Raw genomic sequence first — 57,671 nt, forward strand, 5'->3', positions numbered from 1 at the left:
ACAGTATTTTGCGGCTTCCTTTCCGGTCGCGGTCTCGACATCGCGGCCAAGCAGCCCGCTCGCCTGGAGCTTGCCCTCCTTGAGCGGCAACTGCCCGGCGGTGAACAGCAGATTGCCGGTCCTGCAATAGGGAACGTAGTTGGCGGCGGGCGCAGCGGCAGCCGGCAGCGTCACGCCGAGATCGCTTAGCCGCTTTTCGATTGTTTCGCTCATGCTATTTCCCTATTGCTTGAAGGTGCCGCGCAGGCCGGGCCGAAATTGCTATTTTTGCCTCGCTTCCGCCACGACTTTTTTTAAGCTGGACCATCTTTCCATGCGGCCTGCCATTAGCCGCGATGATCGGAGCACCCCATGCGCGCAACGCGCCTCGCATTCAACGCCGTTCTTCTGACAGCGGCTTCCTGGGCGGCTCCCGCTTTTGCGGTGCCGGCGCTGCAGGCGCACCGTGCCGTCTATGATATCACCCTGGACAAGGCGTCGGATCGCTCGGGGATCACCGGCATATCGGGCCGTATGGTCTACGAGTTCAATGGCTCGCCTTGCGAGGGCTACACGGTAAAGTTCCGCCTGGTCACCCAGATCGTCACCAACGACAATACTAGGCTGACCGACCAGCAGATGACCACCTTCGAGGATGCCGAAGGCAAGACCTTCTCCTTCGTCAACAAGTCCTTTGTCGACCAGAACCTCGACAAGGAGGTCAAGGGGACGGCAACGAAGGAGGCCAATGGTCTCAAGGTCGAAATCGACAAGCCCGAGAAGAACAGCCTGGAGCTCGCCGCGACCCAGTTCCCGACCCAGCAAATGGTTGAAATGATCGGCAAGGCGGAAAAGGGCGAGCGTTTTTACGAAACCAACCTGTTCGACGGCTCGGAGGATGCCAACAAGGTGATGACCACCACCGTCGTCGTCGGCAAGCAAGCCAATGCCGACAAGACTGATCCGGAAGTGCCGGCGCTGGCCAAGCTCGCCAGCGACAAATACTGGCCGGTTGACATCGCCTATTTCGACGATACCGACAAAGGCGGCGAGGAAGTGCCGGAATACCGGATCAGCTTCAAGCTGCACGAGAACGGCATCACGCGCGGTCTCGTAATGGACTATGGCGAGTTCTCGATGACCGGCAAGCTGGTCAATCTGTCGCTGTTCGATCAGCCAAAGACCTGCCCGTCGAAATAGGCTCGAACCGACGGCAAGCTGCTGCCGGCTGCTCTCCGCGATAGTGGCGCTTGATCTTGCGGGCATGTTGCACCGACTTGAGCATGCCGCAATTGCATATCAACGTCTTACGACGGTAAGCGCCGCGGGGGGAGCAGGTTGAGCAGGATCGACGTTTTTGTGGCGCCGCGGCCCAATGCGACGCTGATCAAGGCCATGACATTCGTCAACCGCATTGTCATGCTGCACGGCATTCCGGGGCTTCGCGACCTGTTGCCGTTCAACCGTCTGGCCGGTCTGCGCGGCGTCGCCAATGTCCGCCACATCGATTTTCCGGAGGACGACCGGCAAAGGTTGAAGGCTTGTTGCGGCGCGGGCAAGGCGACGTTCATCACGCCCAACCATCCGGAGTTCTTTACCGACTGGATGATCGACAAGGAGGTCGTCTCGCGGGTAAGCCCGCTGGCGGCATCCTGGGCCACGCACGGCGTCGTCAACGGGCTTGGCCGGCTGATGCAGAAATTCTGGCTGGCCAACAATCTAATCGCCCAAATCCCGGGCAATAGCGGGGCCGCCAAGGAACATTCGGTGGCCTGGGCGCTGAAAGGGCACGGCGTTCTCCTGCATCCCGAAGGCGGCGTCGGCTGGCATGCCAACATCGTTGCCCCGCTGCTGCCGGGCGCGGTCGAGATGGGGCTCGAAGCGCTGAAGCGCGGCCGCCTGACGGATCCGGATTTCAAAGTTTGGATCGCGCCCGTGATCTGGAAGCTCGCTTTCACGGGGAATGTCGAGGCAGCGCTGGCAAAGGAGTGCGCCTACGTCGAGCGCAGCCTGAAGATCGAACGCCATGCCGCCGAATCGCTTCCGGAGCGCGTCCATCATATCTATGCGACGTTGCTGTCGCGCGATGAGGCTGCATATGGCCTGCGGTCCGATGAGCGGGTTTCGTATGACACACGTCAGAAGGACCTGCTCATGGAACTCGGCCGTCGCCTTGCTGAACTTGTCTCGGTCGGCGCCGGCACGCTCGACAGTGCCGAGCTTTTGCGCCGGTCGCGCCGCTGGCTGCGAGAAAATACGGATGATACCGGAAGCCGGAAGCAGGTCCGAACGCTGGCGGATACGATCCAGCGCCTGCGGCGTGTCGGGCCGTGGGCTTCAGCCAATCCACGCATCACGCAGGAGGAGATCGCCGAACACTTGAAGCGGATCCGCAACGATTATTGCAAGGGTACACTGCGCGATACGATCGACCGTTTCGTGCCGCAGCCGGCAGGCCCACGCCGCGCCCATATCCGGGTGCCGGTCCCTTTAGGCTTGCACGCCTATAAAGGCTCCGTCGAGGCGGCACTCGTCGAACTGCACGACCGCATGCAGGAGACCATCACCAGCACCATAGCGCAACTCCAGGCCGGCGGCGGCTTCATTTTTTATGCTAATCCCTTCTATCATCGTTAGCGGCGTGTTGGTCGGCGCAAGATGAAGGAGTGCGGCAAGCCCCATGGCGGTCTATGTCGATGCGGCGATCTGGAAATGGGTCGGCCACCGCTGGTGTCATCTGCTGGCAGACGACACCGACGAGTTGCATCGCTTCGCCGCGCAGCTCGGCATCAAGCGCTCGTCCTACCAAGGGCCGCCGAAGACATCGGCGCCGCATTATGACATAACCGGGTTCGAGCGCGACCGCGCGGTGCGGCTCGGCGCCATCGAGTGCAGCCGCGAGGAGATCGTCGCTGTTTTCCGGCGAGTGCGCGTGCCGAGGGGGAAGATGCGACGATGACATTGACGGCATTTTTGGCTTACTGCGCCGCGATCACATTTGCCGCCGCCACGCCTGGTCCGGCGATGTTCACGGTTATCGCCAATGGCGTCTCGCTTGGCTTCGTTTGCGCTTTCCTGGCTGGTCTCGGCATCGCCGCAGGCGACGCGGTACTGGTCACCTTGGCACTGCTCGGTCTCGTCGCGCTGGTACAGGCCTTCGAATGGGTTTTTTTAATCCTGAAGTATGCGGGTGCTGCCTATCTGGTGTTTCTCGGCATCCGGATGTGGCGATCGGCCTCCGCGCGATCGCATGGACAGCACGCAACCCAGGCAAGACTGTCTCGATCGTTTTTCCTCGGTATCTCCATCGCATTGGGCAATCCCAAGGCGATCCTGTTCCACGCCTCTATCATGCCGCTGATTCTTGACCTCAATACGATGACCTTCGCCGATGGGCTCCTCGTGGTTGCGGTCGTGATCTGCGTCAATATCGTCACCATGGGCTTCTACGCTGCGCTCTCCGGGCGGGCTTCGAGCTGGTTCAAGACGCCAAGGCGCATGCGGCTGGTGAACAGGTTTGCCGGCGGCGCCATGATAGGCACCGGTGCGCTGATCGCCGCACGCTGAGTCGCAAGACGCCACAGCGCTTGCGTTTGTCGCGCATCCCCTCTATATGCGCGCTCATTCCACACACGGACTTTGGTGTCTGCCCGGGAGAAATCCGGCGGAAACCTCCGGTGGCGTTCGAGGACCAAGTCCAAAAAATGCCTGTGTCCGTGGAGGCTAACCGGAAAGGAAATAAGAATGGCTCTGCCTGATTTCAGCATGCGCCAGCTATTGGAAGCTGGCATTCACTTCGGCCACCAGACCCACCGCTGGAACCCGAAAATGGCGCCCTATATCTACGGCGCCCGCAACAACATCCACATCATCGACCTCTCGCAGACGGTGCCTTTGCTGCACCAGGCGCTGAAGCAGGTTTCCGACACTGTTGCCAAGGGCGGCCGCGTGCTGTTCGTCGGCACCAAGCGCCAGGCCTCCGACATCGTCGCCGATGCCGCGCAGCGCTCGGCTCAATACTATGTTAACTCGCGCTGGCTCGGCGGCATGCTGACCAACTGGAAGACGATCTCGAATTCCATCCAGCGCCTGCGCAAGCTCGACGAGATGCTGGCCGGCGAGGCTCAGGGCCTGACCAAGAAGGAGCGCCTCAACCTCGATCGCGAGCGTGAGAAGCTCGACAAGGCGCTGGGCGGCATCAAGGATATGGGTTCGACGCCCGATTTGATGTTCGTGATCGATACCAACAAGGAAGCGATCGCCATCCTCGAGGCCAAGCGTCTCGGCATCCCGGTCGTTGCCATCATCGATTCCAACTGCGACCCGGACAAGATCGACTTCCCGATCCCCGGCAATGACGATGCGGCCCGCGCCATCCAGCTCTATTGCGATCTGATTGCCAAGGCTGCGATCGACGGCATCGCCCGCCAGCAGGGCGCACTCGGCGTCGACATCGGCGCATCGGTCGAGGCTCCGGTCGAGCCGGCGCTCGAACCGACCCCGGCCGCCGAGAGCCCGGCAACCCAGACCCCGGAAGCATAATAGCGAAGGCCGGCTGCGGCCTTCATCTTTCCAATATGTTGGCGCGGTAAGCGCTACCGGCACCAGGCGCATCATCGAAACTCGATGGTGCGTCGGTGCATTTAGACAAAGAGGCGACAATGAGCATTTCGGCTGCACAGGTCAAAGAACTCCGCGACTTGACCGGCGCGGGCATGATGGACTGCAAGGCGGCGTTGAACGAGACCAACGGCAACATGGAAGAAGCCATCGACTGGCTGCGCAAGAAGGGCATTTCCAAGGCCGACAAGAAGGCTGGCCGTACTGCTGCCGAAGGCCTGATCGGCGTCGATTCCGGCGTCCGCGAGGCAGCGATCGTCGAGGTCAATTCCGAGACGGATTTCGTTGCGCGCAATGCTGCGTTCCAGGAGATCGTCGCCAATGTCGCGAAGGTCGCGCTTGCCTATGGCGGCAAGACCGAGGCCGTTGCCGCTGCTCCCTATCCGGGCTCGGGCAAGTCGGTCACCGAGACCATCAAGGACGCAGTCGGCACCATCGGCGAGAATCTGGGCTTCCGCCGCTCGGCCAAGCTCACCGTCGAGCACGGCGCTGTCGCAACCTACGTCCACAATGCGGTTGCCGACGGCCTTGGCAAGCTCGGCGTGCTGGTCGCCATCGAGACGACAGGCAACGCGCAGGCCGCCAACGCCTTTGCCCGCCAAGTCGCCATGCATGTCGCCGCCACCAACCCGATGGCCTTGACCACCGAAGAGCTCGATCCGGCCGCGGTCGAGCGCGAGAAGGCGATCTTCGCCGACCAGGCGCGCCAGTCCGGCAAGCCGGAAGCGATCATCGAGAAGATGGTCGAGGGCCGTTTGCGCAAGTTCTACGAAGAGGTCGTGCTGCTCAAGCAGGCTTTCGTGCTCAATCCCGACATCACCGTCGAGAAGGCGCTGAAGGATGCCGAAAGCGAGATCGGCGCGCCGGCCAAAATCGCCGCCTATCTGCGCTTCGCGCTCGGTGAGGGCATCGAGAAGGAAGAGACCGATTTCGCGGCGGAAGTCGCGGCAGCGGTCAAGAAGTAAACTATTCGTTTGAAAGGCTTTTTCGGCCGGGTGTCCGCGAGGATGCCCGGCCGATTTCTTGCGCGGTGTCGATAAAGGCGCGGAGCTTCGGGGCCATCGCGGCGCGGCGCGGGAAATAGAGGAACAGTCCCGGTTCCTCGATCGATGCCTCGCCAAGGACTTCGACCAGCCGGCCTGCCTCGATGTCGGGCTTGACAAGCGGCTCGAACAGATATGCGAGGCCGATGCCGGCAAGGGCCATGTCTTTTGCCGACAGCGGTTCGCTGACGACGACGCTGCCGCGCGTCTCGACGCCGATATCCTTGCCCTGGTCTGACAGATCCCAACGGTAGAGCGCACGTGATCGCAACAGCCGATAGCCGATGCAGTTGCGGGTGGAGAGATCAGCAATTGTTCGCGGCTTTCCGTGGCGGCCGATATAGGCCGGAGAGGCGACAATGGTCGTCCGGAACGGCTGAGTCAGCCGCACCGTCACCATATCCTCGGCGATCATCTCGCCCAGCCGGATGCCGGCGTCGAAACCCTCGCCGACGATATCGCTCAGACGTTCGTCGGTGACGATCTCCACCGTCACGTCAGGGTAACGTTCCGCCATCGCCGTCAGGATGGGCATCAGCGCCAGAGGCAGCGCCAAACGCGGCGCGTTGATCCTGAGCAGTCCGCTTGCCCGGCCTTTGACAGAGCGGATGCGTTCGATCCGGTCGGCAATGTCTTCCAGCGCCGGCTCCGCCGCAGCGACGAGGGCGGTGCCAGCCTCGGTCAGCGAGACGCTGCGTGTGGTGCGGGCAAACAACGGCTGGCCGATTCGCTCCTCCACCAGCCGCACCGCATGGCTGACCGCTGACGGGCTCATGCCGAGCTCGGCGGCCGCCGAGGCGAAGCCGCCACGCCGCGCGACGGCAACGATTATAGGTAGGTGGCTAAGCAGATCGCGATCCATTCATGCATGGTATCGCATAGTCCATTCGGATAATGCAATCTTATCGGATAGGGAAGAAGAACGCATCTTTGGCTGCATCACACGGCAATCGCCGAGCAGCCAAGGAGACGTCCAATGACCGACCTCAAGTCCGAACGAACCCGTAATCTCGAGACAGTGCGTAAATTCTTTGACCTGATGCACCGCAAGGACATTGAGGCATGGGGCAACCTTTGGGCTGAAGATGGCCGAATCCTTGTCTTCTACCCGCCGGCAGGATTTGGAAGCAGCATCGATGGTAAGGCCGCGATCCTGGCGGCCTTCCGAGGCCTCTTCGGCAATTTCGAATCCTTCGACTCCCAGCTGACAGCCGTCTATCCGGCAGCGGATTCGGACGCGATCGTCGTTGAGTACAAGAACCGCGCGATGCTGATTGGCGGCTCTGAATACACCAACAGCAATATCGCGATCTTCCGCTTCGAGAGCGGTCTGATCAGCGCCTACCACGACTATTTCGATCCGCGTCGGTTCCAGGTGGTGGTCGATGCGCTGGCCAAGGCCTGACTGCATATCCCAGGCAAGGACCTCAATCCCGTTTTCAAATTTCAGGAGAAAATCCATGACCATGTCCTACTACACGCTCGGCAACAGCGGGCTGCGTGTCACTCGTCTGGCGCTCGGCACCATGACGTTCGGCACGGAATGGGGCTGGGGCGCGGAGAAGGAAACGGCGCGCGCCTTGGTTGATGCCTATGTCGAAGCCGGTGGCAATTTCTTCGATACCGCCGATCTCTATACCGGTGGCACGGCCGAAACCTGGCTCGGCGAATTCATCGCCGAGCGTGGGCTGCGCGACAAGGCGGTGATCAGTACCAAATTCACCTACAACGCCGAACCGGGTAATCCAAATGCCGGCGGCAACGGCCGTAAGAACATCCTGCGGGCGGTAGACGGTTCGCTGAAGCGGCTCGGCACCGATTACATCGACCTCTACATCCTCCATACCTGGGACAGGCTGACGCCACCGGAGGAGGTGATGCGGACGCTGGACGATCTGGTGCGCGCCGGAAAGATCAGGCATGTCGGTCTGTCCGACGTGCCGGCCTGGTACGCAAGCCGGGCGCAGGCGGTCGCCGAGCATCGCGGTTATGAACCGGTTTCGGCGCTTCAGCTCGAATATTCGCTGGCCGAGCGCAACATCGAGCACGAGTTCGTGCCGTTCGGCACGCGCTATGGCGCCGGAATCATGGTCTGGAGTCCGTTGGCCAGCGGCCTGCTCAGCGGAAAATACTGTTTCGATACAATCGTCAAGGATGGTGGCCGGCTGGAGACAATGCGTGGTTCGACCAATCCCGGTTTCCAGAAATTCACCGACCGCAACTGGCAAATCGTCGCCGAACTGGAGAGGGTTGCCGGCCAGCTCGGCCGCAGCATGGCCCAGGTCGCCCTGAACTGGACGGCAAACAGGCCAGGCATTGCGTCCGTTATCGTCGGCGCCACCAGGCTTGACCAGCTCAAGGACAATCTCGGCGCGCTTGATTTCGACATTCCCGAAGACCTTCGGGCACGGCTCGATGCGGTGAGTCGGCCGGTCACGCCCTTTCCGTATTCGTTCTTCGGCCCAGAAATACAAGGCGGCCTGACCGGTGGGCAGGCGGTCGGCGACAAGCCGGCAAGCTATCTGCCGGACCTGCTCATGCAAGGCACTTTTGCCGGCGTGAGCTGACGGTTATCCCAATCCACGATCCAACTTTCCGGCTCGGGCGCCGCGTGACATAGCGGCGCCCGTCGTGTATCGGAACGCCGAGTGTTTCGGGGCGCCACCGAAGCGCGTCACACGCATGATGACGAGGACCAGATGACGGTGAAGCCCCTCTACCGACGTGTCTTGCTGAAAGCGTCGGGCGAAGCGTTGATGGGCGAACAGCATTTCGGCATCGACGTATCGGTGGTCGACCGCATCGCCGCCGACATTGCCGAGGCCCGCGCACTGGGCATCGAGGTCGGTGTCGTCATCGGCGGCGGCAACATCTTTCGCGGCGTCGCGGTTGCATCAAAAGGCGGAGACCGCGTCACCGGCGACCATATGGGCATGCTTGCCACGGTCATCAATTCGCTGGCGCTACGCACCTCGCTCAACAAGATCGGCGTCGACGCCGTGGTGTTGTCGGCGATCGCCATGCCCGAGCTGTGCGAAAGTTTTTCGCAGCGTCAGGCAACCGCCTACATGAACCAGGGCAAGGTCGTCATCTTCGCCGGTGGCACCGGCAATCCGTTTTTCACTACCGATTCGGCTGCAGCCCTTCGCGCCGCCGAGATCGGCGCCGATGCTTTGTTCAAGGGCACTCAGGTCGATGGCGTCTATTCGGCTGATCCCAAGAAGGACCCGAACGCGACACGCTTCGAGCGCATCAGCCATAGCGACGTCATAAAACGCGGGCTTTCGATCATGGATACCGCGGCGATTGCACTTGCGCGCGAAAACAACATTCCGATAATCGTCTATTCGATCCACGAGAAGGGTGGTTTCGGTGATATCCTGCGTGGCGGCGGCCGTTGCACGGTTGTCGCCGACGATTAATCCGGACCGTGAACCCGAAAAAGGGACCAGTTCGCGGATTGAGGCTCGAACAGGGTTTTACCCTCAAGGCAGTGAACCCGGGCTAAACGGGTCGAGGAGACGATGATGAGTGGCGAATACGACGATCTCAAACGGCGCATGGACGGGGCGATCGCCGCGTTCAAGCATGATCTGGCTTCGCTGCGCACCGGCCGCGCGTCGAGCAGCCTGCTCGACGCCATCCAGGTGCAGGCCTACGGCACCGCCATGCCGATCAACCAGGTGGCAACCGTGTCGGTGCCGGAGCCGCGCATGATCTCGGTTTCGGTCTGGGACAAGTCGATGGTCAGTGCCGTCGACCGCGCCATCCGTGAATCCAATCTCGGCTTCAATCCTATCGTAGACGGCACCAATCTCAGGATCCCGTTGCCTGAACTCAACGAGCAGCGCCGCAAGGAGCTTGTCAAGATCTCGCACGGCTATGCCGAGAATGCCCGCGTCGCTGTGCGTCACGTTCGCCGGGACGGCATGGACTTTCTGAAAAAGGCGGAAAAGGACGGCGACATCAGCGAGGACGACCACCGCAAACGGGCCGACCAGGTTCAGAAACTAACCGACGAGACAATCAGCACCATCGACCACCTGCTTTCCGACAAGGAAGCGGAAATCATGCAGGTCTAGGGTCTAGCCACGGCTGGCCCGGAAGCGAGAACATGGCAACGCCCGCGCATGTCGCGATCATCATGGACGGAAACGGACGCTGGGCCAAGGCGCGCGGCTTGCCGCGGCTCGCCGGTCACCGCGCCGGCGTCGAAGCGCTGCGCAAGACGGTGCGCGCCGCCCCTAACCTGGGCATCTCCTTCCTGACCGTCTACGCTTTCTCGTCGGAAAACTGGTCACGGCCGAAATCCGAAGTCAGCGACCTCATGGGCCTGCTGAAGCTTTTCATCCGACGCGATCTCGCCGAGTTGCACCAGAGCGGCGTCCGAATCAGGGTCATCGGTGACAGGGCGGGGCTGCAGCCCGACATAAGAGGCCTGCTCGAGGAAGCCGAAACGCTCACTCTCCGCAACGAGGCGCTGACGCTGGTCATCGCCTTCAATTATGGCGGGCGCGACGAGATCGTCCGCACAGCGCGCAAGCTCGCCGCGGCGGTGGCGCGTGGCGAGATCGACAGCGAAGCGATCACGGCAGAGTCCTTCGCCAACTCGCTCGACACAGAGGGCATCCCGGATCCGGAACTGGTCATCCGCACCAGCGGCGAGCTTCGGCTGTCGAATTTCCTGTTATGGCAGGCCGCCTACAGCGAACTTGTTTTCCTGCCTTGCTACTGGCCCGACTTCAGTCGCGAGCACCTGTCCGATGCACTGCGCGATTTCGCCGGCCGCGAGCGCCGCTTCGGCGGACTTGCCGCCCAAGACGTCGCCTCGGGCTGAGGGATGAGCAACCTTCAGCTCCGCGTCATTTCGGCCGTCGTGCTTGCCATCGTCACGCTCGGCCTGACCTGGCTTGGCGGACTGCCCTTCCGGTTGCTTTGCGCTGCCATGGCGGCGGTGATCTTCTACGAGTGGACGCGGATGAGCCGTCCAGCTGCCCCGACAGGTGTTAATGCTGCGACAGGTCTTGGCTTTCTGCCCGAAGCGCTGATCGTGGTCTTTATCGGTGCCCTCATCGCCGGCCTGTCAGCGTCTTTGCTGCTGCCGCTCGTCGCGGCTCTGGTTGTTGTCGCTGCCATCGCGGCGTCGATGCGCAAGGCAGGACCGTGGGAAGCATCCGGCCTTGCCTATGCGGCGGTTTCCGGCCTGTCGCTGGCCTTCTTGCGCGACGGCGACCGTTCCGGGCTGCTGGCCATCCTCTTTCTGTTCGCCGTGGTTTGGGCGACCGATATTTTTGCATATTTCGTCGGCCGCTCCGTCGGTGGTCCAAGGCTGGCGCCGTCGATCTCGCCGGGCAAGACGCGGAGCGGGGCGCTCGGCGGGGCGATCGGCGGCGTGGTGGCCGGGCTGCTTCTGGCCGCCGTAGCCGGAACGGGCAACCTTGTCGTGCTTGGCGTGATCGCACTGGTGCTTTCGATTGTCGCGCAAGCCGGCGACCTGTTCGAATCATGGGTCAAGCGACACCACGGCCGTAAGGACTCCGGCGCGCTGATACCCGGCCATGGCGGCATCATGGACCGGGTCGACGGGCTTGTCGCGGCGGCTTTCGCCCTATACGTCATCGGCTGGATTTCCGCGACCGCCGACCATCCGGCACAGGGACTGTTCCCGGTTTGAGCGGCATCCGACGGCGGGCTGGTGCGGGTTGCGCCATGGATTCGCCTGGATTGATGTCACAGTCGCGGCGTGACCTGCGCCGTGGATGAATTTGAGGGCATGAATTGAACGAGATTCTTCACGCGGTTTTCAGCACAGAGGGCTTTGTCCTCGGCACGCTGGTGCCTTTCTTGTTCGTGCTGACCGTGGTCGTTTTCGTCCACGAAATGGGCCACTACCTCGTCGGCCGCTGGTGCGGTATCGGCGCAAAGGCCTTTTCGATCGGTTTCGGCCCTGAAATCATCGGCTTCAACGACAGCCGCGGCACACGCTGGAAGCTTTGCGCCATACCGCTCGGCGGCTACGTCAAGTTCGTCGGCGACATGAACGCGACGTCGAGCCAACCCAGCTCGGAGGAGATCGAGGCGCTGAGCGACGAAGAACGCAAGGTCGCCTTCCACACGCAGCCGATCTGGAAGCGCGCGGCGACAGTGGTGGCGGGGCCGCTGTTCAACTTCCTGCTGACGATTGCTGTCTTTTCCGTGCTTTTTTCTGTCCATGGCCGTCCCGTGCTGGAGCCGATGGTGGCTGAGGTTACCGTCGGCAGTCCGGCGGCGGCGGCCGGCATCATGCCCGGCGACCGATTCGTCAGCGTCGACGGCAGCAAGGTCGAGACCTTTGCCGACGTCCAGCGTCTGGTCTCCGGCCGTGCCGGCGACAGCATCACCTTCGTCATGCTACGCGGCGGCAAGGAAATCACCGTCACGGCGACGCCGCGCTTGATGGAACAACAGGACGCACTGGGCAACAAGGTCCAGGTGGCCGTGATCGGCGTCGTCAACAACAAGGAACTCGGCCAGCCACGGCTGATCACCTACAGTCCGGCCGGGGCGGTCGGGGCAGCGGTCCAGGAAACCGGACACGTCATTCAGCGCACCGGCCAGTTCCTGCAACGTTTCGTTGTCGGTCGCGAGGACAAGTGCCAGCTGGGCGGCCCTATCAAGATCGCCAAGATGTCGGGTCAGGCGGCAAAGCTCGGCTTTGAATGGCTCGTACAGCTTGTTGCATTCCTGTCAGTCGGGATCGGGATTCTCAACCTTTTGCCGATTCCCCCCCTCGACGGAGGGCATCTTCTGTTCTACGGCGTGGAGGCTGTCATCCGGCGGCCGGTGTCCGAACGGATGATGGAAATGGCTTACCGAAGCGGCCTCATATTGGTGCTCGGCTTCATGGGCTTTGTTTTCTGGAACGATCTGTTTGGGTGCTGAAATCATGAAGGAATTTGGCTTCGGCACGAGCAATGTTGAGACGCCGTTTACCATGCGTGGGGATATGCGTGACGCGAAAGCCACGGCACAGGGTTAAGTAAATACAAATTAACCAGAAGCCTTGCGTGTAGGGAAAATCCGGTTAATACGGTAGGGGAAATTACCGCACGTCCGGTTTTCTCGCCGTGGGGACTTCGAGAAAAGGTACAAAAGCCCGATGAAGGCAGCATCCAAGTTTCTGAGCGCCGCGTCCGCGGTGGCTATGTCCGCCGCTCTGGTTGTACCAGGCGCGCTCGCAGTGCAGTTCGTTGCCACATCGGCCGCCGAGGCGGCTGTCGTCTCCAGAGTCGAAGTCACCGGCAATCAGCGTGTCGACGCGGACACCATCCGCAATTACGTGACGATCAAGCCGGGCAAGGCGTTTTCCAGCTCCGACATCGACGATGCGGTCAAGGCGCTGTTCGGCACCGGGCTGTTTTCGGACGTGCAGATCAACCAAGTCGGATCGACGCTGGTCATCAAGGTTTCCGAATACCAGGTCGTCAACCAGGTGCTGTTCCAGGGCAACAAGAAGCTCAAGGACAACGCGCTTGAAGCTGCGGTGCAATTGAAGCCGCGCAGCACCTTCTCGCAACAGCAACTCGACACCGACGTTGAGGCGGTCAAGGCCGCTTACAGGCGTATCGGCCGCGACGACGCCGCCGTGACCACCCAGATCATGGATCTCGGCGACAACCGCGTGAACGTGGTCTTCAACATCAACGAAGGCGGCCGCACCCAGATCGCAGCGATCAATTTCGTCGGCAACAGCGCCTATTCGAGCCGCCGTCTGTCGGACATCATCTCCACCAAGCGCTCGTCCTTCCTTTCCTTCGTGCTGCGCGACGACGTCTATGACGAGGACAAGCTGCGGGCCGACCAAGAGCTGTTGCGCCGCTTCTATTACAATCACGGCTATGCCGACTTCCAGGTCGTGTCGGCTGTCGGCGAACTCGACGACACCACCAACAAATACACCGTCACCATCACGGTGCAGGAGGGCGAGCGTTATACGTTCGGCGATGTCAGTGTCGAAAGCACAATCCCCGAGGTCGACAGCAAGTCGCTTGAATCGGTAGTCCAGACCCACAAGGGCGATGTCTATAACGCCAAGGACGTCGAGGACACGATCATCGCGCTGACCGAGAAAGTCGCCGGTTCGGGCTATGCCTTCGCCCAGGTGACGCCGCGCGGCGATCGCAACTTCGAAAACCACACGATCTCGGTTGTGTATACAATCGACCAGGGCACCAAGGCCTATATCGAGCGCATCGAGATCCGCGGAAACGATCGAACGCGCGACTACGTCATTCGCCGTGAATTCGATGTCAGCGAAGGCGATGCGTTCAACCAGGTTCTCGTCCAGCGCGCGAAGAGGCGGCTGGAAGCGCTCGATTATTTTGAGAAAGTCGAGATTTCCACCGTTCCGGGCTCTGAGCCGGACCAGGTGGTGTTGGTGGTCGACGTAGTCGAGAAGTCGACCGGTGAATTCTCGATCGGTGCCGGCTATTCGACTGGTGGCGAAACGTCAGGTCCGTCCGTCGAAGGTTCCATCAGTGAGCGCAATTTCCTCGGTCGCGGCCAATTCATCAAGGTGGCGGCGGGCGGCGGCAAGAACTCGCGCGACTACAGCTTCTCTTTCACCGAACCTTATTTCCTTGGGCGGCGCATCGCGGCCGGCTTCGACATCTACAAGCAGAGCCGAAACTACGACCATTACGACAGCGATACGACGGGCGCGACAGTGCGTTTCGGTCTGCCGATCACCGACAACATCACGACGCAGCTCGCGTACAATATCGCGCAAGAGAAGTACGAGTTCGACGAAGACTGCGACCCAATGGCCGGTTGCAACGTCTCCCAGGCGATCCAAAACGGAGTTAACGAGAGCCCATGGCTCAAGTCGTCGGTCAGCCTCGGCCTGATCTACAACACCATCGACGACATGAAGAACCCGCATGACGGCCTTTATGCCAACGTCAACACCGAAGTGGCCGGCGTCGGCGGCGACGCCAAGTTCATCAAGGTCACGGCGCGCGGCAGCATCTATCAGACGTTGTCCGAACAATTGGATCTGGTAGGCCTCATTTCGGGCGGCGCCGGCCATGTCCAGGGATATGGCAGCGGCGACCTGCGTGTCTTCGACCATTTCCAGAGCAGCGACCGGATGATCCGCGGCTTCGAATATGGTGGCATCGGTCCGGTTGCCTTGGACAACCGCAACGACCATCTCGGCGGCACCACTTATTTCAATGCCTCGGCCGAAGCGCAGTTCCCGCTGCCGGTCATCCCGGAAAGCTTCGGCCTGCGCGGGGCAGTGTTTGCCGACGCGGCAACGCTCTACGGCAGCAAGATTGCAAGTGGCCTTGTCGATCCGTCGACAACCGGAATGGAATGGCGCGCTTCTGTCGGCGTCGGCCTGATGTGGGCATCGCCCTTCGGTCCGATCCGCATCGACTATGCGATCCCGGTCAAGAAGGAAAAGACCGACGACGTGCAGGAGTTCAACTTCGGCATATCGACCCGCTTCTGATGTGCGGGTAACGATGCTTCCGGCTCGTTTGGATCCGGATGGGCGGTGATCCGACACTACAGCGCAGCGCGTCCTATTGGACACGCAAAGGATGTTGTAGCACTTTGTTTTTGCGCATGATCCTTTCCGAGGATCGACTTCCGATTTTCGGGGTCATGCGCTAGCTGGATATTGCTTCTGGAATGACCGATCCGGTGTTCTTCGCGCCCTCACGCCGGTATACGGCCGGCGAAGTCGCGAATCTGACCGGCTCGACGCTTGTCGATTCCGGCCTGTCCGATATATCGATCGAGGCTCTGGCGCCTGCCAATGAGGGCGGCGAGAATGCGCTGGTCTTCGTCGACGGCAGGCGCAATTTCGCCCTGATGCAGTCACTGCGGGCGGCAGCGGTTCTCTGCCCTGCCGAATTTGCCGGTAAGGCGCCGGCGGGCATCGCGGTGCTGGTACATCCGCGCCCGCAGCAGGCCTTCGCAATGGTCGGGCGCCTGCTTTTCCCGGCGGCTGCAACGCCTGGACCGATGACCGGCGAAACCGGTATCTCGCCGCACGCCCATGTCGATCCGACCGCCCATGTCGAGGCCGGTGCGATCATCGAAGCAGGCGCGGTCATCGGACCGCGCGCTGCCATCGGCAGCGGAACCGTCATTGCCCCGCATGCGGTTATCGGTCCTTCCTCTCAGATCGGCCGCGACGGCTATGTCGGTCCAGGTGCAAGCGTGCAATATGCGTTGATCGGCAATCGCGTCATCATCCATGGCGGTGCCAGGATCGGCCAGGATGGCTTCGGTTTCGTTGCCGGCGCCAAGGGTCCGGAGCGGGTTCCGCAGATCGGCCGCGTCATCATTCAGGACGACGTCGAGATCGGCTCGAATACGACCGTCGATCGCGGCGCCATGTCCGACACGATCATCGGCCAGGGCACCAAGATCGACAATCTGGTGCAGATCGCCCACAACGTTCGCATCGGCCGCAATTGCATTATAGCCGGGCTTTCGGGTATTTCCGGTTCCGTGACGGTAGGCGACAACGTCACCATGGGTGGCGGCGTCGGCCTTGCGGATCATTTGACCATCGGGTCCGGGGCCAAGCTTGCCGCAAGAAGCGGGTTTATGAGCAATGTGCCTGCAGGTGAGATTTGGGGAGGATATCCGGCGCAGCCGATGGCGGAAGCCATGCGCGAGATAGCGGCCTTGCGCAGACTTGCACGGACGCGCAAACAGGGTGAGGGGGGAAATGGCTGAGATCGCAGCGGCGACGCTCGAAGCGGTTGACATAATGCGGCTGATGAAGCTCCTGCCGCACCGCTATCCGTTCTTGATGATCGACCGCATTGTCGACATAGATGGCGACGAATCCGCCATCGGCATCAAGAACGTCACCATAAACGAGCCGCATTTCCAAGGTCATTTCCCCGACCAGCCGGTCATGCCCGGCGTGCTGATCATCGAGGCGATGGCGCAGACGGCCGGCGCCATCTGCATCCGCAGCCTTGGTACGGAAAAGCCGTCGCTGGTCTATTTCCTGACCATCGACAATGCCAAGTTCCGCAAGCCGGTCGTTCCAGGCGACCAGCTGAAAATTCATGTGAAGAAAATCAAGAAACGCGGCAATCTTCTCAAATTCGCCTGCGAGGCCCTCGTCGATGGCACCAAGGCGGCGGAAGCCGAGATCTCGGCAATGATGGTCGCAAGCGGCTGACAAACGAATGCTAATGAAAATCCAGACAGTCATCCATCCATCGTCGGTCATCGAGGCAGGCGCCCAAATCGGCGAAGGCGCCCGCATCGGACCCTTCTGCTACGTCGGCCCCGACGCCGTGATCGGCGACCGTGTCGAACTGGTCAGCCATGTGTCGGTGATGGGCGCGACCACCATCGGTGCATCGACCAAGGTCTATCCGATGGCGATACTGGGCGGGCCGCCGCAGAACACCAAGCACAAGGGCGGCCGTACCACGCTGGTGATCGGCGAGAACTGCGCGATCCGCGAAGGCGTCACCATGCATCTCGGCACCGATTCCAGCCGCGGCGAAACGACGATCGGCGACAACGGCAATTTCCTCGCCTATGCCCACATTGCACATGACTGCGTGGTCGGCAGGAACGCCACCTTCGCCAATCAAGCGACGTTAGGCGGGCATTGCGAAGTCGGTGACAATGTCTACATCGGCGGCCTTACCGCGGTTCATCAGTTTGTCCGCATCGGCGATAACGCCTTTCTCGGCGGTTGCTCGGCGATCGTCGGCGACGTCATTCCCTACGCCATCGCCGTTGGCAACCGTGCCAGCCTTCGCGGCCTCAACATCATTGGCCTGAAGCGCGCCGGCCTGCCGCGTTCCGAGATCCACTTGCTGCGCAAAGCCTACAACACGATCTTCGATCGCTCTCGGACCGTCGGCGAAAACATCGAGTTCGCCAAGGCGGAATTCGCCTCGTCGCCGACGGCCATGAAGATCGTCGATTTCATCGCTGGCCGCGGCAAGCGGCACTATGCCGTGCCGTCGCTCAAAGGTGGCGACGGCGACGATACCGATGATGAAGACTGAGGGCAGATGACGAAGATTGAGGCTGCCGGAAAGGGCCTTGATCTCGCGCCAGATGCCAAGGTCGGCATCATCGCCGGCGGCGGCAGTCTCCCGGTCGAAATTGCCCGAGCGCTCGCCCGGCAAGGCAAACCTCCCTTCGTCGTCATGGCGGCGGGCGAGGTCGACCGCATAGTCGATTTCGAGCCCTATGAGCAGGCAAGCTTGAGGCTGGAGGACGTCGGCTCGCTGCTGCCGATGCTCAAGCGGCATCACGTTACGCATCTGGTGACCGCGGGACATATTACGCGCCGCCCCAGGCTGAGCGCCATGCGCCTCAATTTGGGCCTGCTCGCCTGGCTACCCAGCCTTCTCGTCGGTGTAACCCGGGGGGACGATACGGTGCTGAAACTGTTCGTGCGCAGGATCGAGCGCAGCGGCATCAAGGTTGTCGGCGCTCACGAGATCGTGCCGGAACTGGTCGCCGCTGAAGGCCCGCTGACCAAGATGGCGCCACGCAAATCCGACTGGCGCGACATCGAGGCGGCGCACGCTGCAGCAAAAGCTATCGGCGCGCTGGATATTGGCCAGGCGGCTGTTGCGGTTGGTGGCCGCGCCATCGCGCTGGAAGGCGTCGAGGGCACAGACGGGCTGCTCGAGCGGACAAAACAATTACGCGGGCACGGCAGGCTGGCTGGCAGGAGCCGTGGTGTTTTGGTCAAATGCGCCAAGCCCGGTCAGGAACTGCGTGCCGATCTGCCCTCCATTGGCCCGCTGACCGTCGAGGCGGCGCATGCCGCCGGACTGGCCGGCATTGCCGTCGAAGCCGGCCGCTCGCTGGTGCTCGAAGGTCCTGCCACCATCGGGCGTGCCAATGCACTCGGCCTGTTCGTGATCGGCCTGCCTGCTGCGGAGCCGGCGCATGGCGAATGAGCAGCCGTTGAAGATAGCCGTCGTCGCCGGCGAGGAGTCCGGCGACCTGCTTGGCGCCGACCTTGTGCAGGCGTTAAAGCGCATGACCGGGCGCGAAGTTCGGCTCGTAGGCATCGGCGGCCGCCATTTGCAGGCGCTCGGTTTGGCGCCATTGTTCGACGGCAGCGAGATCGCGCTGATGGGGCTTAGCGCTATCCTGCGCGACCTGCCGCGCCTGATGCGGCGGATCGGCCAGACGGCAAACGCGATTGTCGATGAAAAGCCCGACTGCCTTATCACCATCGACAGTCCGGATTTCTCGCTGCGCGTCGCCAAGAAGGTGCGCGCCGCCGATCCGACGATCCCGATCGTCCACTATGTCTGCCCGAGCGTATGGGCTTGGCGGCCGGGCAGGGCGGCGGCAATGAAGCCATATGTCGATCACATTCTTTGTATCCTGCCGTTCGAGGTGAAGGAACTCGCTCGCCTGGGCGGGCCGCCCGGCACCTATGTCGGGCATCGCCTTGCACACGATCCGGGCATAGTCAGTGCCGCCAGGGCGCAGGCGCAGCCGCGTGACCTCTCCGCCGACCGTGTGAAAACGTTGCTTGTATTGCCCGGTTCGCGTCGCGGCGAGGTGCGGCGCCTGGTCGGGCCGTTCGGCGAAACGGTATCGATCCTGCGGGCGCGCGGGCACCGCTTGCGCTTGCTGTTGCCGACGGTGCCGCACGTCGCCGACCTGGTCAGGACCTCGGTTGCGAGCTGGAACGAGAAGCCGGAGATCATCCTTGATGCCGAACGCAAATGGCAGACCTTCGGCAAGGCCGATGCGGCGCTGATCGCGTCGGGGACGGTATCGCTGGAACTGGCACTGGCGGGCGTGCCGATGATCTCCTGCTACCGGCTCGATCCGGTCATGCGCATGGCGCAGGGACTGATCAAAGTTTGGAGCGCAGCCTTGCCCAATCTCATCGCCGACCGGCCGGTCGTGCCGGAACACTACAACCAATATGTGCGTCCGCATTATCTGGCGCGCCAGCTGGAGGCGCTATTCTCCGATACCGCCTACCGCGCCTGGCAGAAGGACGGTTTTGCCGAAATCGCCGGGCGTATGGCAACCGACAAGCCGTCAGGCGAGATGGCGGCGGGGGTGGTGATGGGCATGGTGAGGAAGTGAGCGAGTAGTGAGTAGCGAATAGGAAATGGTGCTGGCCGTAACAGCCAAGCTGCTTCAGCTACTACTCGCTACTCGCTACTCGCTACCTTCACCGCTTCGCGATCGGCACGTAATCCCGTTCCGGCGCACCGGTATAAAGCTGGCGCGGACGGCCGATCTTCTGGTGCGGGTCCTCGATCATCTCCTTCCACTGCGCGATCCAGCCGACGGTGCGGGCAACCGCGAACAGCACGGTGAACATGGTAGTGGGGAAGCCCAGCGCCTTCAGCGTGATGCCGGAATAGAAATCGACGTTGGGGTAGAGCTTCTTCTCGATGAAATAGGAATCGGTCAGCGCGATCTTTTCCAGCTCCATGGCGATGTCGAGCAGCGGATCGTCCTTGATGCCGAGCTCGCCCAGAACTTCGTGCGCGGTCTTCTGCATGATCTTGGCGCGCGGATCGTAGTTCTTATAAACGCGGTGGCCAAAGCCCATCAATCGGAACGGATCGTTCTTATCCTTGGCGCGCGCAATGAATTCCGGGATGTGATCGACATGGCCGATCTCGCCCAACATGTTCAGGGCTGCCTCGTTGGCTCCGCCATGTGCAGGACCCCACAGGCAGGCGATGCCGGCAGCGATACAGGCAAAGGGATTGGCGCCCGACGAGCCGGCGAGGCGGACGGTCGAGGTCGAGGCGTTCTGCTCGTGGTCGGCGTGCAGGATGAAGATGCGCTCCATCGCGCGCGCCAGCACCGGATTGATCTTGTATTCCTCGCAAGGCACGGCGAAGCACATATGCAGGAAGTTGGCTGCGAAATTCAGTTCGTTCTTCGGATAAATGAACGGCTGGCCGATGTGGTATTTATACGCCATCGCCGCGATCGTCGGCATCTTGGCGATCAGCCGCATAGAGGCGACCATGCGTTGATAAGGGTCCGAGATATCGGTGGAATCGTGATAGAAGGCCGACAGCGCGCCGACCACGCCGCACATCACCGCCATCGGATGCGCATCGCGGCGGAAGCCGGTGAAGAAGCGCGACATCTGCTCATGCACCATGGTGTGGCGCGTCACCCGGTAGTCGAAATCGTCCTTCTGCGCCTTGGTCGGTAGTTCTCCGTAGAGCAAGAGATAGCAGACTTCGAGGAAGTCGCCGTGCTCGGCCAGCTGGTCGATCGGGTAGCCGCGGTGCAAGAGAATACCGGCATCGCCATCGATGAAGGTGATTTCCGATTCGCAGCTCGCCGTCGACGTAAAACCGGGATCGTAGGTAAATACGCCGGTGGTGCTGTAGAGCGAACCGATGTCGATGACATCAGGTCCCACCGAACCACTTCGTATCTTGAATTCATGGGTTTTGCCGTCGAGTTCCAGTTTTGCCGTCGACGCCTGGGTTTTGCCGCCAAATTCCATCTTTGTCGCAGGTTCGGTCATAGCAAACTCCTTTTTGTTTCCTCAGGCCGGCAACGGCAAAACATTGAACCCAACACGTCAAAAGCATCGGAATACGCACATTTGCGCCCGCAATTGAATCTGCGCGCCAGATTAGGCCAAGACCCAATGTTGCACTGCGAAACACACCTTTCAATGCCAATCTTCTTGGGCCAGTTTCCTAATCGATTTGATCAGCAATCCGCGCCAGGCTTTCCTCGCGGCCAAGCACGGCCAGCACATCGAAGACGCCGGGCGAGGTGCTTTTGCCGGTGAGCGCGGCGCGCAGAGGTTGGGCCACGGCGCCGAGTTTGTGGCCGCCGGCCTGCGCATAGTCGCGGATCGCGGCTTCCGCCGAGGCGGCAGACCAGTCCGAAATCGTGGCCAGTGCCGCATGAGCGCCCCGCAGGATCGCGCGCGCCTCACCGCTGAGCAGCGCCGCCGCCTTCTCGTCGACCGGCATCGGCCGCTCGACGAACAGGAATGCAGCCCCTTCAACAAGTTCGACCAGCGTCTTGGCGCGCTCCTTCAGGCCTGGCAAAGCGGCAAGCAATTGCGCCTTGCGTCTGTCGTCGAGGCTAGCTGCGATCGCCGGACCGCCGTCGAGATAGGGCAGAGTGGCGATGAAGATGTCGAGCAGCGCCGCGTCGTTCATGCGGCGCATGTGCACGCCGTTCAGCGCCTCGAGCTTGGCGAAGTCGAAACGGGCGGCGCCTTTGTTGACGTCGCCAATGTCGAACCATGCGATCATGTTGGCGATCGACATGATCTCATCGTCGCCGTGGCTCCAGCCAAGCCTCGCCAGATAATTGAGCAGCGCCTCCGGCAGGTAGCCCATGGCGCGATAGGCCTCGACGCCGAGCGCACCGTGCCGTTTCGACAGCTTGGCGCCGTCGGCACCGTGGATCAGCGGGATATGCGACATCGACGGCACCTCCCACCCCATGGCATGGTAGATCACCGTCTGGCGGGCGGCGTTGGTCAAATGGTCGTCGCCGCGGATGATGTGGGTGACGCCCATGTCGTGATCGTCGACGACGACGGCATGCATGTAGGTCGGGTTGCCGTCCGAGCGCAGAATAATGAAATCGTCGAGATCCTTGTTGGGAAAGCGCACGTCGCCCTGGACGCGGTCATGCACAACCGTCTCGCCGGCTGTCGGCGCCTTGATGCGGATCGCCCCCTTGGCGCCGGCCGGCGCCTCGGAGGGGTCGCGGTCGCGCCAGCGGCCGTCATAGCGGGGAGGCAGCCCCTTCGCTCGTGCGCTCTCGCGCATTGCCTCCAACTCGGCAGGCGTCGCGTAACAATAATAGGCCTTGCCCATGCGAACGAGTTCCTCGGCCACCTCGCGATGGCGCGGCGCACGCTCGAACTGCGACACCGGCTCACCGTCCCATGTCAGGCCAAGCCAGGAAAGCCCGTCGAGGATGGCCGCGGTTGCAGCATCGGTGGAACGCTCGCGGTCGGTGTTCTCGATGCGCAGCAGCATCGTGCCGGCTGTGTGCTTGGCATACAGCCAGTTGAACAGCGCCGTGCGCGCCCCGCCAATATGCAGATAGCCGGTGGGCGAGGGGGCAAAACGGGTGACGACCTTGTCGGGCATGGAACTCTCAGGCAGGCGAAGGAAGTGGGTTTGCGGACTTTCGCGCGTTGCGCGTTCATGTAGCATAGGAGGTCGAGGGCGCAAGGGGCAGACCCGATGGCTGTGCGAGGCCGTGGTGCGGGCGAGGGCGAGGACGTTGGCAGCGGCGTCAGCGAACGCTTGCTGTTTGCCGCGCCCGTGCCTGTCCTGCCGGCACCGGCATTGCTGCCGGTTCCACGCTTTGATGCCCCGTCGCTGCCGGCGAGCGACCCAGCAACGGTTCTCGTGCCCGCGGCCGAGCCCATCGTGCGCCTACGCCGGCGTTTCCGCCTCCCGTCACCGTCCCGTATCCGCAACGGCGTAACCTCGGCGGTCGGCCTGGAGCTCGACCGTGGGGTCGCCTTCCTGCTGGTGCCGGTGTTCCTCGCATGCGGGGTGGTCGTATATTTTGCGCTGGCGGTGGAGCCGGCCTTTCCACAGCCGATCGCAATCGTCGCCTTGGCAGCCCTCTGTGCCGTCGCCTCGCGGTCGTGGCCCAGAACCCGCCTGTGCTTCATGGCGGCGTTGCTCTGCGCGCTTGGCGTGCTTGCCGCCAAGGTCGAGACCTGGCGTGTCGGAACGCATATGCTCGGTTCCGAAATCTCGACGCGCCTCACGGGTCGCGTCGTATCGTTCGAGCCCATGGCGAGCGGCCGCATCAGGCTGACGATCGATGTGATCTCAACCGCCAGGCCGACACTGCGCTACATGCCGGAACGGGTCCGCGTTTCGGCGATGAAAATACCGGCTGAGCTGACCGCCGGTTCCGAGATCGCCGGCTATGTGCGGCTGCTGCCGCCGACCGGGCCGGTGCGGCCCGACAGCTATGATTTCTCCTTCGACAGCTATTTCGCCGGTATCGGCGGCAGCGGCTTTTTTCTCGGCAATCCGAAAGTCGTGTCGTCGGGCAGCATGCCGTTTGCCGCGCGGCTTTCTTCCGCGATCGAAGACGCGCGCGAAACCATCGCCGACCATATCCGCAGCCGCATCGGCGGCGCCGAGGGCGAGATTGCTGCTGCGCTGATCGTCGGCGTGCGCGCCGGCATTCCCGAGGAGATCAACGAAGCGATGCGGCGTACCGGCATCTACCACATCATCTCCATCTCGGGGCTGCATATGGCGTTGGTCGCCGGCACCATTATGGCGCTGCTGCGCGGCGCCTTTGCGCTGTTTCCCGATTTCTCATCGCGACGGCCGGTCAAGAAATACGCGGCGGCCGCCGCGCTTTTTTCGATTGCGGCCTACCTCGTCTTTTCCGGCATTGTGGTGGCGGCCGAACGCAGCTTCATCATGTTGGCGGTGATGCTTATCGCCGTGCTGTTCGACCGGGCCGCGCTCACCATGCGCAACCTGGCGATCTCGGCCATCGCGGTCATTCTGGTGTCGCCGCACGAGGTGGTCGGTCCGAGCTTCCAGATGTCCTTCGCCGCGACGGCGGCCCTTGTCGGCGCCTATGCAGGCTGGTCCGATTACCGCGCCGGCGGGGCCACCACGCCGCCGCCGCGGTTGTCGCCGCTACGCTTTGCCGCTCGAAAGGTCCTGCTGGGCATGGGCGGCCTGGCGATGACCTCGATCATTGCAGGGAGCGCCACGGCGCTTTTCGCCATATGGCATTTCCAGCGCGTGGCGCCGCTCAGCCTGTTCGCCAATCTGGCCATCATGCCTATCGTCTCACTGGTCGTCATGCCCTTCGCCGTCCTCAGTGCGCTGGCGATGCCGTTCGGCGCGGATGGGCCTTTCCTCTACGTGATGGGCAAGGGGCTGACAGCGATGATCGCCCTGTCCGGGTGGATCTCCGAGCGCTCGCCGATCGATGCGGTCGGGCTGATTTCGCTGAGATCTGTCCTTTTGGTGACGATCGCCCTCGTCATTGCCAGCATGGCGACGACCTGGTTGCGGCTCGTGGCCCTTCCTTTTGCGCTCGCCGGCTTGCTAACGACAACGCAGACGCGCGTACCCGATGTATTGATCTCGGAGGACGCACGGCTCGTCGCGCTGCCGATCGGCAGCGGTGAACTCGCGGTCAACCGGGCACGCCCGAATGAGTTCACCATCGACAACTGGAAACGCGCGCTCACATCAGAGGCTATCGTCGCGCCGGAAACACCTGGAAAGAACGATCCGCAATTCGACATTGCCGATCCGGCCGACTTACCGCCGGGCATGCCGTTCATTTGCACGGACGGTCTCTGCCTTGCCAGGCATCCATCCGGCGCGATCATCGCGCTAGCCAATGACCGCGATACTGCACGGCCAGCCTGCGCCTTTGCCAGCTTGATCGTCATCGACGACGCCACCGCCCATAATCCCTGCTACTACGACCGGCTGGTCCTCGTCGTCACCAAACGGCAACTGGCGCGCGCGGGAAGTGCGGCCGTCTATTTCGATCCACAAGCGGCAACACGCGCCGAAATCCGCTTCGCCGTCGAAAAATCATACCGGCCCTGGCACGTGCAGCGGAAATTTTCACGCGCGGCGCGGGGCATGCCGCCATACCGCAGAGCCGACAAGCCAAAAGCCGGCGCCAAGGGCGCAGCTCAGTAGCGGCGGATCAGCCCAACGAGCTTGCCCTGCACCTTGACCCTGTCTGGTCCGAAGATGCGCGTCTCGTAGGCCGGATTGGCGGCTTCCAGGGCGATCGAGGCGCCCTTGCGGCGGAACCGCTTCAGCGTCGCTTCTTCCTCGTCGACCAGTGCCACCACGATCTCACCGGGGCTCGCCGTATCGGCATTGCGGATGATCACCGTGTCGCCGTCGAAAATGCCAGCCTCGATCATCGAATCGCCTTTGACCTCCAGCGCATAATGCTCGCCGCCCATGATCATGTCCGGCGGCACCGAGATCGAATGCGTCTGGTGCTGGATGGCATCGATCGGCACACCAGCGGCGATGCGGCCCATCACCGGGATCGACACGGCGGCGACGACATCGTCGTCATTGCCGGCTGCAGGCATGCGCGACGATGTCGGCTTGCCCTGCCGAGGACCTTGCCCAAGACTGCCCTGGATGACGCTCGGCGAGAACTTGCGTGCCGCATTGAGGCCGGGGGCGATCGAATCGGGCAGGCGCAGCACCTCCAGTGCACGGGCCCGGTTGGGCAAACGGCGAATGAAGCCGCGCTCCTCCAGCGCCGTAATCAGCCGGTGGATTCCCGATTTGGAAGCCAGGTCGAGCGCTTCCTTCATCTCGTCGAAGGAGGGCGGGATACCGCTTTCCTTCAGCCTTTCGTGGATGAACATAAGCAGTTCGTGTTGTTTGCGTGTCAGCATAGCGACCCCCAACAGAATCAGAAAAACAAACCCAGAACAAACACTATCTGTTCCAGTTGTGTTCCGCAACTGTTTAAAGTTTAATGAATGTGTTAGGGCTCGGGAAACGATACCACTCACCAAACCGGAACGCTGCATTTTCACCGCCGCGGGCCTCATCGCCTTGATTCTGCTTTCGTTTGCGGCCTCTGGGTTCCCAGAAGGCGGCACTGGTATCGGCCGTCAGCCGGCAAAGGGCACGGAATTGAAGCCGTATCGACTGTGCGGTTTGGTCAATGCACCGTGAACGAAACGAACTCAAAACGCCAACCTTGGGTTGGCTTGGCTCCTGGTTTCCACCGCGTGGTCAGGCAACTTGTTGCCGGTGGAGCCTTGCTGCGCGATACCAGGTAATGGAGAACCGCTCGTGACCGATGGATGCCGTCGATGCGTGTCCGGCGTTGCGGTGAATCTTGGGGGAGCAGACAAATCATGACAGGAATTCGCGATCTCGTGGCCATAAGGGCGATGGATGCTGCAGATCCGCTGCGCGCGATGCGCGACCGCTTTGTGCTGCCGCAAGGAGTGATCTATCTCGACGGCAATTCGCTAGGGGCCGCTTCGCGTGCCGCTTTCGATGAATTGAGCAAGGCAGTGACCGAAGAATGGGCGCATGATCTCATCCGCGCCTGGAACACGGCCGGCTGGTTCAACATGCCGCTCGAACTCGGCGACCAGCTCGGGCGCCTGATCGGTGCCGCGGCCGGCCAGACGGTGGTCTGCGACACGACATCGGTCAACATCTACAAGCTGCTGCACGCCGCCATGGCCATGCGGCCGGAGCGGCAGGTCATCGTCGCCGAGGGCGACAGTTTTCCGACAGATCTCTACATGGCTGAGGGTGTGGTTTCGACGCGAAAAGATACGCTGCTTCGCCTCTCGGGGGTCGACGCGCCGAGCATCGAAGAGCTGATCGACGAAGGCACCGCCGTGGTGCTGGTCAACCACGTCAACTACAAGTCGGGCGAACTGCGCGACATGCCGGCGCTGACGCGCAGGGCCCAGGAAGCCGGGGCGATGATCGTCTGGGATCTCTGCCACACCGCCGGTGCGATGCCAGTCGAGCTCGACAAGGCAAACGCCGATTTTGCCGTCGGCTGCACCTACAAATATCTGAATGGCGGACCGGGCGCGCCTGCCTTCATCTATGCGGCTGAGCGGCATCTTGCCGACATCCAGCAGCCGCTCACCGGCTGGTGGGGCCATGCACGGCCCTTCGCCTTCGAGCCAGGCTATGCGGCCGGCACCGGCATCCGCCGGTTTCTGTGCGGCACCCAGCCGGTCCTGTCGATGCGCACGCTGAAGGGCGCGCTCGACATCTGGAACGATGTCGACATGACGGCGGTGCGCAAGAAGAGCATCGCGCTGGCCGATCTGTTCATCGAGCTTGTCGAGGCAAAGTGCGGCACTTACGGGCTAACGCTCGAAAGCACGCGCGACGGGGAAAAACGCGGCAGCCAGATTTCATTCATGCACGAGCATGGCTACCAGATCATGCGCGCGCTGATCGAACGTGGCGTGATCGGCGATTTTCGCGCGCCATCGACCATGCGCTTCGGCTTCACCCCGCTCTATGTCGGCTATGCCGATGTCTGGCAGGCCGTCGAAGTGCTTGAGGACATCCTGCGCACCGGTGCGTGGAAGGATGCGCGCTTCGCCATCAAGGCGGCTGTCACTTGAGATTGATGCGAGAGCTGGAATCGTGAGGCTGGCGACGACGCGCCGCGCGATGCTCACGCTCGTTGCAAGGCCATATTGCCAGGGGAGGGCGCAGGGTGTTCGAACGTCACATTGCCGATTGGGACAACGCCTATGCCAACGGCGCCAACATAGCCGGCAGCGATCGCTGGCCGGCGGCCTGGGTCGAGCCCGCGCGGGTTTTTCGCGACGTGCTTTCGACCGAGGGCCGGGCGCGGCTCGACATGGCCTATGGCGATGGCCCACGCAACCGGCTCGATCTTTTCCTGCCGGCCACCAAGCCCAAGGGGCTCGTGGTGTTCGTCCATGGCGGCTACTGGATGGCATTCGACAAGAGTTTCTGGTCGCATCTTGCCGCTGGCGCTGTTGATCGCGGCTATGCCGTGGCGATGCCGTCCTACACGCTCTGTCCGCAGATGCGCATTGGCGGCATCGTCAAGGAAGTCGGCGCGGCGATCGGCACGGCGGCAGGGATGGTCGCAGGGCCGCTGATGCTGACCGGACACTCGGCCGGTGGCCATCTTGTTAGCCGGATGGTTACGACGACGACGCCGCTGGCGCCCGAAATTGTCCGGCGCATTCGCCATGTCGTATCGATCTCGGGTGTGCACGATTTGCGCCCGATCATGCGCACCGGCATGAACGAGACGCTGGCGATCGATGAGGCCGAGGCGCAGGCCGAAAGCCCGGTGCTGCTGCGCCCGATGGACAAGGCCCGCCTGACCTGCTGGGCCGGCGGCGGCGAGCGCGCCGAATTCCTGCGCCAGAGCGCGTTGCTGGCCAATATCTGGATCGGCCTGGGTGCCGCGACCAGTTCGGTGGTCGAGCCTGACCGGCATCATTTCAACATCATCGACGGTTTGGCCGATCCAGACCATCCGCTGACCCGGACCTTGATCTCGGAGTGGGGCAGGTTCAGCGTAGCATCAGCACGTCGCAGGCGGCGCCCGCCGCCGCGGCGGGCGTGAACGGCGCACGGACGATCAGCCCGTTGGCATCGGCCAGCATTTTCAGCATCGAGGAGTCCTGGATGCCGAACGGCGTCGCCACGAGCGCGCCGGCGTCATCGCTGACAATAGCCCGCACATAATCCTGCCTGAGATCATTGGCCGGCATGGCAGCACCGAGCCGTGCCTGACGCATATCCTGCTGAAAGGCGCGGCCGCCGAGCCGCGCCAGCAGCGGCCTCAGGAAGAGCTGGGTGCAGACCAGGCTTGCCACCGGGTTACCGGGCAAGCCGATGCAGCGGATGTCGCCCAGCCGCCCGAACATCAGCGGCTTGCCCGGTCGCATGGCGATCTTCCAGAAATCGAGCGTCATGCCTTGCCCGGTCAGCACGTCATGGACGAAATCGTGGTCACCGACCGAGGCGCCGCCCAGCGTGACGATGACGTTCGCGCCAGCCTTCACGGCCTTTTCCACCAGCGCAGCGATCGCCTCCCTGCTGTCCGGCGCGATGCCAAGGTCGAGCGCGCGCGCACCGACCGACTGTGCGGCGGCGGCGACGCCATAGGCGTTGGAGGAGATGATCTGGTCGGGGCCAAGCTCGCTGCCCGGCGGCAGCAATTCGTCGCCGGTGGCGATGATGGCGACCAGCGGCCGTTTGACCACGCCGACCTCGGGGTGGTTGGCCGATGCCGCCAGCGACAAGGCCGCTGGGTCGAGCAGGCGGCCTTTGTGCAGCAGGACGTCGCCTTTGGCGAAATCGAGCCCGAGGCGGCGGATGTTTCGCCCCTGCACGGTCGGCTCCGTCACTTCGACGACACCGCCGCCGAGATCGCGGATGTTCTCCTGGATGACGATGGTGTCGGCGCCTTCGGGAAGGGGCGCGCCGGTGAAGATACGGACGGCCTGCCCATGCTGCACCGTTCCGGCAAAGCCGCGTCCGGCCGGCGCCATGCCGACCACCGAAAGCTTTGCCGGTAAGGACGCGATATCAGCCGCCCGCACGGCATAGCCGTCCATGGCGGAGGCGTTGAACGGCGGTTGGGTGCGGAGCGCCACAACCGGCTCCGCCAGCACGCGGTCGGCGGCATCCAGCAGCGCGACGCGTTCGCCCGGCAGCGCTGCTGCGCCGTCCAACAGGCTCTCAAGCGCCTCGACAACTGGGACCAGCGCCATCAGCGGCCTGCCTCGGTGACCCCATCTTCGGTGATTTTGTAGTCGCCGGATTTGCCGCCGGTCTTTTCAACCAGCCTGATGCCGGAGATGACCATGGCGCGGTCGACCGCCTTGGCCATGTCGTAGATGGTCAGGCAAGCGACCGAGACGGCGCTTAGAGCCTCCATCTCAACGCCGGTCTTGCCGGTGACGCGGGTCAATGCTGTCACCTTCAGGCCGGGCAGCGCGGCGTCCGGCTCGATATCGACAGATATCCTGGTCAGCAGCAGCGGATGGCAGAGCGGGATCAGTTCATGCGTCTTCTTGGCCGCCATGATGCCGGCGATACGCGCGGTACCGAGCACGTCGCCCTTCTTGGCATCGCCGGCGAGGATCATGTCTAGCGTCTCGGGCCGCATCGACACGAAGCCCTCCGCGACTGCCGTGCGCACCGTCTCAGCCTTGTCGCCGACATCGACCATGTTGGCTTCGCCGTGTGCGCCAAGATGGGTGAGAGCGGCCGCCATCCTCAGATCGCCTCTGCCGGCGCCTTGCCCGTCAAAAGCAGGCGTGTTGCAGCGGCCACGTCCTGCTGACGCATCAGGCTCTCACCGACCAGGAAAGTGGCGATGCCGCTCCGCTCCAGCCGGCGGCAATCGTCATGCGAAAAGATACCGCTCTCGCTGACGAGAAGGCGGTCGGCCGGCACCATCGCGACCAGCCGCTCCGAGGTCTCGAGGCTGGTTTCGAAGGTCCGGAGATTGCGGTTGTTGATACCGATCAGCCGCGACGACAGCTGCAGCGCGCGTTCCATTTCGGCCTCGTCATGCACTTCGATTAGCGCGTCCATGCCGAGCCCGAAAGCTGTCGCTTCAAGTTCTCTTGCCAACGCGTCGTCGACGCTGGCCATGATGATCAGTATGGCATCGGCGCCCCATGCCCTGGCCTCGTAGACCTGATAGGGGTCGAACAGGAAATCCTTGCGCAAGGCAGGCAACTCGACGGCAGCGCGCGCATCGCTGAGGAACGCGGGCGCCCCTTGGAAAGAGGGTGCGTCGGTCAGCACCGAAAGACAGGCGGCGCCGCCTTCCGCATAGGCCCTGGCCAGCGCCGGCGGATCGAAATCGGCGCGGATCAGGCCTTTGGATGGGCTAGCCTTCTTGATTTCGGCAATCAGCGCGAACCTGCCGGATTGGCGCTTTGCTTCAAGGGCGGAAAGAAAGCCGCGCGGCGCTTCGGCGTCCGTTGCCCGTGCCTTGATCTCGGCAAACGGCACTTGCGCCTTGGCCGCCGCGATCTCGTCGCGCTTGTAAGCCTCGATCTTGCGCAGGATGTCGGACATAGTTCTAACCGTTCGAAATCTCGACCAGCCTGTCGAGCACTTTCAGCGCGCGGCCGCTGTCGATGGCCTGCGCCGCCGTCACCATGCCGTCGGCAAGTGTGGTCGCCTTGCCGGCCACCACCAGCCCGGCGCCGGCATTCATCAGCACCGTGTCGCGAAAGGCGCCGGCGGCGCCGCCCAGCATGTCGCGCAGAGCCTGGGCATTGTGGGCGGCGTCGCCGCCGCGCAACTCGTCCTTGGTGTGACGCTTCAGCCCGACCGCTTCCGGGGTCAGCACAAAGCTGCGGATCTCGCCGCCGGCCAATTCGGCGACCTGCGTCTCGCCGGTGGTGGTGATCTCGTCATAACCGTCGCCATGGACGACCCAGGCATGGTCGGCACCAAGCTCCTTCAACGTTTCTGCCACCGGCATGATCCATTCGGGCAGGAACACGCCGACCATCTGCCGTCTGACACTGGCCGGATTGGAAAGCGGACCCAGCAGGTTGAAGATGGTGCGGGTGCCGAGCTCGACCCGGGTCGGGCCGACATGCTTCATCGCCGGGTGGTGCGCCGGCGCGAACATGAAGCCAACTCCGGCCTCGTGGATGCAGCGGCCGATCGTCTCCGGAGGGATGTCGATCTTGACGCCCAACGCGATCAGAACATCGGCGGCGCCGGTCAGCGAGGACAGTCCGCGATTGCCGTGCTTGGCGACGGGCACGCCGCTGCCGGCGATGACGAAGGCGGATGCGGTCGAAATGTTGACGCTGTGCGAATTGTCGCCGCCGGTGCCGACAATGTCGATGGCGCCCTCGGGGGCTTCGACGCGCAGCATCTTGGCGCGCATGGTGGCGACGGCGCCGGCGATCTCGCTGACGGTCTCACCGCGCACCCGCAATGCCATCAGGAAGCCGCCGATCTGGCCGGGGGTGGCGTCACCGGACATGATGATGTCGAAGGCCTCGCGCGCCTCCTCGAAGGAAAGAGTGCTACCGGCGGCGACCTTGGCGATGTGGATCTTCAGCGCGCTCATCTGGCCAAGGCTTGGGTTACGGCCGTCTGATCGATGCGGACGTCATATTGCGTCTGCAACTGCGCCACCAACTGGTCGAGCAGGTCGTCGGACATACCGGAGGTGAAGGATTTCTGCGCGTCCTGGGGTACTGAGTTGGCGTCGGCCCCGGCGGGCTCGAATACCTCGGCAACCTTGAACAGGATCTGTCCGTCGCCCGTGGGCGAGGGGATTAGCCCGGTGCCGCCTTCGCCGACGCCGAACATCGCGGCGGCCCCTTCCTTGCCGAAATCGACGTCGTCAGCATCGCGCTTGACACCGCGCTTGGTCTGCTTTTCGAGCTTGAGCTCACCGGCGATCACCTCGAGCGTGGCGCCGGCCTTGAGACGCTTCTCGAGCTCTTGTGCCTTTGCGGTAAGCCGTTTGGTGGTCTCCGCCGCGGTCCAGTCGGCCACGACCTTCTGGCGGACTTCGCCCAGCGTGCGGTCGCGGGCCGGCGTGATCGCGCTTACGTCGTAGAAGACGAAGCCGTTATCGGCGGTGGTGAGGCCTTCATTGTCTGTTCCGGGTTCGGATTCGAACACCGCCTTGATGAGCGCCGGCGATTCCGGCAGGTCTTTGACGATGCTTTCATCCGGCCTTCGGCCGGTGCGGTCGATGGCGTCGATGGTAACGACCTTCAGCTTCAATTTGGCAGCTGCCTCAGCGAGCGAACTGCCGGAGGCGCGCGTATCCTCGTAATTGTCGTGCACGTCCAGCAAGATGCGGCTTGCCTCGCCCAGTGCCAGATCCTTGCGGATCTGCTCGGACACTTCGGCCAGCGGCTTCACCACTTCGGGCTTGATCTCGGTGACGCGCAGCAGAACGGGGCCAAAGGCGCCCTGTACGACCGGGCTGACTTCATTGGCGTTGAGCTTGAAGGCAGCATCGGCAACCGCCTTGTCAGCGATCTTGTCCTTGGCCAGCGTGCCGAGCAGGGTGTCGGCCGGCGTCTTGCCTTCGGCGGCGACGATCTTGTCGAAGGTCGCGCCGGTCCTGAGCGAATCGAGCGCCGCCTTGGCAGCATCAGGCGTCTTGAACACAAGCTGCTCGATGGTGCGCATCTCGGGCGTGGTGTAGCGCGCCTTGTTCTTGTTGTAGTCGTCGCTGACCTGTTGATCGGTCACTGCGCTCAAATCCATGATGTCTTCCGGTTCGAGCCTGACATAGGAGAACTTACGGTATTCGGGCGCGGCGTAGGTTTTCTTGTTCTCCCCGAAATAGGCCGAAAGCACGCTGTCGGGCGGCGCTTCTATCGGTTCGACCAGCGATTTCGGCAAGGTCAGGTAGTCGATTGTGCGATCTTCGCCGCGATAGAGCGCGACCGCCTTGAAGAATGTATCCGGGGCTTTGAGGCCATCCGAAACCGCCTCGACGATCTGCTGGCGGACCGCCACCTGGGCGCGGTTTTTCAGATAGTCCTCCGGCCGCATGCCGATCTGCCGGAGCAGGTACTCGAAGGTTCGCCTGTCGAAGGTTCCGCCAGGCCCTTTGAACGCCGGGTCTTCGCGGGTCAGTTCGGCCAGCCGGTCCTTGGACAGGCCGAGGCCGAGCTTGCGGGCCTGCTCGTCGAGGACGGCGCCCGAGACGAGTTGCGCCAGCACCTGGTTGTCGATGCCGAGCGCCGTCGCCTGCTCACGGCTGATGCGCTGGCCGAATTGCTGCGACATTACGCTGAGCTGGCGATCGTAGGCGAGGCGGTATTCGTTGATCGAGACCTTGGTGCCTCCGGCCGTAATCACGGCGTCATGGCCGGCAAGACCGCCCATCAGCCGCCCCGAGATGCCCCAGACGGCGAAGCTCAACACCAACAATGACAGCAGCAGTTTCGCGACCCAGGTCCCCGCCGCGCTTCTCAACATACCAAGCATGAGTACTTCCGATTTTCGCGCATTTCGCATGCGCCGAGTCTGAAACAAGCGCAATAGCGCCCTTCCTGCTCACTGTCGATTGCTTTGTGGCCTGATTTTGATAGTGAGAGCCAGCTGGAAATTGCCCGGAGAAACAAATCCCATGACGCCTGGAATCCGCCCGCTCGTCGCCGGCAACTGGAAAATGAACGGGACCAGCGCCTCGCTCAACGAGCTCAGGATGATCGGCAACGGCTTCATGAGCGGGCTCGACGCCGAGACCGAAGCCGTGGTCTGCGTGCCGGCGACCTTGCTTGCGCACGCCGCCGAGATTCTGTCGCGCACGCCGGTCCGGGCCGGTGGTGAGGATTGCCACACCGAGGAAAGCGGCGCCTATACCGGCTGTATTTCGGCGGAGATGCTGAAGGATGCAGGCGCCAGCCATGTCATCGTCGGCCATTCCGAATGCCGTGCTGATCGCAAGGAGAACGATGCCATAGTGCAGGCCAAGGCCTCCGCCGCATGGCGCGCCGGGCTGGTGGCTATCATCTGCATTGGTGAGACAAGAGCCGAACGCGAAGCAGGAGCCACGCTTGACGTGCTGTCGCGCCAGGTTGCGGGCTCGGTACCGCCAAACGCCACGGCGTCCAACAGCGTCATTGCCTATGAGCCGGTATGGGCGATCGGCACCGGCTTGACCCCGACCGCCGCCGACGTCGCCGAGGCGCATGCGCATATCCGTGAAGAACTGGCGCGGAAGCTTGGCAATACGGCGGCCAAGATGCGCATTCTCTACGGCGGCTCGGTCAAGCCGTCCAACGCCGTCGAGTTGCTCGGCGTCAGGAATGTCGACGGCGCGCTGGTCGGCGGCGCCAGCCTGAAGGCAGCGGACTTCCTCGGCATCGCGGAAGCCTATCGAAACATCGCTTGATACCGGGACTGCTTGCTGGATTTGAGCGGACGGCCGGCGCCGGAATCGTTGCAAAGGACGCATTGCTTCCCATATTCCGGCCACGGGCTTGGAAATGCCGTCAAAGCATTGTATTGAGCCGCCTCCAAATCAGCGGCCGCGCAAGGCCTTGCCAGGATAAATTATGGAAACCGTACTGATCGTCGTCCACCTCATGGTCGTGCTCGCGCTTGTCGGCGTGGTGCTGCTGCAGCGCTCCGAAGGCGGCGGTCTCGGCATCGGCGGCGGATCGGGCTTCATGACCGCGCGTGGCGCCGCCAATGCGCTGACGCGGGCGACAGCGATCCTGGCCGCGGCTTTCTTCGTCACTTCGCTGACACTGTCGATCGTCGCGCGCTATGGCGAGAAGCCGATCGACATTCTCGATCGCGTCCCGGCGACCTCGGACGGGGCAGGCAAGGGCGTACTCAACCAATTGCCCGGCACCACGACGCCGCCTTCAGGCAACACGGCGCCGACCCCGCCGTCCGGCAATGGCGCGGCAACGACGCCTCCGGCAACAGCCCCGGCGACGCCGCCAGCGACAAACGGCGCCACCGCGCCGGCCACGCCGCAGGTCCCCAACCAGTAATCGGGCATCTGATGCCGCGATCTGTTGTCGTTTGAACACAGTCGCCGCAAATGCCACACGATCACGAAGATTCGACCGCGCCCTACGCTTGAGGCGCTTCCGGCTAATCGATTATACATTGCGCGCGGCATTTTCGGCGTCCTTGGGGGGCGCCGGGCGACGCCGTGGGCAACAAGCATTGAACGATCGGATCTTCCCCATGCAGCTTCGCAGCTTCATTTTTGCCGGCCTTTGTGCCGTGCTCAGCCTAGGTGCGCCCGCTTATGCGGCTATGCCGACGGCAAATTCGGCTCATAAAGCCGCGACAACAACTGACGTCGTCAACGTCGCTGCCAAAAGCGATGCGGCGCAATTGAAGCTTCTCAAGAAGAAGAAAGATCCGACGCCGGACGACCTTGCGCAGATCCGCAAGATCGAAGCCAAGATCGCAGCCGACAAGGAAGCCGCTCGCGCCAAGGCACTCGAAGCCAGGAAGCTGGCGATGCGCGAGGCGGCGAAAGCCAAGGCCGATGCGGAACGGCAGGCATTCCTTGCCAAGAAGAGCCAGCCGGTCGCGGCGGTCAAGGTGGCTGATGCCAAGCCGGCCAAGAAGAAGACCGTCAACATCATCGAACCGATTGCACCCATCGCGCCGATCCAGTCGGCCGAGCCGATCCCGGCCGAGGCCATGAACGTTGCGCTGACCGGCAATAATGGCGAATTGCGCAGCGAACCGGTCGGGCAGAAGCCGCAGAGCGTCGGGCTGTTCGCGGGACTGTTCGGCGGCACATCCTCTTCATCGATGTCGCTGCTTCCTGAGACGCGCGCGCTCGACGCCGCGCTCGAAAGGAAGCAGGCCAAGCGCCAGTTCAAGGTCAAGCCGGAATTCGTGCCGCAGGAGGTCGAATTCACCGGCTACAACCCCGGCACCATCGTCATCGATACCAGCGCCCGCCGTCTCTACCTCGTCGAATCATCGTCAACCGCCCGCCGTTATGCCATTGCGGTCGGCCGCGAAGGCCTGCAGTTCAAGGGGACGGTTGCCGTCGGCGACAAGCAGGAATGGCCGCGCTGGATTCCGACGCTGGATATGCAAAAGCGCGAACCCAAGCATTATGGGCAGTACAAGGACGGTATGCCCGGCGGCGGCGACAATCCGCTCGGTGCGCGCGCCATCTATCTCTACGATGGCAAGAAGGATACCCATCTGCGCATCCACGGTACCATTGCACCGCAGTCGATCGGAACCAGCGCCTCCAATGGCTGCTTCCGCATGATCAACGAGCACGTCATGGACCTCTACCGCCGGGTGAAAGTAGGCACCAAGGTCGTCATCATCTGACGCTTTACAGATCGTGCCAAAAGGGCCGGCCTCGCCGGCCCTTTTGTTTTGATACGTCCATGACCAGAGCGCCTTCTTGGGAAAAAGCCTTCGCGGCGGTTTTTTCTCTGGCGGAATCAATTCGGCCGCGTTAAGCGATGACTCCCATGGCGCGATATGTATTCATCACAGGCGGCGTGGTTTCCTCACTTGGAAAAGGCATTGCTGCAGCGGCCCTTGGGGCTCTCTTGCAGGCGCGAGGCTATCGCGCACGCATCAAAAAGCTCGATCCCTATCTCAATGTCGATCCCGGCACGATGTCGCCCTACCAGCACGGCGAAGTCTTCGTGACCGATGATGGGGCCGAGACCGATCTCGATCTTGGCCACTATGAACGCTTCACCGGCCGCTCGGCCAACCAGCAGGACAACATCACCACCGGCCGCATCTACAAGAACATCATCGAGCGTGAGCGGCGCGGCGACTATCTCGGCGCCACCGTGCAGGTCATTCCGCACGTCACCGACGAGATCAAGAACTTCGTCCTCAACGGCAATGACGACTACGATTTCGTTCTGTGCGAGATCGGTGGCACCGTCGGCGACATCGAGGCGATGCCGTTCCTGGAGGCGATCCGCCAGCTCGGTAACGACCTGCCGCGCAACAACGCCGTCTACGTCCACCTGACCTTGATGCCTTACATTCCGACGGCGGGCGAACTGAAGACCAAGCCGACACAGCATTCGGTCAAGGAGTTGCGCGGCATCGGCATTGCGCCTGATATCCTGCTGGTCCGCGCCGACCGGCCGATCCCCAAGGAAGAGCGCAGAAAACTGTCGCTGTTCTGCAACGTGCGAGAAAGCGCCGTCATCCAGGCGCTCGACGTGCCGCATATCTACGACGTGCCGATGGCCTATCACAATGAAGGGCTGGATTCGGAAGTGCTGGCCGCCTTCGGCATCGATCCGGCGCCGAAGCCGCGCATGGAACGATGGCAAGCGGTGTCCAACCGCATCCACAATCCGGAAGGCGAGGTGACTATCGCCGTCGTCGGCAAATATACCGGCCTCAAGGATGCCTACAAATCGCTGATCGAGGCGCTGTCGCATGGCGGCCTCGCCAACCGGGTCAAGGTCAAGCTCGACTGGATCGAAAGCGAGATATTCGAGAAGGAAGACCCGGCGCCGTGGCTGGAAAAGGTCCATGGCATTCTCGTCCCCGGCGGTTTTGGCGAGCGCGGCTCGGAGGGCAAGATCCTGGCGGCGAAGTTCGCGCGCGAGCGCAAGGTGCCGTATTTCGGCATCTGCTTCGGCATGCAGATGGCCTGCATCGAGGCGGCTCGTTCGCTGGCCGGCGTCGAGCACGCATCATCGACCGAGTTCGGTCCAACCGAGGAGCCGGTCGTCGGCTTGATGACCGAATGGCTGAAGGGCAACATGCTGGAAAAGCGCAGGGAAACCGGCGACCTCGGCGGCACCATGCGGCTCGGTGCCTACCAGGCCGACCTCGCCAAGGGATCGAAGATCGCCGAGATCTATGGCGATACGCAGATTTCCGAACGCCATCGCCACCGCTATGAGGTCAATGTCGACTACAAGGAGCGGCTCGAGGATTGCGGCCTGGTGTTTGCCGGCATGTCGCCGGATGGCGTGCTGCCGGAAACGGTCGAATATCCCGACCATCCCTGGTTCATCGGCGTGCAGTATCATCCCGAGTTGAAAAGCCGGCCGCTCGATCCGCACCCGCTGTTTGCCAGCTTCATCGAGGCGGCGGTAGAGCAGTCGCGGCTGGTCTAGATTAGCCGCCGATGCGAACTTACGTCGCGCTGCTCTACAGCATCATCCTGGGCGAGGGGCGGCGGGTCGTCATGTCCGATCTCAAGGCGATGGCCGAAGGCCTGGGCCTGAACAACCCGCGCACACTGGTGGCGACCGGCAATCTGGTCTTCGAGGCGCAGGAGACAGAACTCGCGGCGTTGGAGCAGCGGCTGGAGGCGGCGTTCGCAAAGACTTTTGGCCGCCATGTCGACATCATCGTGCGCCGCGCCGACGGCTGGCTGAGGCTGGCGGCCGGCAATCCGTTCCCAGCCGAATCGGCTAAAGCCGCGGACCAGGTGGCGGTGCGCGTGATGCGGGCGCCTGTTTCCCCCGATGCGGTCTCTGCGCTGCAGGCCTATATCGGCAGGAATGAAAAGCTGCAGGCGGTCGGCAGCGACATCTGGATCGTCTTTTCGCGCGAGACGCCGAGTTCGCGGCTGCTTGCGGCGGTGAGCCACAAACGCCTCGGCATCGGCACGTCGCGCAACTGGAACACCGTGCGCCGCCTGGCCGAGATGGTCGCAGAATGAACGGGGCGGCTTGCGCCGCCCCGAATCCGTTTAGGCCTTGGCCATCTTGGCCCAGGCGCCGAGTGCCATCGTACGCAGCACGTAATAGATGACGCCGGCAATTGCCACGCCGAAAAACCAGCCATAGACGCCCCACCAGGACGGCAGCAGGCCGGTGAAGTTGGGCAGGATCGACGAGAAGACCGCGCCAATACCGGCGGCGATGAAGGCATTGACATGCCAGCCGCCCTGGAAGCGGAATTCGCCATTCTCCCTGTAGAGCGCCTCGACATCGACCTCGCCCTTCCGGATCAGGTAGTAGTCGACCATCATCACGCCGAAGATCGGCCCCATCGTCGCGCCAATGATGTTGACGAAGGAGGCGGCACTGCCTTCCCAGGGCGCGAAGGGATAGAGCACCAGCGCGATCAGCGCCGCGATGTAGCCGCCCTTCTTGAAGTCGATCTGACGTGGAAAGACGTTGGAGAAGTCGAAGGCCGGCGACACGAAGTTTGCCACCACATTGATGCCAAGCGTCGCTACGGCAAAGGTCAGGGCCGCGAGCGCCGCCAGGAACCAGCTGTCGAATTTCGCCGAGATCTGGTCAGGATGCAGCAGCACCTCGCCATAGACGTCGAAGGCGGCGATCGTGGTGACGCCGGCGACCAGCGAGAACAGGATGAGATTGACCGGCAGGCCCCAGATGTTGCCCTTGCGCAGCGATGCCTTGTCCGGCGCATAACGGGCGAAATCGCAGAAGTTGAGGTAGAGCGCTGAGAAATAGGTCACCCAGATCGCCGCTACAGCAAACAGCGAGGTCCAGGAGCCCGGCGTGCCCGGCACGCCCGCGTCCTTGGTCTTTTCCAGCAGCACATCCATCGGGATGTCGCTGGTGAAGGCGAAGGTGCCTGCCTTGATGCAAAGATAGATCGCCAGGATCAGCATCATCACCCACACCGCCGGTCCGGCCCAATCCTGGAAGCGGCGCACCGTTTCCATGCCCCTCTGGATGATCAGGAGCTGCAGCGCCCAGATGACGGCGAAGCAGATCACCTCGAGCCCGGAGTGGCCGAGGAAATGTGTGCTCTGGTTGAAGTCGGCGAACCATTGCGAGCGGATCAGCAGGGCTACGATCGCGCCGGAGGCCGCCGCCGTCTGCGCGCCGTACCAGAAGCAGGCGACGATGGCACGCACCAGCGCCGGTATGTTGGCGCCCCAGATGCCGAAGGAGGCGCGCGCCAGGACCGGGTAGGGCACCCCGGTCTTCACGCCGGCATAGCCGACCATGTTCATCAACGCATAGATGATCAGCGAACCGATACCGATGGCGATGATGAAGTTGACGAAGCCGCCGCAGAACAGGAACAGGCTGGCAGCGAGATAGTAGCCCCACAGGCTGTGGACGTCCGACGTCCAGACGTTGAAGATCGAGAACGGTCCCCAGTTTCGAACCTTCGCCGGAGCGAGATCCTCATTGTACAGGTCCGGTGATGCGCCTTGTATGGTCATAGAGATGTCCTCCCCTTGTTACCGCACGCGCCTCCACGCGTGGCACGCAGGTTAAGCCTGACGCAGGGGAACGGGCAAGCAGACGATTTGCCGGCTTTGGGCTTAAAGATATTCAATGAGAAACGCGCTTATCGACCGGACGCTGCCGTGGCTGCGATATTGAGCTTCGCCCTTGATTCGGTCTCTGCCTTGTTGTCGGCCGGTCGGGCACCGGAGACCGGCGAGACTTCGAAATTGGCCCCGAGCCAGGCTATTGCGCCGGTCACGCCATCGAGGACATAGGTTGCGGCCGTCGGTCCGTTCGGCTTCACTCGGATCGAGATGCCGCCAATTTCGTTGATGGCCTCGAAACCGTGTTCGTCCGATGTGTCGTCTCCGAGGAATATCGGCCGCCGGCCGACAAAGGGCGGAATGTCCATGAAACGCCGGATGGCAGCACCTTTGACGGCTTCCAGAGGCATGAGCTCGACGCCGGCGTTTCCGGGAAGCACCCGATAACCGTTCGGAAGCCGGGCCAATGCCTGTTCGACCAACTGGATTGCCGGCGCAAGCAGTTGCGGCGCTGCTCTTGTATGGACGGCAAGGACCGGACCCTTGCGCTCGACATAGACCTTGCCGCTGCCCAGTTCGGCCTCGATCTCGTCGGCAAGGGCGGCGATGTCGGCAGGCGCGTCGGCGGCATCGATCGGACCCGTCGGCGTCAGCCGGTGCTCCAGCCCATAGAGGCCGGCGATCCTCAGCTTCAGCGGGTGGAACAGCTTGTCCACAGCGGGGATCGAGCGGCCGGTGATGAAGGCGACCGCACCATCCAGCCGCTGCTCGATGCGCCCAAGCAGATTGCGCAATTCCTCGCCGACCGACACCGCGTCGGGATGGGCAGCGTGTTCCAGCAGGGTTCCGTCGATGTCGAGGAAGAGCGCCCATTGCCCTTCCGGCAGGTACGGCGCCGGCGGTTGTTCAAAGCTTTTCACGACGCTGCCTTCCGTGCCCGCTCGAACATCGAGATGACGTTGTTGGTGTTCGACGGCGGGCGCTCGCCAGTTCCGGTCACCCTGTCGAGATCGCCGCGTTTGCGCAGGCGCGCGGCATCCAGCAGCATGCTGCCGGCCCAGCGGTAGACATTATTGTCGCGGACCATCTCGCGCATCGGCCGCAAACGCTCGCGCTGCTCTTCCGGCGTCATCGTCAGCGCCTGCAACAGCGCCTCGCTCATCATGGCTGCATCGTAGGGGTTGACGATCAGTGCCTCCAGCAATTCGCGCGAGGCGCCGGCGAAGGTGCTGAGCAAAAGCACGCCCTGTTCGTCGTCGCGCGCCGCGACGAATTCCTTGGCGACAAGGTTCATGCCGTCATGCAGGCTGGTGACCATGCAGATGTCGGCGGCGCGATAGACCTCGTAGACCTGCTCCTGCCGATGATGTTCGGCGACCATCAGGATAGGGCTGTATGTCTCGCTGCCATAGCGCCGGTTGAGCTCCTCGGCACAGCGGCGGCATTCGTCATGGAGTTGCTGGTAGGCCGGCAATGTCCCCCGGCTCGGCGCCGCGATCTGCAGGAAAACCACCTTGCCTATCCATTCGGGATATCTGGTGAACAATTCGTCCAAGGCATGGAAGCGATCGAGAATGCCTTTCGTGTAGTCGAGGCGCTCGACGCCAACGCATAGTTTGGTCTCCGCAGACAGGCCGAATCTGTCACGGACGCGGGCGCGGCACTCCTCGACAGACGGCAAACTTGCCAGCAATTGGGCCGGCCATTCTATGGAAATGGGATAGGCGTGGACCAACGTGGTCTGTCCGCCATAGGAGATCGCCGCGTCGGCCCGTTCTATGCGGCTCTCCAGAAAGCGGTCGACACTTTCGGTGAAGTTGTTGGCATGGAACTGGGTATGAAAGCCGATGATCGAACTGCCGAGCAATCCCTCCAGGATCCGCTCACGCCAAGGACAGATACTGAACACTTCCGAATTGGGCCACGGGATGTGCCAGAAGGTGATGATGATGGCGTCCGGCAGGCGCTGACGGATCATGCGCGGCAGCAGCGCGAAGTGGTAGTCCTGCACCAGCACGATCGGCCGCTCGTTGCGTGCTTCGGCAACCACCGTATCGGCGAACTTGCGGTTGACGACCTCGTAGGCGTCCCAGTCCGAGGCGCGAAAGATCGGGCGGGTGAAGGCGATATGGCAAAGCGGCCATAGGCCCTCATTGGCGAAGCCCAGATAATAGCCCTGATATTCCTCCTCCGTCAGCCAGACCCTGCGCAGCGTGTAGGACGGATTGCCTGGCGGCACCTGCACCCGGTCGTCCTTGTCGACCGTGAGACGGTCTGCCGTTCCGCCGCCATAGGCGATCCAGGTTCCGGCACAGGCGCGAGTGATGGGCTCGAGTGCCGAAACCAGCCCGCTGGCCGGCACCAGAAGTTGGACCCCGTCATCCTTGATGTTGTGGATGTAAGGTTCGCGGTTGGACACGACGATGACCTGTGCGTCCGGCAGGTCGTCGGCCAGGATCTTACGCAATGTGTCGGGCGACCATGTGACCAGCGCCGCGTCGGCCGACTGGCCGTTCTTTTCGAACTCGCGCAGCACCTTGCGTGCCGCTTCCGATGCGACATCCTCGCTCGGCGTGTATGCGGCCGCCGTTGCGCGGCCGCGGCGCTGGCGGGATATCGATAGGAGAATGGCAAAAGCGGAAAAGCCAAAACTTGCAATTAGCAAAACCCAGAGCAAGTCTACAGTATAATCTGACATGGAATGTGATCTCGCCTCCGGCCGCCGATAGCCGTTTTTATTGGTTTTTCTGGTTCGCTGCCGTGCGAAAACAACAGCGTTCCCACGCCGCCCATTTTTGCAACGCACAAAGAGGCTATCGGTTCCGGACGATTGCGGTGCCGCGCGTCGTTTTCGATGCGCCGCAGCGAGGCGGCGTCAGGTGCGCACGATGAGCGGTACCATCCCCTCATACCGATCGGCGAGAAAGGCGACGACCCGATCGCCGACACGCTGGAATGTGAGGTCGACCACCACCGAGCCGACACCCAGATGCCGCAGTGTCAGCGTGTCGATGCCGATCGGCAGCCTCGGGCGGGTGACCCGGATTTCACCGTCCCAGCCATCGATTTCCAGGCCAAGGCAGGCCTGCATCAACATGAAGGCCGATCCCGCCGACCAGGCCTGCGGCAGGCACGCGACGGGATAGGCGATCGGCGCTTCGCCCGGCGACCTGGTAAAGCCGCAGAACAGTTCCGGCAGCCGCATGTTGAAATGGACAGCCGACTCGAACGTGCCGCTCATCAGCCGCACCACGCTGTCGCGTACGCCATAACGTGCCAGGCCGGCACCGCACATGGCAGTGTCGTGCGGCCAGATCGAACCGTTGTGGTAAGACATGGGATTGAAGAATATCGCATCGTCGGCCAGCGTCCTGACGCCCCAACCCGAGTGGAACGACGCCGAGAGCAGCTGATCGGCGACCAACTGCGCCCGTTCCGGCTCGGGCAGCCCGACATAGAGGAGATGGCCGGCATTCGACGTCCGTACCTTGCAGACCTCGCCGGCACCGTCGATCGCCATGGCGTAGAAATTGAGATCGTCCATCCAGAAATGGCGTTCGACCGCGGTGCGCATGGTTTCGGCGCGTTCGTCCCAATGATCGGCCTTGTCGTCCTCGCCACGGCGGCGGGCGAGCGCTGCCAGACCACGGAACGCAGCAAAGACATAGCCTTGCACCTCCACCAGGGCGATCGGCCCCTTGGGCATGCGACCGTCGGCATGGAAGACCGAATCGAAGCTGTCTTTCCAGCCCTGGTTGGCGAGGCCGGACTCGGCGCCGCGCTGATAGGTAACGAAGCCGGTCGCGCGGCTTATCTCTTCGGTCCATTCGGCCGCAGCACAGAGCGATGGCCACAGGCTGTCGAGGAACGCCATGTCGCCGGTACGATCCGCATAGGCACAAGCGAGATGAATGTAGAGCGGCGTGGTGTCGACACCGCCGTAATAGCGGCCAAACGGGAGCTCCCGCAGTGCCGCCATCTCGCCCTTGCGGGTCTCGTGCATGATCTTGCCCGGCTGTGAATCGCTGAACGGCGACGTTTCGGTTGCCTGATGCTGGGCGAGAAAGGCGAGCACGCCACGCGCCAGCCCGGGATTCAACCACAGCATCTGCAGTGCGGAGATCACCCCGTCGCGGCCAAACGCCGTCGAGAACCAGGGTATGCCGGCATAGGGGTAAGGTCCGGTTGCAAGCTCGGTGGTCAGCAACGCCACGTCCGCGCGCGCGCGCTCGATCCAGTCGTTGAAGACGCGGCCAGAGCTGTGCACCGTCGCGCCGTGGCGGCGTTTGGCGCGCATGCCGAAGCGAGCGCGGGCGGCGGCAGCCCGAAAACGGTCGCGGTCGGGTGTCTCCGCCACTTCCGGGCCGACTTCGATATAGAGGACCTCGCTGCTGCGCTTAGTCACCGCAATCAGGAAATCCGCACGGTTGGTGGTCAAATTGTCCGGGGCTTGCGAGAACGAGATCGCCGACAGGCGCACAAGCTGGTCCAGCCCGTCATATCGAAGCACCACGGACGTCGGACTGGTCTCGGCGGCATGGGCTATCCCGCGCTTGGGCCGGGTCGAGCCGCGCACCTCGAACATGTCACGGAAATCTGCTGCGAAATGCAAGGAAACCCGAATGGCCGACGATTCCTGGCTGTAGTTGGAAAGGGTGATGCGCTCGAACAGCCGGTCCTGCCAAAGCAGCCTGACGCGTTCTATGTGGATCGCGCCCTGCGGAATATCCCGGCCACCGACACTCTGAATCGGCAGATTGGTCAGGTTCGAGGTGAAAAGCACATTGTCCTGGCTGAGCGATGCGCCGAGCAGCGACATTTGCCGGCCACCGACCGTCAACCGAAATTCCGAAAGCACACGCGTGTCGTCTCGGAAAAAGCCGTCGCCGGCGCCGCGGATGTCGCCATAGGCGTCGGCCACCGCGAAGCAGTCGCCTTGCTTGAGGGCGAACAGCCGGTGCGGCTCCCGAGGCGCGACCTCGTCGAGAGAGGCAAGGGCTACGGCGGGATCAAGCTTACGCTCGTCGAGTTGATTCATTCGTCACAAACTCTGTCGTTTCGTTCTCAACTTCCACAATGACGCCGATCAGGACGCTCTCGCTTCACCGGGAGCGCCGATCAGGCGCGCATAGGCTGCCACATAGTCGTGGGCCATTCTCGTGGCAGAAAAACGGTTCTCGAATACGGCTCTCACCTGACGCCTGTCGAGGCGTAGCAATTCCGGTATCGAGGCGACCGCAGCGTCGACTGTATCGACAAGGAAACCGGTCACGCCGTGGTCGATGATCTCCGGCAGGGCACCGCAATTCCAGGCGATTACCGGCGTGCCGCAGGCCATCGCCTCTATCGCGGCAAGGCCGAACGGCTCCGGCCAATCGATCGGAAACAGCAGGCCGGCCGCCTTGCCGAGGAATTCCGCCTTTCCGTCCTCTTCGATCTCACCGATATAGTCGACACGGTCGCCGTCGATCAGCGGCTCGACAGTGTCGTGGAAAAACGCGCGGTCGTCATCGCCGATCTTTGCGGCAAGCTTCAGTTTCAGCCCGGAGCGCAAGGCGATCTCGATGGCACGATCGGGGCGCTTGTCGCGCGACAGCCGGCCCAGGAACGCCAGATACGGCTCGTCCGCATCCGTCTCGAAAGTCGGCTCGTAGATATCGATCGGCAGCCCGTGATGGATGGTCGCCAGCCAATTGGCCTTGGCGAGCCCGGCTCTCTGGCTGCGGGAAATCGAGATCATCGGAAAGCGCGGAAAACGTTCGTAGGCCGGCGCCAGATCGACATAGTCGAGCCTGCCATGCGGTGTTGTCACCGTCCGGTCGGGCATGTGTTCGAAGAAAGGAAAATGCAGGAAGTGGCTGAGATGGAAGTGGATGACGTCGAACTGCTGCGCACGGTTCCTCACCTCGGCAAGCATAGAGAGATGTGCCGCGGTTTCGGATTTGTGGGGGCGCGGATCGAGACGCAGCGCACGCTCGCGACACGCCACCAATTTCGCCGACGTTTTGGTATCGCCGCTGGCGAACAGGGTCACGTCATGGCCAAGCTCGACCAATCCTTCGGTCAGATAGGAGACGATGCGCTCCGTCCCTCCATAGAACCGGGGTGGCACGGATTCATGGAGCGGCGCCACATGGGCTATTCTCATGTTTTGGCATTTCCCTCAAAAAGACTGCTCGTGGGATCGAAATGCATCAGTCGCGCTAACGTTCCCGTACAACGGCAAGATGTCGCGCAATTGGGACTGCCGGAGCTTGCCGTCCAGCCAACATTTTTCATGGCAAGCCTCTTTTGCCGGGAACCAAAGGGCCAGTTCGCGAGTTTAGTGGGGTTCGATCGTACGCATCCGGTCGACGGGGAGGAAACGATGGACCGCTTGCAATTCTTTTCGCCCGTGCGGATTTTGCGCGGACAGGGACAGCCTGTGGAGGAGATCGACAGCGTTGCCGAAGCGATGGCATTCCTGCGAAAATGGCCGGCCGGGCGGCGCGGGCCGGTTTACCAATGTGCGGTGAATTGCTGTGCTGCGGCCATGGCCGGCCGGATGTCGGCCGAGGAAGCGAGAAAGGCTTTTGCCGGCTTCGCCCGGATCACCCGCCTGCTCGAGGGCGATCGGCCGTTGCCGGTGAGCGGCGAGGATCGGCATCGCGCGGATGCGCTGCGACGATAGCGCCAGCTGTCGCTAACCCTCAAAACAAGATATCATTCAGCCGGAACGCCCGATCGGCGACCGACTCGCTTTCGCGAACAGTCGTTTGAACTGGGCTACAGCACCGTTCTCGGCGATGTAATCGCAATAGGCGGCGTAATCGGGGTCGCGTGACAGATGGCGTTCCTCGCGGTTGGTGAGATTGGAAAATCTCAGGCCAAAGCTCACGGTGGACCAGACAAAAATCAAGACGCAGAAGACGATCGCCGATCCCCAGAAAACCTGGAGCGCCGGTGTGGGCATCACCGCCGTCCAGTTGGCGCCCGTTTCGTAATTCAGGTAGGCACGGGTGGCGGCATTCATGGGTTCATAACAGGCAAGACAAACCAGCCAGCCGAACACAGTGGGCTCGACGGTGCGGATATGGTTGTCGAGGACGCGCAGCGTGAAAATGTAGCCGACGACCGCGACAAGGACATCCACCATGAACAGGAGATCGATTGCAAAAGCGTGCCAGCGCATGATGTCGAATTGATACGGTTGTTCCAGTCCGGCCAGGATCGAACCTAGCGCGGAGCACAGATAGACGAACATCAGCGGCAGGAAGAAGCCTTTGACGATCCAGCCCCGCACATGCTGGCGTATCTGCTCAGTCCTTTGCGGCACGGCGCCGCCGAGGACGAATGCACCGATTTCGGCATATGAATCTTCCGGATCGGTTTGCCGGCGATCGACATAAGCAACATAAAACGGCGCGGTGACGAGCAGCGCCGGCAAGGTGTCGTAGAGAGCTGCCCAGTAGGGGGCGTAAAACTCACGCCGGTATTCCGGCAATATCCAGTAGACTGCGGCAATCGTCGTGAGCGTGACGATGAAGCCGATGAGTTTGCGCATGACGCGCTCGACTTCAAGCGCTCGCATCGGCTTTGCCTGCAATCCCGTTGAACGCCTTCGAAACGTCTGGAAATAGGCCGTGTCGACCGCGATCATCGCTGCCGCGGTAGCTGCAATGACAGTCATGGCCTGCAAATGCACAGGCCAGCTTTTGTCGACGAGCACCCCGACGGCCAGCGCAAGACCAAGCAGTCCTGCAAGGCCGGTGAGGGGCGCGGTCGCGGATTTCGGTTGGAGCGTCAAGCTACTACTCCCGTTGTCGTGAGGGTTTGATCGTCGTGGGCGGCCGGCACGGGTCACGTGGTCTGCCCACCCGCCGCCGCTGGAGCCACTTGAGCAGCTGCTACACTCCACCGCTGCCGTTGGATCCGCCGCTGCTTGTTCCGTCATTGCCGCCGCTTGAACCACTGCTGCCACTCGAACCGCTGCTGCCGCTTGAACCACTGGTGCCGCTCGAGCCGCTGGTGCCGCTCGAGCCGCTGCTGCCACTCGAACCACTGCTGCCACTCGAACCACTGCTGCCACTCGAACCACTGCTGCCGCTTGAGCTGCTGGTGCCGCTCGAACCACTGCTGCCGCTTGAGCTGCTGGTGCCGCTCGAACCACTACTGCCGCCTGAACTGCTGGTGCCGCTCGAACCGCCGATGGGCCCCTTGTTGGCGTTGCGCGGGGAGGGATAGTTGTTAGCGCCCTCGCTTACATTTTCGCAGGTGCACTTGCGCTGATATTTGGTGCCGAAAGCACTGCGTTCATTGCTCGCCTTCTGGCAGACCACCCTATGGCAAATCAAAGTCGCTTCGGTTGTCTCGGGGGTAAGGCCTGTGATGACTATTGCGGTTGTCGTGGCCGCCATGCCCATGATTGTGAACCGGAGTAAATTCCGAAAATTTTGCATAGATACCTCGCTTTCTGACGCCTCGCTTCTCGGGCTTTCGCCCAAGCTTCCTCATTGTCGAGCGGGTGTTTGCAACAAGGCCGCATACGGATCGCTTACGCCTCAGCGGTCGGGCTCAGGGCGGCGTAAAAACGTTGGACAAAGCGCAGACAATGGTGCCGCATTGCGGTATTTCGATCAGAAAAAGACCAAAGATGCGCTTTTCGGGGGAAACAGATAATGTCGAAACGGCTTAGACTGGTGTTGGGAACGGCCGGCGCAATTGCCGTCGCCATCGTCTGGGGGATCATCGCCACGTCGATGGGGCTGCCATCGATCCTGATAACCGTAGGAGCGGTCGCGATCGGCGCCGGCATCTACAGCTATCAAAGCCGGAGCTGATCCGGCATCCGGCGACGGCGGCTTAGCCCAAAAAATCCCACAGTCCCGGACTGCCCGCGGCAATGTTCAGTGTACGAAAATTACCAACGGCAGCGTCCTGTGGAACGTGTGGCCTCTCGAAGCTATTGTGGTGGCGGTCCGAGACACCCCCGCCTCGGGCCGTTGGCTCACCCAGCCGAGTGGTCCGCTGCTACCCAATCGCGGCGGACCGTTCACCCGCAAGACGGACCCCGGAAGACGGACATTGTGCCGAATCGAGGGAGAACCATGGTCGTTGACGAGATTGCAGCGCGGCGCCTGAAAATTCTGATCGAGCAATATATCGAGACCAGGAAGAGGCGCCACGATGAGGTTTCTACCGCAGCGGCTGAGATCGCCATCAGGGCTGTCATGCCGAATTGCCCGGTCTCCGGAAAAGCCTTGGACGACATGATTGCGGCATGTGCGTTCGAACATGGGCTGGGGGTGCTGTTCGATCGACCTGACGCATGAAGGCTAAAATTAGATAAACCGACCAACCGGAACCGGCATGCCGAGATATTTTTTTCACTTCCGAAACAATGACGGCCGCTTGACGGAAGATTTCGAGGGTCAGGAGTTGGACGGTTTGTCCGCGGCTCAGGATAACGCCATGGCTTCGGCCAAGGAAATTCTGGCCGAGGGCCTGCTCAGCGGCAGCCCGGTCCTGACAGGTCTTTCCTTCGAAATCTGCGACGAGAACCGGAAGCTGCTATTCCGATTTCCCTTCTCGGAAGCTGCCGAAAAGGCTGGCACTCGACCGTGATTGGCCAAAGGCCCGCAATGCGGGCGAGCTTTGTCGAGCCTGGCTGAAAAACCGCATGTCGCGGCAAGGCGGTCGTTGGCGCAAATCAGCACCATAAGCAAATTAGTAGCATAGCTGCCGGCACAAAGCAAGAACAAACATGGCTTGCCTTGCCGACAGGGGAACTATTTATGCTCCCGTTTGTCGGCCCAGGGCTACCGTAGCGTTCCAGGATCTCGAGGGCAGGGGACTGACCAAGGCGAGCGCGGCGAGACTGATCCGCGATCGCGACGGCCTGATCTCCCTGGTCGCCGAGTTGGGCTCTCTGACGCTCCAGGCGCGACGAGGGCGCCTGACACTTTCGACGCACATCTGCTGCGGGCATTGCCCTGCTGTGCGCAAATATGTGATGAGGAGGTGCCGCGCCATCGTTGCGGCGCGCAGATTAAGCCGGGCAGTGTGCTAACTTCCGCTGGCAATCGACCAATTTCCGGACCGGCCTGGTACGTGACCGTGATCTTGAGTCGCAGTGCATGGGAGTTCCATTCCCGATCTTGGCTTATTACGTGCACCGGAAGCGCTTCGTTGCGGGATAAGGCCATGTCCTTCAGTCGGAACTCGACGTCATTTCGCGTCTGATGACGGCAGAGTTTCTCTCTGCCGTCATCAGAACACATACCGAATGCTGGAGGATACAGGTGAAATTGAGAGACGCGGCACTTGCTGTTTTTTCAAACAAACGCCGAGGCGTGGCTTGGTATAAGATCGCACAGAAGAAGGCGGACAGATACGGCTTCTATGTCTATTCCAGCCATATGGTCTGGAAGGACCAGCCATTTTTCCGCAAGGCACTGCAGCGGGTCAAAAACATCCGCGGGATTCCAGATCCGCGAGCTTTTGTCCTGCAAAGCTGCCTACGATCGATCGAGCGGATCGACGGCGATGTGGCCGAATGCGGCGTAAGGCAAGGCCGGTCGACGATATTCATGCTGATGAGCGATCTTCGGCCACGGCACTATCACCTTTTCGACTCGTTCGCCGGCCTCTCGGAACCGACCGCAGAGGATCGCAAGCGAAACGGCCAAACGCCGTGGAAGTCCGGCGATCTCAGCACTGACGAGAGGGTAGCCAGAGAGAATATTTCGGACTTCGGCAACACAACTTTTCATGTGGGATGGATACCGGAAACTTTTCCCAGCGTAGCCGACCGGCGTTTCGCCCTGGTCCATATTGACGTCGATCTATACGAGCCGACGCGTGACGCGCTTGCCTTCTTCTACGATCGGGTGTGCGCACATGGCATCATCATATGCGATGACTACGGCTCCGCGCTCTGTCCTGGAGCCCGAAAGGCCTTTGACCAATTCTTCGAAAACCGCCCGGAAGGCATTATCGAACTTCCAACGGGGCAGGCGATTGTCATAAAGGCAGGCTAGTCCTGAATGGTTGCGGCGGCTCTCCATCGGATGAAGCGAGGACGTCGCCGAAAGCCATGATGGAAATCGGCAGGGCACGGGTATCAATTCTCGCTTGATGGCACCTGAGACGGAGCAAAATAGGCATTGAAGAACTGCTCAACGATCTCGTCGACGACTGAGTTCTTTACGTGCCGCAAGTCCTCTCTGTAGCTACGAGCAAGGCCCCCATAGGTGACAAGCTCGAACGAGGGAAGATAATGGACATTGTCCCGTTCCCGGCAGACTTGACCAAGCACGGCGCGAAGAACGGACTTGCCTTCAGTGCTCGCGGTGACGACATCCGCGTCCTGAAATGTGCGCGCCAATGCAACCGGTGAGACCGTGAGAATTATCGGCGCATCGGGTTTGCGTTCACGGACCATGTCCACGGCAGCCATCACGTTGGCGTAGTTTTCCTGAAAGCTGCTGACGTGAAGCGTTGTTTCCTGCATTCCGCCGCCGCCGAGATAGAGCGGCTTCTGCGCTGCTGCTTTGCCACTGGCCTTGTTGATGAAGACCTCGGTCATTCCAAAGGTGAATATGAATGCCGTGGCGGCATCGAAGCCAGCCCGCATCTCCCGGTTTACGCTCCCGATCACCTCTTTGAGAACTTCCGGAGATTTGGCGAAAATACCGCGCCGATACGGGTCCTGAAAGCTGGCCGAGCCCCAAGGGACGCGTTTCTTGACCTGCCACCAGTCGTCGTCTGCCTGATCCCACACGCCAAGCATTTGCTCGAGCTGGAGGCGAACAGTGAAAGTGTTGTAGAAGTTCATATGTTCCTGCCGAGGCAGCTCATCTACAATGGCCTCCGCGGGGTCGAAGCTGATATTTCCGTAGGACGGGACGCATGCGATGCGTCTGTTTGTCAACGCGCGTCGAATTTCCTGCGCAAAGCAACTCCCCATCGTGAAGAATATATCGTCAGAAGTTAATACGGGGTTTTTGCGTATAGTAATGGCGCCAGAGCTTACAAAGTCGCCATACTTCGCGTTCAATTTATCCGACGCCGTCAGACGGACGGGTTTGGCGTATCCGAGTCGATTGCGTATCCGAAGGTACCTTCGTTTAACTCGCTCCAGAAATGGCACAGTCGCTCCATAGTGGTCACAGCTGGCCCCAACCGCAATGCCGGACATGTAGTCCGCTTCGCGGCTAGCTGCAATCAGAAGGATTCAAGATTGACTATTCGAACGACGTCAGACCTCAGATGCGGTTCTTTTGGCGCATGTTGTCGCGGCGCAGTCTGGTCCCGCTTCACGCTTCATTGAGGCGTCTGTCGGGCTGTCCGCTGACCCCGACAGTTGTGCAGAAATCGCCTTTGGTGGATCGGCAACGCAACATGAGCCGCGCCCTTGGGACCGGGGGATCTCTCTCGCGCACGTCTGGCGTAACCCAAGCCAGACCGAGGGATTAGGGCCTACCAGAGAGGGTAATTGTCCTCCGGCTCAGCTTCCTCGTCAGCTTTTCCTCGTTTTTTTATGACCATCCGCACCAATGCTATTGCGGCTACAACCAGCAAAGCAGCGGATGTCCAAAAAAATATACTATTCATGGAAAACATTCATAGTTTTTCTCTCGTATACGTCAGTATATTAGAGGTTTCTCTTTGGAAAAGTTCAGAAGACCCTGTTCCATAATCGCGTTGGCAACAATCCTGGCAGCGGAATCCGCTCCCTTCTCGGTGAAATGCACCTCGTCGTAATAATTTCTATCCAAAGTCTCGCTGCGTTGGCAAAGGTAAGGCAACGATCCATGGAGATCAACGACCGAGGCGCCGGTTCGCTTGGCTATGTCTTCCACAATGCGTCTGTGTTCCCAAACCGCGTTTGCAGCGGGATCGTTTGGGTCTTCCTGCCGATAATTGGGGTTTACGAAGAGAACCGAGGCTCCGGCTGCCTTTGCGAGGACGACCAGTGCACTAAAGTTCGCACGAAACGCGTCTGGTGGATTGTGCGCAATGTGCTTCGAATTTCGACGTCCATCGCCTCGACGTCGAACAATGTTCCCGACATACGCGGTCGCCAGATTTTGCCGTCTTTTGAACCAACCCGAAAGCCCGCCACCTGACGGTGGCTCGAACCAGGAGCAGGAATACTGGTTGTAGTCTCGAGACAGTCCGTCCAGTCGGCGAGGATGAACATCATTGTGGGTATAGTAGTATACGATAAGATTAGGTGACAATGGTGCTACGTGGAAAAGAAGTCTCAAAACGTTCTCGACCGAGGTATATCCGCCAACTCCTGCGTTGACGATGTCAATTTCGACTCCCGGTTTCAGATCCCTCAGGTATTCGCCCAGCCGGTGCGGATAAGTACGGCTATCGTCTTCTATTCCGGTACAATAAGTAGACGATTCTCCCATACAGACAACTCTTAGACATTGCTCCGGCTTCGGCATGGCGGTTTCCGGGCCCCGGAAGCCCAGGCTATTGTGTCTCGATCTGCCGTTGCCCGAGTGCCACACAGGATTCAGCTCATATAAGGTATAGGGGTTTGGCCGAACCAAAGGTGTCGGGCAACCAGCCCATTTGGCAATCAAGCCTGGGAAACCGATCTGGAGCAGCGCCCTATCGCCTAGAAGCATAATGAGGCCTTTGCGCAAAGTGCGCCGCGCTCTCCAAAGTTGCTTTTTAACCACGTTCATCTCGACACCATGTAGCAACGCCTTTCGTGCGCGTGCTCAATCGGGCTCAAACTCACCGCGGTAGTCCATTGCGAGGGCGGAATCCTGCTTCGGCTTATGGAGAACGCAGTTACCAGCCACCAGCACGTCCAGATCCGTTCCCATGAAGCAGCGAAAAGCATCCGTCGGGGAACATACGATCGGCTCGCTGCGCACATTGAAACTGGTGTTCACCAAGACAGGACAGCCGGTAAGCGCTTCAAACCGGGTGATCAACGCGTGGTATAGCGGGTTGGTCTCGACGTGCACCGTCTGAATCCTGGCCGAATAGTCGACATGCGTGACGGCAGGAATCTCGGACCGACGGACGTTCAGCTTGTCTATTCCGAACATAGCGGCCTCGGATGCAGTCATCGCGCGGTGACGGCTCTGCTTAACCGGAGCAACGAGGAGCATATAAGGCGATTCACCCTCCAGATCGAACCAGTCCGACACATGTGCCGACAGGACTGAGGGGGCGAACGGACGAAAACTCTCGCGAAACTTGACCTTGAGATTGAGCGTCTTCTGCATATGGTCCGACCGCGGATCTGCAAGGATGGATCTGTTGCCAAGCGCCCGTGGTCCGAATTCCATCCTGCCCTGGAACCACCCCACCGCCTTGCCGTCGGCCAGCGCCGCAGCCGTGGCATCGATCAGTTGGTCGGTTGGCATGACTTCGAAAACGGCTTTGGCTCGGCTGAGTTGCGCTTCGATCTCGCTCTGACCGAATTCCGGACCGAGATAACTCCCTTTCATGGAATCTTGCTTGGCTATAACCCGCTCACCGCCGAGTTTAAGATGCCAGGCGGCGAGTGCGGCCCCAAGCGAGCCTCCGGCATCGCCGGCTGCGGGCTGAACCCAGATTCTCTTGAAGGCACCATCTCTGAGCACTTTGCCGTTCGCCACGCAGTTAAGCGCCACACCGCCGGCCATGCACAGATTGGGAATTGCAAAATCTCGTGCCAAGCTGCGAGTCAGCCGAAGAACGATCTCATCGGCGACGGCCTGGATGGACGCGGCAACGTCCATATGAAAATCAGTTAACGGATCGGTATCAGGGCGCCTTACCGGCTGTCCGAAGAGGCTGGCGAACCGTGCGTTCGTCATTTTCAGTCCAGTGGCATACGCGAAATAGCTTTGGTCGAGACGGAAGGTTCCGTCCTCCTTCAGGTCGACCAGCTTTTCCAGGATCAGCGATTTGAACCGAGGCACACCATAGGGGGCCAGCCCCATCACCTTGTATTCGCCACTGTTTATCTTGAAGCCGAGATAATAACAGAACGCCGCGTATAGAAGCCCGAGCGAATGCGGAAACCGCAATTCCCGCACGACATCGAGAGTTGCGCCTCTGCCGATCGCAACTGTCGTGGTTGCTTTCTCGCCAACGCCGTCGAGAGTCAAAACCACAGCTTCATTAAAGGGCGACGGGAAAAACGCGCTGGCCGCGTGGCTTACGTGGTGTTCGGAAAAGAGGATCCGGGATGGATCCTTGAAGCCGCGGTCAATTCTGCGGAGTTCGTCGAAAATGATCCTCTTCTGAAATAATTTTCCCGTCAGCCAAGCGGGCATCGCCTTTCGGAATGAATCGAATCCGCTAGGAGCGGCGTCGAGATAGGTTTCAAGCAGACGCGAAAATTTTAGCAGCGGCTTTTCATAGAATACGACGTAGTCCACATCCTTCAGCAAGACACCGCCGGTCTGCAAAACGGACCGAATGGCGTTTGAGGGGAAGTGTTCGTCGGCTTTTCGACGGGTGAACCGCTCCTCTTGGGCCGCCGAAATGATGGCGCCGTCGACGACGAGGGAGGCCGCGCTGTCGTGGTAGAAAGCCGATATGCCCAATATATTGGTCATAATATTGTCTTCAAAACTGATTGGTCATCGAGTTCAAATCGTTCTTGGTTCTTCGTTCAATCCAAAATGTATCATTGGAATGCGTTCTTTGGAGCCGTCGGCAGATCACTCTGACCAACCGGCGCGCAAATCCGACGGGAAATACCACCCCAAAGAACGTCGATGCACAGACCAAGTCGGAAAACCAACCATTGGTCGCAGCCCTCTTGGAGGGCACGTTGTGAATGTCAGACACTATTTTCGCCCACCACGAGAATGCACCCAAGCTATTGGTAAACGATTGAGCCGAAGGAACAAAGCTTGTCAAGGACGCGGCGTATCACCGAGCCGATTGAGCCCGTGCGGCAGCCTTGACCGTCGCCATTCAATGAGTCGGGTTCGGCATTGACTGCGGCTCCGAACGAAGCCACAGACATGGAATAGGATATGAACTATCGCGGATGCTCAAACGGCGTCCCGAAATCGTGCGGGTCGGCAGAGAGCAGAAGCCCTCCGGTACCAACGCACATCGCATCGGGAAATGGAATGAGCGCAAAGAGACGAATTTCGGCGGTGCTGGCATACCCGCTGGTTAAGCGTCTGATCATCGAGAACCTGCCGCCGCACAAAACGCTGTATCTCGCCGGTTTGCTGTGTTCGATCGCCGTTGCGGCGACGACCGCCGCGTCGGCTTGGATCATGAGCACCATGGTCAATAGCATCTATGTGGAACGCAACGCTGCCGCCGCATGGGGTATCAGCGCCGTAATCATCGGCATTTTCCTGGTTAAGGGCATAGCCGCCTATTGCCAGACCATCACGACGGGGAAGATTCGCCGGGCTATCGTCTCGGACCTGCAAAACCGCCAGTTTTCCCGAATGGTGCGTTTCGACATCGGTCGTTTCGCCAATCAGCATCCGGCGAAATTCGTCTCCAAGATCATGTTCAACGCGCGCGCCGGGTCATCCGTTATTCTCACGCTCACGAGCAGCACCGTCTCCGATGTGCTGACGCTGATTGGCCTGGCAAGCGTCATGGTCAAGCAGGATCCGATGATGTCGCTGATATCCGTGGCGGTTCTGCCGCTGCTGTTCCTGTCGGTGGGCGCCATAACCAGGAAGCTCAAGGCGCTGGCAAGGGGCGAGACGGAGTTGGCTGCACTGGTCCAGTCGATCGGCACGGAAGCCGTCGAAGGTATCCGGACCATCAAGTCCTTTCAGCTCGAAGACAAGGCGGTCGCCAGCTTCGCAAAGGCCGTCGGCAAGATGGAAAGGCGCGGCATCCAGATAAACC

General features: G+C 61.6%; 53 protein-coding genes (2 of these 53 running past the window's edge). 34 read left to right on the forward strand and 19 right to left on the reverse strand.

The features are described from left to right. Positions 1–213, reverse strand: partial view of a RidA family protein gene (locus NKH43_RS12250; protein WP_352858303.1) — the beginning only. 252 nt of this gene lie to the left of the window's left edge; 213 of the gene's 465 nt are visible here — the first part of the coding sequence; it begins with the start codon at positions 211–213; its stop codon lies off the left edge, out of view. Positions 214–351: 138 nt separating this feature from the next. On the opposite strand from NKH43_RS12250, the gene NKH43_RS12255 reads away from it, so the two are divergent. The 6 genes from NKH43_RS12255 (at position 352) to tsf (ending at position 5,564) form a co-directional block, all read left to right on the forward strand. Next, positions 352–1,179 (forward strand): cell envelope integrity EipB family protein, encoded by an 828-nt coding sequence (locus NKH43_RS12255; protein ID WP_023717738.1) that lies wholly within the window; start codon positions 352–354, stop codon positions 1,177–1,179. A 138-nt stretch (positions 1,180–1,317) separates the two neighbouring features. Beyond that, positions 1,318–2,616 (forward strand): lysophospholipid acyltransferase family protein, encoded by a 1,299-nt coding sequence (locus NKH43_RS12260; protein WP_352858306.1) that lies wholly within the window; start codon positions 1,318–1,320, stop codon positions 2,614–2,616. A 43-nt stretch (positions 2,617–2,659) separates the two neighbouring features. Next, positions 2,660–2,938, forward strand: a complete 279-nt coding sequence (locus tag NKH43_RS12265; protein ID WP_023717736.1) for a DUF4031 domain-containing protein — start codon at positions 2,660–2,662, stop codon at positions 2,936–2,938. Continuing rightward, positions 2,935–3,546, forward strand: coding sequence for a LysE family translocator (locus tag NKH43_RS12270; RefSeq protein ID WP_352858309.1), 612 nt, complete (start codon positions 2,935–2,937; stop codon positions 3,544–3,546). The genes NKH43_RS12265 and NKH43_RS12270 overlap by 4 nt, the downstream gene beginning before the upstream one ends. Before the next feature lie 177 nt (positions 3,547–3,723). Then, positions 3,724–4,521 carry a 30S ribosomal protein S2 gene (rpsB, locus tag NKH43_RS12275; RefSeq protein ID WP_023717734.1) on the forward strand — a complete coding sequence of 266 codons (798 nt, stop codon included), beginning with the start codon at positions 3,724–3,726 and terminating at the stop codon, positions 4,519–4,521. A 119-nt stretch (positions 4,522–4,640) separates the two neighbouring features. Continuing rightward, positions 4,641–5,564: a translation elongation factor Ts gene (tsf, locus tag NKH43_RS12280; RefSeq protein ID WP_023717733.1), complete on the forward strand. Its 924-nt coding sequence runs from the start codon at positions 4,641–4,643 to the stop codon at positions 5,562–5,564. A 1-nt stretch (position 5,565) separates the two neighbouring features. Here tsf and NKH43_RS12285 read toward each other — a convergent pair whose 3' ends face one another. Beyond that, the gene (locus NKH43_RS12285; protein WP_023717732.1) at positions 5,566–6,504 is read right to left on the reverse strand and encodes a LysR family transcriptional regulator; all 939 of its coding nucleotides are present in this window, start codon (positions 6,502–6,504) and stop codon (positions 5,566–5,568) included. 114 nt (positions 6,505–6,618) lie between these two features. On the opposite strand from NKH43_RS12285, the gene NKH43_RS12290 reads away from it, so the two are divergent. From NKH43_RS12290 to lpxB, 13 genes are all read left to right on the forward strand, one after another. Then, a complete protein-coding gene (locus tag NKH43_RS12290) occupies positions 6,619–7,047 on the forward strand; it encodes a nuclear transport factor 2 family protein (RefSeq protein WP_352482295.1) in 429 nt (142 codons plus the stop codon). Positions 7,048–7,102: 55 nt separating this feature from the next. Next, the gene (locus NKH43_RS12295; RefSeq protein WP_352858312.1) at positions 7,103–8,209 is read left to right on the forward strand and encodes an aldo/keto reductase; all 1,107 of its coding nucleotides are present in this window, start codon (positions 7,103–7,105) and stop codon (positions 8,207–8,209) included. Positions 8,210–8,341: 132 nt separating this feature from the next. After that, positions 8,342–9,064, forward strand: a complete 723-nt coding sequence (gene pyrH, locus NKH43_RS12300) for a UMP kinase (RefSeq protein WP_023717729.1) — start codon at positions 8,342–8,344, stop codon at positions 9,062–9,064. 105 nt (positions 9,065–9,169) lie between these two features. Beyond that, a complete protein-coding gene (gene frr / locus NKH43_RS12305) occupies positions 9,170–9,724 on the forward strand; it encodes a ribosome recycling factor (RefSeq protein ID WP_084642476.1) in 555 nt (184 codons plus the stop codon). Between the two features lie 32 nt (positions 9,725–9,756). After that, complete coding sequence (locus NKH43_RS12310) at positions 9,757–10,479, forward strand: isoprenyl transferase (RefSeq protein ID WP_023717727.1); 723 nt, start codon at positions 9,757–9,759, stop codon at positions 10,477–10,479. A 3-nt stretch (positions 10,480–10,482) separates the two neighbouring features. Beyond that, the gene (locus NKH43_RS12315) at positions 10,483–11,316 is read left to right on the forward strand and encodes a phosphatidate cytidylyltransferase (RefSeq protein WP_352858315.1); all 834 of its coding nucleotides are present in this window, start codon (positions 10,483–10,485) and stop codon (positions 11,314–11,316) included. 104 nt (positions 11,317–11,420) lie between these two features. Continuing rightward, on the forward strand, positions 11,421–12,563 hold the full coding sequence (rseP, locus tag NKH43_RS12320) for an RIP metalloprotease RseP (RefSeq protein ID WP_352482672.1): 1,143 nt from the start codon (positions 11,421–11,423) through the stop codon (positions 12,561–12,563). A gap of 217 nt (positions 12,564–12,780) precedes the next feature. Beyond that, positions 12,781–15,135, forward strand: coding sequence for an outer membrane protein assembly factor BamA (gene bamA, locus NKH43_RS12325; protein ID WP_352858319.1), 2,355 nt, complete (start codon positions 12,781–12,783; stop codon positions 15,133–15,135). Between the two features lie 182 nt (positions 15,136–15,317). Continuing rightward, the gene (gene lpxD / locus NKH43_RS12330) at positions 15,318–16,376 is read left to right on the forward strand and encodes a UDP-3-O-(3-hydroxymyristoyl)glucosamine N-acyltransferase (RefSeq protein ID WP_352858322.1); all 1,059 of its coding nucleotides are present in this window, start codon (positions 15,318–15,320) and stop codon (positions 16,374–16,376) included. Beyond that, complete coding sequence (fabZ, locus tag NKH43_RS12335; RefSeq protein WP_023717722.1) at positions 16,369–16,833, forward strand: 3-hydroxyacyl-ACP dehydratase FabZ; 465 nt, start codon at positions 16,369–16,371, stop codon at positions 16,831–16,833. The genes lpxD and fabZ overlap by 8 nt, the downstream gene beginning before the upstream one ends. 13 nt (positions 16,834–16,846) lie before the next feature. Continuing rightward, on the forward strand, positions 16,847–17,680 hold the full coding sequence (gene lpxA / locus NKH43_RS12340; protein WP_023717721.1) for an acyl-ACP--UDP-N-acetylglucosamine O-acyltransferase: 834 nt from the start codon (positions 16,847–16,849) through the stop codon (positions 17,678–17,680). A gap of 6 nt (positions 17,681–17,686) precedes the next feature. After that, positions 17,687–18,589 carry an LpxI family protein gene (locus NKH43_RS12345; RefSeq protein ID WP_023717720.1) on the forward strand — a complete coding sequence of 301 codons (903 nt, stop codon included), beginning with the start codon at positions 17,687–17,689 and terminating at the stop codon, positions 18,587–18,589. Further along, a complete protein-coding gene (gene lpxB, locus NKH43_RS12350) occupies positions 18,579–19,745 on the forward strand; it encodes a lipid-A-disaccharide synthase (RefSeq protein WP_352716615.1) in 1,167 nt (388 codons plus the stop codon). The genes NKH43_RS12345 and lpxB overlap by 11 nt, the downstream gene beginning before the upstream one ends. Before the next feature lie 88 nt (positions 19,746–19,833). Here lpxB and gltA read toward each other — a convergent pair whose 3' ends face one another. Beyond that, positions 19,834–21,162 carry a citrate synthase gene (gltA, locus tag NKH43_RS12355; protein WP_023717718.1) on the reverse strand — a complete coding sequence of 443 codons (1,329 nt, stop codon included), beginning with the start codon at positions 21,160–21,162 and terminating at the stop codon, positions 19,834–19,836. A 178-nt stretch (positions 21,163–21,340) separates the two neighbouring features. Next, the gene (gene gltX, locus NKH43_RS12360; protein WP_352858325.1) at positions 21,341–22,762 is read right to left on the reverse strand and encodes a glutamate--tRNA ligase; all 1,422 of its coding nucleotides are present in this window, start codon (positions 22,760–22,762) and stop codon (positions 21,341–21,343) included. 96 nt (positions 22,763–22,858) lie between these two features. Between gltX and NKH43_RS12365 the strand changes: the two genes are divergently transcribed. After that, entirely contained in the window at positions 22,859–25,324 is a 2,466-nt protein-coding gene (locus tag NKH43_RS12365) for a ComEC/Rec2 family competence protein (protein ID WP_352858328.1), read from the forward strand. Here the strand turns inward: NKH43_RS12365 and lexA are convergent. Continuing rightward, positions 25,318–26,049 (reverse strand): transcriptional repressor LexA, encoded by a 732-nt coding sequence (gene lexA / locus NKH43_RS12370; RefSeq protein WP_352790155.1) that lies wholly within the window; start codon positions 26,047–26,049, stop codon positions 25,318–25,320. The two genes, NKH43_RS12365 and lexA, sit on opposite strands and share 7 nt — an antisense overlap. Positions 26,050–26,520: 471 nt before the next feature. Here lexA and kynU point away from each other — a divergent pair, with 471 nt between their 5' ends. Next, the gene (gene kynU, locus NKH43_RS12375) at positions 26,521–27,768 is read left to right on the forward strand and encodes a kynureninase (protein WP_352858332.1); all 1,248 of its coding nucleotides are present in this window, start codon (positions 26,521–26,523) and stop codon (positions 27,766–27,768) included. 95 nt (positions 27,769–27,863) lie between these two features. Beyond that, entirely contained in the window at positions 27,864–28,754 is an 891-nt protein-coding gene (locus NKH43_RS12380) for a hormone-sensitive lipase (protein WP_352858335.1), read from the forward strand. Here the strand turns inward: NKH43_RS12380 and NKH43_RS12385 are convergent. From NKH43_RS12385 to NKH43_RS12405, 5 genes are read right to left on the reverse strand one after another with little or no spacing between them, the layout of a single operon-like run. Further along, positions 28,702–29,907 (reverse strand): molybdopterin molybdotransferase MoeA, encoded by a 1,206-nt coding sequence (locus NKH43_RS12385; protein WP_352858338.1) that lies wholly within the window; start codon positions 29,905–29,907, stop codon positions 28,702–28,704. The two genes, NKH43_RS12380 and NKH43_RS12385, sit on opposite strands and share 53 nt — an antisense overlap. Beyond that, entirely contained in the window at positions 29,907–30,413 is a 507-nt protein-coding gene (moaC, locus tag NKH43_RS12390; protein ID WP_352858340.1) for a cyclic pyranopterin monophosphate synthase MoaC, read from the reverse strand. Before moaC ends, NKH43_RS12385 begins: the two co-directional genes overlap by 1 nt. Before the next feature lie 2 nt (positions 30,414–30,415). Further along, positions 30,416–31,228, reverse strand: a complete 813-nt coding sequence (trpC, locus tag NKH43_RS12395; protein WP_352858343.1) for an indole-3-glycerol phosphate synthase TrpC — start codon at positions 31,226–31,228, stop codon at positions 30,416–30,418. A gap of 4 nt (positions 31,229–31,232) precedes the next feature. After that, positions 31,233–32,243 carry an anthranilate phosphoribosyltransferase gene (gene trpD, locus NKH43_RS12400; protein WP_352858346.1) on the reverse strand — a complete coding sequence of 337 codons (1,011 nt, stop codon included), beginning with the start codon at positions 32,241–32,243 and terminating at the stop codon, positions 31,233–31,235. After that, the gene (locus NKH43_RS12405) at positions 32,240–34,132 is read right to left on the reverse strand and encodes a SurA N-terminal domain-containing protein (protein ID WP_352858349.1); all 1,893 of its coding nucleotides are present in this window, start codon (positions 34,130–34,132) and stop codon (positions 32,240–32,242) included. Before NKH43_RS12405 ends, trpD begins: the two co-directional genes overlap by 4 nt. 142 nt (positions 34,133–34,274) lie before the next feature. On the opposite strand from NKH43_RS12405, the gene tpiA reads away from it, so the two are divergent. The 5 genes from tpiA (at position 34,275) to NKH43_RS12430 (ending at position 39,299) form a co-directional block, all read left to right on the forward strand. Continuing rightward, entirely contained in the window at positions 34,275–35,042 is a 768-nt protein-coding gene (gene tpiA, locus NKH43_RS12410) for a triose-phosphate isomerase (RefSeq protein WP_023717708.1), read from the forward strand. A 163-nt stretch (positions 35,043–35,205) separates the two neighbouring features. Then, a complete protein-coding gene (gene secG, locus NKH43_RS12415) occupies positions 35,206–35,652 on the forward strand; it encodes a preprotein translocase subunit SecG (RefSeq protein WP_352494606.1) in 447 nt (148 codons plus the stop codon). 199 nt (positions 35,653–35,851) lie between these two features. Continuing rightward, positions 35,852–36,973 carry a L,D-transpeptidase gene (locus tag NKH43_RS12420; protein WP_352858353.1) on the forward strand — a complete coding sequence of 374 codons (1,122 nt, stop codon included), beginning with the start codon at positions 35,852–35,854 and terminating at the stop codon, positions 36,971–36,973. Positions 36,974–37,119: 146 nt separating this feature from the next. Then, positions 37,120–38,748: a CTP synthase gene (gene pyrG, locus NKH43_RS12425; RefSeq protein ID WP_352448839.1), complete on the forward strand. Its 1,629-nt coding sequence runs from the start codon at positions 37,120–37,122 to the stop codon at positions 38,746–38,748. An 11-nt stretch (positions 38,749–38,759) separates the two neighbouring features. Further along, positions 38,760–39,299: a DUF1697 domain-containing protein gene (locus NKH43_RS12430; protein ID WP_352858356.1), complete on the forward strand. Its 540-nt coding sequence runs from the start codon at positions 38,760–38,762 to the stop codon at positions 39,297–39,299. A 30-nt stretch (positions 39,300–39,329) separates the two neighbouring features. Here the strand turns inward: NKH43_RS12430 and NKH43_RS12435 are convergent, their stop codons facing one another. The 5 genes from NKH43_RS12435 to NKH43_RS12455 form a co-directional block, all read right to left on the reverse strand. Then, the gene (locus NKH43_RS12435; RefSeq protein WP_352482653.1) at positions 39,330–40,787 is read right to left on the reverse strand and encodes an NCS1 family nucleobase:cation symporter-1; all 1,458 of its coding nucleotides are present in this window, start codon (positions 40,785–40,787) and stop codon (positions 39,330–39,332) included. 128 nt (positions 40,788–40,915) lie between these two features. Beyond that, positions 40,916–41,758 carry a trehalose-phosphatase gene (otsB, locus tag NKH43_RS12440; RefSeq protein WP_352858360.1) on the reverse strand — a complete coding sequence of 281 codons (843 nt, stop codon included), beginning with the start codon at positions 41,756–41,758 and terminating at the stop codon, positions 40,916–40,918. Further along, positions 41,755–43,536 carry an alpha,alpha-trehalose-phosphate synthase (UDP-forming) gene (locus tag NKH43_RS12445; RefSeq protein WP_352858363.1) on the reverse strand — a complete coding sequence of 594 codons (1,782 nt, stop codon included), beginning with the start codon at positions 43,534–43,536 and terminating at the stop codon, positions 41,755–41,757. The genes otsB and NKH43_RS12445 overlap by 4 nt, the downstream gene beginning before the upstream one ends. Before the next feature lie 177 nt (positions 43,537–43,713). Beyond that, the gene (locus tag NKH43_RS12450; RefSeq protein WP_352816205.1) at positions 43,714–45,876 is read right to left on the reverse strand and encodes an amylo-alpha-1,6-glucosidase; all 2,163 of its coding nucleotides are present in this window, start codon (positions 45,874–45,876) and stop codon (positions 43,714–43,716) included. Between the two features lie 48 nt (positions 45,877–45,924). Continuing rightward, positions 45,925–46,986, reverse strand: coding sequence for a glycosyltransferase family 4 protein (locus NKH43_RS12455; protein WP_352482649.1), 1,062 nt, complete (start codon positions 46,984–46,986; stop codon positions 45,925–45,927). Here NKH43_RS12455 and NKH43_RS35320 point away from each other — a divergent pair. Further along, a complete protein-coding gene (locus tag NKH43_RS35320) occupies positions 46,972–47,508 on the forward strand; it encodes a DUF982 domain-containing protein (RefSeq protein ID WP_502896333.1) in 537 nt (178 codons plus the stop codon). The genes NKH43_RS12455 and NKH43_RS35320 overlap by 15 nt on opposite strands. Positions 47,509–47,544: 36 nt before the next feature. Here the strand turns inward: NKH43_RS35320 and NKH43_RS12465 are convergent, their stop codons facing one another. Then, on the reverse strand, positions 47,545–48,681 hold the full coding sequence (locus tag NKH43_RS12465; protein ID WP_352858367.1) for a hypothetical protein: 1,137 nt from the start codon (positions 48,679–48,681) through the stop codon (positions 47,545–47,547). Between the two features lie 32 nt (positions 48,682–48,713). Between NKH43_RS12465 and NKH43_RS12470 the strand changes: the two genes are divergently transcribed. From NKH43_RS12470 to NKH43_RS12490, 5 genes are all read left to right on the forward strand, one after another. After that, a complete protein-coding gene (locus NKH43_RS12470; protein ID WP_352858370.1) occupies positions 48,714–49,061 on the forward strand; it encodes a hypothetical protein in 348 nt (115 codons plus the stop codon). Between the two features lie 434 nt (positions 49,062–49,495). Beyond that, on the forward strand, positions 49,496–49,657 hold the full coding sequence (locus NKH43_RS12475) for a hypothetical protein (RefSeq protein WP_023717698.1): 162 nt from the start codon (positions 49,496–49,498) through the stop codon (positions 49,655–49,657). Positions 49,658–49,924: 267 nt separating this feature from the next. Next, on the forward strand, positions 49,925–50,149 hold the full coding sequence (locus tag NKH43_RS12480; protein ID WP_023717697.1) for a hypothetical protein: 225 nt from the start codon (positions 49,925–49,927) through the stop codon (positions 50,147–50,149). Positions 50,150–50,186: 37 nt separating this feature from the next. Continuing rightward, a complete protein-coding gene (locus tag NKH43_RS35325; RefSeq protein ID WP_023717696.1) occupies positions 50,187–50,441 on the forward strand; it encodes a DUF6894 family protein in 255 nt (84 codons plus the stop codon). Between the two features lie 677 nt (positions 50,442–51,118). Then, the gene (locus NKH43_RS12490; protein WP_352790180.1) at positions 51,119–51,856 is read left to right on the forward strand and encodes a TylF/MycF/NovP-related O-methyltransferase; all 738 of its coding nucleotides are present in this window, start codon (positions 51,119–51,121) and stop codon (positions 51,854–51,856) included. A gap of 83 nt (positions 51,857–51,939) precedes the next feature. Here NKH43_RS12490 and NKH43_RS12495 read toward each other — a convergent pair whose 3' ends face one another. The 3 genes from NKH43_RS12495 to NKH43_RS12505 all read right to left on the reverse strand — a co-directional run bounded on the left by NKH43_RS12495 (position 51,940) and on the right by NKH43_RS12505 (position 56,398). Beyond that, on the reverse strand, positions 51,940–52,875 hold the full coding sequence (locus NKH43_RS12495; protein WP_352790183.1) for a GSCFA domain-containing protein: 936 nt from the start codon (positions 52,873–52,875) through the stop codon (positions 51,940–51,942). A gap of 589 nt (positions 52,876–53,464) precedes the next feature. Next, positions 53,465–54,523 carry an SGNH/GDSL hydrolase family protein gene (locus tag NKH43_RS12500; RefSeq protein WP_352858375.1) on the reverse strand — a complete coding sequence of 353 codons (1,059 nt, stop codon included), beginning with the start codon at positions 54,521–54,523 and terminating at the stop codon, positions 53,465–53,467. A gap of 36 nt (positions 54,524–54,559) precedes the next feature. Beyond that, positions 54,560–56,398 carry a carbamoyltransferase family protein gene (locus tag NKH43_RS12505; RefSeq protein WP_352855921.1) on the reverse strand — a complete coding sequence of 613 codons (1,839 nt, stop codon included), beginning with the start codon at positions 56,396–56,398 and terminating at the stop codon, positions 54,560–54,562. Between the two features lie 525 nt (positions 56,399–56,923). On the opposite strand from NKH43_RS12505, the gene NKH43_RS12510 reads away from it, so the two are divergent. Continuing rightward, positions 56,924–57,671 carry the beginning of an ABC transporter ATP-binding protein gene (locus NKH43_RS12510; RefSeq protein ID WP_051409617.1) on the forward strand. 1,058 nt of this gene lie beyond the right edge of the window, so 748 of the gene's 1,806 nt are visible here — the first part of the coding sequence; the start codon lies at positions 56,924–56,926; the stop codon falls past the right edge of the window.

Origin of the sequence: Mesorhizobium sp. M1163 (genome assembly GCF_040318415.1) — a bacterium.
In the GTDB taxonomy this organism is placed as follows: domain Bacteria; phylum Pseudomonadota; class Alphaproteobacteria; order Rhizobiales; family Rhizobiaceae; genus Mesorhizobium.

Coding starts and splice junctions, on each gene's coding strand:
- NKH43_RS12255 (WP_023717738.1), top strand. CDS start 352: ATGCGCGCAACGCGCCTCGCATTCAACGCCGTTCTTCTGACAGCGGCT.
- NKH43_RS12265 (WP_023717736.1), top strand. CDS start 2,660: ATGGCGGTCTATGTCGATGCGGCGATCTGGAAATGGGTCGGCCACCGC.
- NKH43_RS12270 (WP_352858309.1), top strand. CDS start 2,935: ATGACATTGACGGCATTTTTGGCTTACTGCGCCGCGATCACATTTGCC.
- rpsB (WP_023717734.1), top strand. CDS start 3,724: ATGGCTCTGCCTGATTTCAGCATGCGCCAGCTATTGGAAGCTGGCATT.
- tsf (WP_023717733.1), top strand. CDS start 4,641: ATGAGCATTTCGGCTGCACAGGTCAAAGAACTCCGCGACTTGACCGGC.
- NKH43_RS12285 (WP_023717732.1), bottom strand. CDS start 6,504: ATGGATCGCGATCTGCTTAGCCACCTACCTATAATCGTTGCCGTCGCG.
- NKH43_RS12290 (WP_352482295.1), top strand. CDS start 6,619: ATGACCGACCTCAAGTCCGAACGAACCCGTAATCTCGAGACAGTGCGT.
- NKH43_RS12295 (WP_352858312.1), top strand. CDS start 7,103: ATGACCATGTCCTACTACACGCTCGGCAACAGCGGGCTGCGTGTCACT.
- pyrH (WP_023717729.1), top strand. CDS start 8,342: ATGACGGTGAAGCCCCTCTACCGACGTGTCTTGCTGAAAGCGTCGGGC.
- frr (WP_084642476.1), top strand. CDS start 9,170: ATGAGTGGCGAATACGACGATCTCAAACGGCGCATGGACGGGGCGATC.
- NKH43_RS12310 (WP_023717727.1), top strand. CDS start 9,757: ATGGCAACGCCCGCGCATGTCGCGATCATCATGGACGGAAACGGACGC.
- NKH43_RS12315 (WP_352858315.1), top strand. CDS start 10,483: ATGAGCAACCTTCAGCTCCGCGTCATTTCGGCCGTCGTGCTTGCCATC.
- bamA (WP_352858319.1), top strand. CDS start 12,781: ATGAAGGCAGCATCCAAGTTTCTGAGCGCCGCGTCCGCGGTGGCTATG.
- lpxD (WP_352858322.1), top strand. CDS start 15,318: ATGACCGATCCGGTGTTCTTCGCGCCCTCACGCCGGTATACGGCCGGC.
- fabZ (WP_023717722.1), top strand. CDS start 16,369: ATGGCTGAGATCGCAGCGGCGACGCTCGAAGCGGTTGACATAATGCGG.
- lpxA (WP_023717721.1), top strand. CDS start 16,847: ATGAAAATCCAGACAGTCATCCATCCATCGTCGGTCATCGAGGCAGGC.
- NKH43_RS12345 (WP_023717720.1), top strand. CDS start 17,687: ATGACGAAGATTGAGGCTGCCGGAAAGGGCCTTGATCTCGCGCCAGAT.
- lpxB (WP_352716615.1), top strand. CDS start 18,579: ATGGCGAATGAGCAGCCGTTGAAGATAGCCGTCGTCGCCGGCGAGGAG.
- gltA (WP_023717718.1), bottom strand. CDS start 21,162: ATGACCGAACCTGCGACAAAGATGGAATTTGGCGGCAAAACCCAGGCG.
- gltX (WP_352858325.1), bottom strand. CDS start 22,762: ATGCCCGACAAGGTCGTCACCCGTTTTGCCCCCTCGCCCACCGGCTAT.
- NKH43_RS12365 (WP_352858328.1), top strand. CDS start 22,859: ATGGCTGTGCGAGGCCGTGGTGCGGGCGAGGGCGAGGACGTTGGCAGC.
- lexA (WP_352790155.1), bottom strand. CDS start 26,049: ATGCTGACACGCAAACAACACGAACTGCTTATGTTCATCCACGAAAGG.
- kynU (WP_352858332.1), top strand. CDS start 26,521: ATGACAGGAATTCGCGATCTCGTGGCCATAAGGGCGATGGATGCTGCA.
- NKH43_RS12385 (WP_352858338.1), bottom strand. CDS start 29,907: ATGGCGCTGGTCCCAGTTGTCGAGGCGCTTGAGAGCCTGTTGGACGGC.
- moaC (WP_352858340.1), bottom strand. CDS start 30,413: ATGGCGGCCGCTCTCACCCATCTTGGCGCACACGGCGAAGCCAACATG.
- trpC (WP_352858343.1), bottom strand. CDS start 31,228: ATGTCCGACATCCTGCGCAAGATCGAGGCTTACAAGCGCGACGAGATC.
- trpD (WP_352858346.1), bottom strand. CDS start 32,243: ATGAGCGCGCTGAAGATCCACATCGCCAAGGTCGCCGCCGGTAGCACT.
- NKH43_RS12405 (WP_352858349.1), bottom strand. CDS start 34,132: ATGCTTGGTATGTTGAGAAGCGCGGCGGGGACCTGGGTCGCGAAACTG.
- tpiA (WP_023717708.1), top strand. CDS start 34,275: ATGACGCCTGGAATCCGCCCGCTCGTCGCCGGCAACTGGAAAATGAAC.
- secG (WP_352494606.1), top strand. CDS start 35,206: ATGGAAACCGTACTGATCGTCGTCCACCTCATGGTCGTGCTCGCGCTT.
- NKH43_RS12420 (WP_352858353.1), top strand. CDS start 35,852: ATGCAGCTTCGCAGCTTCATTTTTGCCGGCCTTTGTGCCGTGCTCAGC.
- pyrG (WP_352448839.1), top strand. CDS start 37,120: ATGGCGCGATATGTATTCATCACAGGCGGCGTGGTTTCCTCACTTGGA.
- NKH43_RS12430 (WP_352858356.1), top strand. CDS start 38,760: ATGCGAACTTACGTCGCGCTGCTCTACAGCATCATCCTGGGCGAGGGG.
- NKH43_RS12435 (WP_352482653.1), bottom strand. CDS start 40,787: ATGACCATACAAGGCGCATCACCGGACCTGTACAATGAGGATCTCGCT.
- NKH43_RS12445 (WP_352858363.1), bottom strand. CDS start 43,536: ATGTCAGATTATACTGTAGACTTGCTCTGGGTTTTGCTAATTGCAAGT.
- NKH43_RS12450 (WP_352816205.1), bottom strand. CDS start 45,876: ATGAATCAACTCGACGAGCGTAAGCTTGATCCCGCCGTAGCCCTTGCC.
- NKH43_RS35320 (WP_502896333.1), top strand. CDS start 46,972: ATGGGCTATTCTCATGTTTTGGCATTTCCCTCAAAAAGACTGCTCGTG.
- NKH43_RS12455 (WP_352482649.1), bottom strand. CDS start 46,986: ATGAGAATAGCCCATGTGGCGCCGCTCCATGAATCCGTGCCACCCCGG.
- NKH43_RS12475 (WP_023717698.1), top strand. CDS start 49,496: ATGTCGAAACGGCTTAGACTGGTGTTGGGAACGGCCGGCGCAATTGCC.
- NKH43_RS12480 (WP_023717697.1), top strand. CDS start 49,925: ATGGTCGTTGACGAGATTGCAGCGCGGCGCCTGAAAATTCTGATCGAG.
- NKH43_RS35325 (WP_023717696.1), top strand. CDS start 50,187: ATGCCGAGATATTTTTTTCACTTCCGAAACAATGACGGCCGCTTGACG.
- NKH43_RS12500 (WP_352858375.1), bottom strand. CDS start 54,523: ATGAACGTGGTTAAAAAGCAACTTTGGAGAGCGCGGCGCACTTTGCGC.
- NKH43_RS12505 (WP_352855921.1), bottom strand. CDS start 56,398: ATGACCAATATATTGGGCATATCGGCTTTCTACCACGACAGCGCGGCC.